General features: G+C 71.9%; 41 protein-coding genes and 1 pseudogene (1 of these 42 running past the window's edge). 25 read left to right on the top strand and 17 right to left on the bottom strand.

All coding sequences use genetic code 11. The features are described 5' to 3' along the window. The 3 genes from ACLQ26_RS02825 to ACLQ26_RS02835 all read right to left on the bottom strand — a co-directional run. Positions 1-553, bottom strand: partial view of a TetR family transcriptional regulator gene (locus ACLQ26_RS02825; RefSeq protein WP_425742951.1) — the 5' portion only. Its footprint begins 44 nt before the window's first position; 553 of the gene's 597 nt are visible here — the first part of the coding sequence; the start codon lies at positions 551-553; its stop codon lies beyond the left edge, outside the window. Between the two features lie 81 nt (positions 554-634). Then, positions 635-1390, bottom strand: coding sequence for an ABC transporter permease (locus tag ACLQ26_RS02830; protein WP_425742952.1), 756 nt, complete (start codon positions 1388-1390; stop codon positions 635-637). Next, positions 1387-2127, bottom strand: coding sequence for an ABC transporter ATP-binding protein (locus ACLQ26_RS02835; protein WP_425742953.1), 741 nt, complete (start codon positions 2125-2127; stop codon positions 1387-1389). The genes ACLQ26_RS02830 and ACLQ26_RS02835 overlap by 4 nt, the downstream gene beginning before the upstream one ends. A 555-nt stretch (positions 2128-2682) precedes the next feature. Between ACLQ26_RS02835 and ACLQ26_RS02840 the strand changes: the two are divergent. The 4 genes and pseudogenes from ACLQ26_RS02840 to ACLQ26_RS02855 all read left to right on the top strand — a co-directional run. Continuing rightward, a pseudogene (locus tag ACLQ26_RS02840) lies at positions 2683-3006 on the top strand (phosphoribosyl-AMP cyclohydrolase); the annotation flags it as partial. Positions 3007-3186: 180 nt separating this feature from the next. Further along, on the top strand, positions 3187-3615 hold the full coding sequence (gene hisI, locus ACLQ26_RS02845) for a phosphoribosyl-AMP cyclohydrolase (RefSeq protein ID WP_425743135.1): 429 nt from the start codon (positions 3187-3189) through the stop codon (positions 3613-3615). Then, positions 3612-5165, top strand: a complete 1554-nt coding sequence (locus ACLQ26_RS02850; RefSeq protein WP_425742954.1) for an anthranilate synthase component I — start codon at positions 3612-3614, stop codon at positions 5163-5165. Before hisI ends, ACLQ26_RS02850 begins: the two co-directional genes overlap by 4 nt. Beyond that, the gene (locus ACLQ26_RS02855) at positions 5162-5749 is read left to right on the top strand and encodes a Trp biosynthesis-associated membrane protein (protein WP_425742955.1); all 588 of its coding nucleotides are present in this window, start codon (positions 5162-5164) and stop codon (positions 5747-5749) included. Before ACLQ26_RS02850 ends, ACLQ26_RS02855 begins: the two co-directional genes overlap by 4 nt. Here the strand turns inward: ACLQ26_RS02855 and ACLQ26_RS02860 are convergent. Continuing rightward, a complete protein-coding gene (locus ACLQ26_RS02860; RefSeq protein WP_363688696.1) occupies positions 5734-6003 on the bottom strand; it encodes a hypothetical protein in 270 nt (89 codons plus the stop codon). The genes ACLQ26_RS02855 and ACLQ26_RS02860 overlap by 16 nt on opposite strands. 488 nt (positions 6004-6491) lie before the next feature. On the opposite strand from ACLQ26_RS02860, the gene trpC reads away from it, so the two are divergent. Genes trpC through trpA form a run of 3 tightly spaced genes read left to right on the top strand, consistent with a single transcriptional unit; the run spans position 6492 to position 9376 of the window. Continuing rightward, on the top strand, positions 6492-7295 hold the full coding sequence (gene trpC / locus ACLQ26_RS02865; protein WP_039906616.1) for an indole-3-glycerol phosphate synthase TrpC: 804 nt from the start codon (positions 6492-6494) through the stop codon (positions 7293-7295). 37 nt (positions 7296-7332) lie between these two features. Then, positions 7333-8571, top strand: a complete 1239-nt coding sequence (gene trpB / locus ACLQ26_RS02870; protein ID WP_425742956.1) for a tryptophan synthase subunit beta — start codon at positions 7333-7335, stop codon at positions 8569-8571. A gap of 1 nt (position 8572) precedes the next feature. Beyond that, positions 8573-9376, top strand: coding sequence for a tryptophan synthase subunit alpha (trpA, locus tag ACLQ26_RS02875; protein WP_425742957.1), 804 nt, complete (start codon positions 8573-8575; stop codon positions 9374-9376). A gap of 293 nt (positions 9377-9669) precedes the next feature. Here trpA and ACLQ26_RS02880 read toward each other — a convergent pair whose 3' ends face one another. Next, complete coding sequence (locus ACLQ26_RS02880; RefSeq protein ID WP_425742958.1) at positions 9670-10338, bottom strand: NUDIX hydrolase; 669 nt, start codon at positions 10336-10338, stop codon at positions 9670-9672. 101 nt (positions 10339-10439) lie between these two features. Between ACLQ26_RS02880 and lgt the strand changes: the two genes are divergently transcribed. Next, the gene (gene lgt, locus ACLQ26_RS02885) at positions 10440-11675 is read left to right on the top strand and encodes a prolipoprotein diacylglyceryl transferase (RefSeq protein WP_425742959.1); all 1236 of its coding nucleotides are present in this window, start codon (positions 10440-10442) and stop codon (positions 11673-11675) included. A 15-nt stretch (positions 11676-11690) separates the two neighbouring features. Next, positions 11691-12878, top strand: a complete 1188-nt coding sequence (locus ACLQ26_RS02890) for an FAD-dependent monooxygenase (RefSeq protein WP_007462913.1) — start codon at positions 11691-11693, stop codon at positions 12876-12878. Positions 12879-12891: 13 nt separating this feature from the next. On the opposite strand, the gene ACLQ26_RS02895 is transcribed toward ACLQ26_RS02890, so the two are convergent. Next, complete coding sequence (locus ACLQ26_RS02895) at positions 12892-13728, bottom strand: GNAT family N-acetyltransferase (protein WP_425743136.1); 837 nt, start codon at positions 13726-13728, stop codon at positions 12892-12894. A gap of 153 nt (positions 13729-13881) precedes the next feature. Between ACLQ26_RS02895 and gltB the strand changes: the two genes are divergently transcribed. The 4 genes from gltB to ACLQ26_RS02915 all read left to right on the top strand — a co-directional run bounded on the left by gltB (position 13882) and on the right by ACLQ26_RS02915 (position 22270). After that, positions 13882-18585: a glutamate synthase large subunit gene (gltB, locus tag ACLQ26_RS02900; RefSeq protein WP_425742960.1), complete on the top strand. Its 4704-nt coding sequence runs from the start codon at positions 13882-13884 to the stop codon at positions 18583-18585. Next, the gene (locus tag ACLQ26_RS02905; RefSeq protein ID WP_425742961.1) at positions 18578-20113 is read left to right on the top strand and encodes a glutamate synthase subunit beta; all 1536 of its coding nucleotides are present in this window, start codon (positions 18578-18580) and stop codon (positions 20111-20113) included. The genes gltB and ACLQ26_RS02905 overlap by 8 nt, the downstream gene beginning before the upstream one ends. A 174-nt stretch (positions 20114-20287) precedes the next feature. After that, positions 20288-21685 carry an MFS transporter gene (locus ACLQ26_RS02910; protein ID WP_425742962.1) on the top strand — a complete coding sequence of 466 codons (1398 nt, stop codon included), beginning with the start codon at positions 20288-20290 and terminating at the stop codon, positions 21683-21685. Between the two features lie 69 nt (positions 21686-21754). Continuing rightward, the gene (locus ACLQ26_RS02915; protein ID WP_425742963.1) at positions 21755-22270 is read left to right on the top strand and encodes a hypothetical protein; all 516 of its coding nucleotides are present in this window, start codon (positions 21755-21757) and stop codon (positions 22268-22270) included. Between the two features lie 76 nt (positions 22271-22346). On the opposite strand, the gene ACLQ26_RS02920 is transcribed toward ACLQ26_RS02915, so the two are convergent. Continuing rightward, positions 22347-23879 carry a M1 family metallopeptidase gene (locus ACLQ26_RS02920; RefSeq protein WP_425742964.1) on the bottom strand — a complete coding sequence of 511 codons (1533 nt, stop codon included), beginning with the start codon at positions 23877-23879 and terminating at the stop codon, positions 22347-22349. A 190-nt stretch (positions 23880-24069) separates the two neighbouring features. On the opposite strand from ACLQ26_RS02920, the gene ACLQ26_RS02925 reads away from it, so the two are divergent. Together ACLQ26_RS02925 and ACLQ26_RS02930 are read left to right on the top strand one after the other, a co-directional pair. Continuing rightward, positions 24070-26625, top strand: coding sequence for an FtsK/SpoIIIE domain-containing protein (locus tag ACLQ26_RS02925; RefSeq protein ID WP_425742965.1), 2556 nt, complete (start codon positions 24070-24072; stop codon positions 26623-26625). Positions 26626-26627: 2 nt separating this feature from the next. Then, positions 26628-27548, top strand: coding sequence for a hypothetical protein (locus ACLQ26_RS02930; RefSeq protein ID WP_425742966.1), 921 nt, complete (start codon positions 26628-26630; stop codon positions 27546-27548). A gap of 16 nt (positions 27549-27564) precedes the next feature. Here ACLQ26_RS02930 and ACLQ26_RS02935 read toward each other — a convergent pair whose 3' ends face one another. The 4 genes from ACLQ26_RS02935 to ACLQ26_RS02950 form a co-directional block, all read right to left on the bottom strand. After that, a complete protein-coding gene (locus ACLQ26_RS02935; RefSeq protein WP_425742967.1) occupies positions 27565-28632 on the bottom strand; it encodes a phosphotransferase family protein in 1068 nt (355 codons plus the stop codon). A gap of 125 nt (positions 28633-28757) precedes the next feature. Then, the gene (locus ACLQ26_RS02940; RefSeq protein ID WP_425742968.1) at positions 28758-29231 is read right to left on the bottom strand and encodes a hypothetical protein; all 474 of its coding nucleotides are present in this window, start codon (positions 29229-29231) and stop codon (positions 28758-28760) included. Then, the gene (locus ACLQ26_RS02945; RefSeq protein WP_425742969.1) at positions 29225-29836 is read right to left on the bottom strand and encodes a hypothetical protein; all 612 of its coding nucleotides are present in this window, start codon (positions 29834-29836) and stop codon (positions 29225-29227) included. Before ACLQ26_RS02945 ends, ACLQ26_RS02940 begins: the two co-directional genes overlap by 7 nt. After that, positions 29833-30054, bottom strand: coding sequence for a hypothetical protein (locus tag ACLQ26_RS02950; RefSeq protein ID WP_425742970.1), 222 nt, complete (start codon positions 30052-30054; stop codon positions 29833-29835). The genes ACLQ26_RS02945 and ACLQ26_RS02950 overlap by 4 nt, the downstream gene beginning before the upstream one ends. Positions 30055-30331: 277 nt before the next feature. Between ACLQ26_RS02950 and ACLQ26_RS02955 the strand changes: the two genes are divergently transcribed. The 4 genes from ACLQ26_RS02955 to ACLQ26_RS02970 all read left to right on the top strand — a co-directional run bounded on the left by ACLQ26_RS02955 (position 30332) and on the right by ACLQ26_RS02970 (position 32325). Beyond that, entirely contained in the window at positions 30332-30577 is a 246-nt protein-coding gene (locus ACLQ26_RS02955) for a winged helix-turn-helix domain-containing protein (protein ID WP_425742971.1), read from the top strand. A gap of 198 nt (positions 30578-30775) precedes the next feature. Continuing rightward, positions 30776-31039 carry a DUF6244 family protein gene (locus tag ACLQ26_RS02960; RefSeq protein WP_425742972.1) on the top strand — a complete coding sequence of 88 codons (264 nt, stop codon included), beginning with the start codon at positions 30776-30778 and terminating at the stop codon, positions 31037-31039. A gap of 339 nt (positions 31040-31378) precedes the next feature. Then, the gene (locus tag ACLQ26_RS02965) at positions 31379-31825 is read left to right on the top strand and encodes a hypothetical protein (protein WP_425742973.1); all 447 of its coding nucleotides are present in this window, start codon (positions 31379-31381) and stop codon (positions 31823-31825) included. Then, positions 31822-32325, top strand: a complete 504-nt coding sequence (locus ACLQ26_RS02970; protein WP_425742974.1) for a hypothetical protein — start codon at positions 31822-31824, stop codon at positions 32323-32325. Before ACLQ26_RS02965 ends, ACLQ26_RS02970 begins: the two co-directional genes overlap by 4 nt. A gap of 92 nt (positions 32326-32417) precedes the next feature. On the opposite strand, the gene ACLQ26_RS02975 is transcribed toward ACLQ26_RS02970, so the two are convergent. Continuing rightward, entirely contained in the window at positions 32418-32873 is a 456-nt protein-coding gene (locus ACLQ26_RS02975) for a Fic/DOC family protein (RefSeq protein ID WP_425742975.1), read from the bottom strand. A 117-nt stretch (positions 32874-32990) separates the two neighbouring features. Next, entirely contained in the window at positions 32991-33581 is a 591-nt protein-coding gene (locus ACLQ26_RS02980; RefSeq protein WP_425742977.1) for a Panacea domain-containing protein, read from the bottom strand. A 244-nt stretch (positions 33582-33825) separates the two neighbouring features. Between ACLQ26_RS02980 and ACLQ26_RS02985 the strand changes: the two genes are divergently transcribed. The 4 genes from ACLQ26_RS02985 to ACLQ26_RS03000 all read left to right on the top strand — a co-directional run bounded on the left by ACLQ26_RS02985 (position 33826) and on the right by ACLQ26_RS03000 (position 40602). Beyond that, complete coding sequence (locus tag ACLQ26_RS02985) at positions 33826-37317, top strand: DEAD/DEAH box helicase family protein (RefSeq protein WP_425742978.1); 3492 nt, start codon at positions 33826-33828, stop codon at positions 37315-37317. After that, complete coding sequence (locus ACLQ26_RS02990) at positions 37314-38753, top strand: restriction endonuclease subunit S (RefSeq protein WP_425742979.1); 1440 nt, start codon at positions 37314-37316, stop codon at positions 38751-38753. The genes ACLQ26_RS02985 and ACLQ26_RS02990 overlap by 4 nt, the downstream gene beginning before the upstream one ends. After that, positions 38750-40252 carry a type I restriction-modification system subunit M gene (locus ACLQ26_RS02995; RefSeq protein ID WP_425742980.1) on the top strand — a complete coding sequence of 501 codons (1503 nt, stop codon included), beginning with the start codon at positions 38750-38752 and terminating at the stop codon, positions 40250-40252. Before ACLQ26_RS02990 ends, ACLQ26_RS02995 begins: the two co-directional genes overlap by 4 nt. Positions 40253-40362: 110 nt before the next feature. Beyond that, positions 40363-40602, top strand: a complete 240-nt coding sequence (locus tag ACLQ26_RS03000; RefSeq protein WP_425742981.1) for a hypothetical protein — start codon at positions 40363-40365, stop codon at positions 40600-40602. A 37-nt stretch (positions 40603-40639) separates the two neighbouring features. On the opposite strand, the gene ACLQ26_RS03005 is transcribed toward ACLQ26_RS03000, so the two are convergent. The 3 genes from ACLQ26_RS03005 to ACLQ26_RS03015 form a co-directional block, all read right to left on the bottom strand. Then, entirely contained in the window at positions 40640-41083 is a 444-nt protein-coding gene (locus tag ACLQ26_RS03005) for a nitroreductase family deazaflavin-dependent oxidoreductase (protein WP_425742982.1), read from the bottom strand. Between the two features lie 136 nt (positions 41084-41219). Then, a complete protein-coding gene (locus tag ACLQ26_RS03010) occupies positions 41220-42203 on the bottom strand; it encodes an SEC-C domain-containing protein (RefSeq protein WP_425742983.1) in 984 nt (327 codons plus the stop codon). Between the two features lie 102 nt (positions 42204-42305). Beyond that, entirely contained in the window at positions 42306-43772 is a 1467-nt protein-coding gene (locus ACLQ26_RS03015; protein WP_425742984.1) for an MFS transporter, read from the bottom strand. Positions 43773-43989: 217 nt separating this feature from the next. On the opposite strand from ACLQ26_RS03015, the gene ACLQ26_RS03020 reads away from it, so the two are divergent. Continuing rightward, positions 43990-44568, top strand: a complete 579-nt coding sequence (locus tag ACLQ26_RS03020) for a TetR/AcrR family transcriptional regulator (RefSeq protein WP_425742985.1) — start codon at positions 43990-43992, stop codon at positions 44566-44568. 42 nt (positions 44569-44610) lie between these two features. Here ACLQ26_RS03020 and ACLQ26_RS03025 read toward each other — a convergent pair whose 3' ends face one another. Next, positions 44611-45969, bottom strand: coding sequence for a pentapeptide repeat-containing protein (locus tag ACLQ26_RS03025; protein WP_425742986.1), 1359 nt, complete (start codon positions 45967-45969; stop codon positions 44611-44613). A gap of 231 nt (positions 45970-46200) precedes the next feature. Between ACLQ26_RS03025 and ACLQ26_RS03030 the strand changes: the two genes are divergently transcribed. Next, a complete protein-coding gene (locus ACLQ26_RS03030; protein ID WP_425742987.1) occupies positions 46201-47004 on the top strand; it encodes an esterase/lipase family protein in 804 nt (267 codons plus the stop codon). Positions 47005-47108: the final 104 nt, after the last annotated feature.

Here is a 47108-nt window from a genome sequence, read left to right on the forward strand (position 1 = left end):
CGATGGCGGCGACCAGGGTGTCCGGGTCGGCGGACGCCACCGGCTCCATGCGTACCACGTACCGGATCATCGCCAACCCGACCAGTTGGGTGGCGACAAGTGATCCGCGCAGCGGCAGCTCGGCCGGGTCGACGTCGAGTTGGTCGAGCACCCGGCGCAGCACCTGCGTGGTGATGAACTCCCGCAGCAGGCGCGCCGTCCACTCGTTGCTCACCGCCGAGCGCAGCAGCGCCACCCCGGCGCTGCCGGCCGGGGAGTCCCAGATGCCGACGAACGTGCGTACCAGCCGTTCACCCACGCCGTCCCGGTCGCCGGCGAGCACCCCCGGCAGCACCGCGCCCGGATCGACGGGGAAGTTCATGGCGGCCAGGAAGAGCTGGTCCTTGCTGCCGAAGTAGTGGTGCACAAGCGCCGGGTCCACCCCGGCGGCGGCGGCGATGCCGCGGATCGGAGCGGCGTCGAAGCCGCGCTCGGCGAACGCCGCCCGCGCCGCGTCGAGGATCGACTCCCGGGTGTCCGGGTTGCCGGGTCGCCGGCCGGTCCGCCGCGTCATCGCCGCCCTTCGTTCGTCGCTCACGCCGCCGGTCGCCCGACGGCTGGCGGCAACCCGCGTGCGCGGGCCGCCGCCGGCCGGTCAGCCGGTGCGCCGGCGCAGGGTCGCCGCCGCGAGCACCAGTGCCAGCACCACCGCGCCGAGCACCACACCCACATCCCGCCACATGGTGCCGGTCGGCTCGGCGTTGGCGCCGACCTCCTGCAAGGCCTCGATGGCGTACGACAGGGGGAAGGCGTCACTGAGCGCCTGGAGCCAGCCGGCCATCTGGTCGCGGGCCACGAACAGCCCACACAGCAGCAGTTGGGGGACCACCACGACCGGCAGAAACTGTACTGCCTGGAACTCGGTGCGGGCGAAGGCGCTGCACAGCAGCCCGAGGGCGACGCCGAGCACCGCGTCGAGCACCGCGATCCCGATCACCAGGCCACTGCTCCCGACGGTGCGGAGATCGAAGATCCAGTACGCCACCGCGGCGGCGACCGCGGCCTGCGCGGCGGCGGCCAGCCCGAACGCGATGCCGTAGCCGAAGAGCAGGTCGAGCTTGCCCAGCGGTGTGGTGAGCAGCCGTTCCAGGGTGCCGGAGGTGCGCTCCCGCAGCATCGCGATGCTGGTGACCAGGAACATGATCACGAAGGGGAAGATGCCCAGCATCACAAGCGCGATCCGGTCGAACATCGACGGCTGCCCCGGCGGGGTCGGGTGGTCGACGTACATGAAGTAGACGAGGGTCAGCAGGACGGCCGGCACCAGCACGAGCAGCGCGATCGTGCGCCTGTCGTGCCGGAGTTGGCGCAGGATGCGGCCGGTGGTGGCCGCCAGGATCCGGGGGTTCACGAGTTCTCCCGTCCGGCCGGTGCGTCGACCGCGCCGGCCCTGATCAGTCGCAGGAACGCTTCGTCGAGGTCGTCCACGCCGGCGGCGGCGCGGATCGCGGCCGGGCTGTCGTCGGCGATCAGGCGTCCCTGGCGGATCAGCAGCAGCCGGTCGCAGCGGGCCGCCTCGTCCATCACGTGACTGGACACCAGCAGGGTGGTGCCGGCGGCGGCCATGGCGTGGAACCGGGCCCACAGGTCGGCCCGCAGTACCGGGTCCTGACCGACTGTCGGCTCGTCGAGGATGACCAGCTCGGGGTCGCCGACCAGGGCACAGGCCAGCGAGGCCCGGCTGCGCTGACCACCGGAGAGGGTGACGACAAGTTGACCGGCCGCCTCGGCCAGCCCGACGTCACGGACCGCCTGATCGGCCTCGGCGCGACCACGGCCGTACAGGGCCGCGAAGTAGCGGGCGTTCTCCCGGACGGTCAGGTCGGCGTAGACGCTCGGCGCCTGGGTGAGGTAACCCACCCGGTGCCGCAGGGCCGGAGTGCCCGCCGGCTGGCCCAGCACGGTGACCGTCCCCGTGCTGACCACCTGCACACCGACCACCGCCCGCATGAACGTGGTCTTGCCGCTGCCGCTGGGCCCGAGCAGACCTGTCACGGCGCCGCGCGGAACGGCGCAGCTGATGCCGTCCAGCACCCGCCGCCCGCCTCGGTCGACCACCAGGTCGCGGACGCGTATCGCGTCGTCCACTGCGCACCTCCGAGAAACTCATCATCTGTTGAACTCAACGCTAGATGAGATAACGCCGTACGCGCAACGGCCCACCTCCCCGCCGGTGCCCGCCGTCGCGCCCAGCGGCAGAACGGGCAGTAGGCTCCGGACCGGACAGCAGGTCCGGCAACGGGCATTGCGTACCGATCGGACGTACGGCACGATGGCGCCGTGGGTCACGCTCCGTTACCGCACAGCGGGTTTCTCGAGGACTGGGCCGCGCGGTTGCGGGACGCCGCCGACCGGCCGGTCGTCGGCATCCTGCTGCGCGGCAGTCACGCCCGACGGGCCGCCACCGCGCACAGCGACGTCGACCTCGACGTGCTTGTCGGCGGCTCCCCGTACGCTGCCCGCCGCGCATACCTGGCCGAGACGGCCGGCCGGGTCACCCACGTCTCGGTGGCCGCGCGCGACGTCCGCTCCTGGGTGCGCCGGCTCGGGAAACCGGCCGACTGGGCGTTCGGGCTGCCGGTCACCGCGCCGGCCCGGCTGCTCTGGGCCGACCCGCACTGGCGGCCCCGGATCGACCTGCCGGTGCTCTGCCAGCCCGCCGAGCCACCCCGGCTGGAGGAGCTGATCGCCATGCTCGGCAAGGCCGCCGCCGCCCGGACCGCGGCCGACCGCTACGGGGTCCGGCTCGCCGTCGCGGACCTCGCCCGACTCTGCCCGTCGGTGCTGCGCCCGGCGAACCCGTCGGTACGGGTGTCCTCCCGTCGGGCGGCGTTCGCGGCCGCCCTGGAGCTCCCGGTCGCCCCGGCCGGCTACCGGGAGGACATGCTGCTCTGCCTCGGGCTGCGTCCCGGCGGCACCGGGCAGCTCTGGGCCGCCGCCGTACGGCTGGTCGCCGGGACCCTGCCGTTGATCCGCCCGTACGCCGCGGAGATCGCCAAGGCGGGCGGCGCCGACCTGGCCGAGGCCCTGGTCGACGGCCGGCTGGACCGGTACGTGGCCCAACTCGCCCGGCCCGTGCCCCACCCGCCGACCCCTCGGCGGGAGCCGTCGCCGGTGCCCGCCCCGCGTGCGGGACAATGGGCAACTGTGCCCGTACCTGACGCGCCGGTGACCGGCGTCCCCAGCGAACCGAGCGACCCGGCGGCGTCGACGCCGGTTCGTCCGTCCCGGCTCGACCCGGCCATCGCGGCCCGGCTGCGCCGCAGCGCCGACGGCCTGGTCGCCGCCGTGGTGCGCGCGCACGACTCCGGCGAGGTGCTGATGGTCGCGTGGATGGACGACGAGGCGCTGCACCGCACCCTCACCACCGGTCGGGCCACCTACTGGTCGCGCAGCCGTCGGGAGTACTGGGTCAAGGGCGCCACCTCCGGGCACCACCAGTACGTGCGCTCGGTCGCGCTGGACTGCGACGGCGACGCGCTGCTGGTAAGCGTCGACCAGGTCGGCGCGGCGTGCCACACCGGGCACCGGACCTGCTTCTACACCGAGCTGCCCGTGACGAGGACCGACGCATGACCGACGGCGCGGTGAGCCCCGACCTGACCACGTTCACCGACGTGGCTGCCCGCTGGCGCGTCGTGCCTGTCACCCGACGCCTGCTGGCCGACGCCGAGACCCCGGTCGGTGTCTACCGCAAGCTCGCCGGCGGGCCCGGCACGTTCCTGCTCGAATCGGCCGAACAGGGTGTCGGCTCGGCGGGCACTGCCTGGTCGCGGTACTCGTTCATCGGCGTCCGCAGCAGCGCCACCCTCGTCGAGCGGGACGGGGTGGCGACCTGGCTCGGTCAGCCACCGGCCGGGCTGCCCACCGACGGTGACCCGGTGCGGGTGCTGCGGGACACCGTCGCGGCGCTCGCCGGCCCGCTCGGTGACCCGTCCGATGGTCTGCCCCCGTTGACCGGGGGCATGGTCGGCTACCTCGGCTACGACCTCGTCCGCCGCTTCGAGCGGCTGCCCGAGCTGACCGAGAACGACCTGGGCGTACCGGAGTTGGGCATGATGCTCGCCACCGACCTGGTGGTGCTCGACCACTACGACGGCTCGGCGATCCTGGTCGCCAACGCGGTGCTGCCGCCGCTGGACACCCCGGGCCGCGCCGCGCAGGTCACCGCCGCGTACCACCACGCGGTGGGCCGCCTCGACGCGATGACCACCGCGCTGTCCCGGCCCATCCCGCCGATGATCTCCACGGTGGACCGTCCGCCGGCCGGCGAGGTCCTCTGTCGTACGCCCGAGGGTGGTTACCTGAAGGCGGTGGAGGCCGCCAAGGAGGCGATCCGGGCGGGCGAGTGCTTCCAGATCGTGCTGTCCCAGCGCTTCGAGCGGACGACGCACGCCGACCCGCTGGACGTCTACCGGGTGCTGCGCACCAGCAACCCCAGCCCGTACATGTACCTGCTGCGGTTCGACGGGTTCGACATCGTCGGCTCGTCGCCGGAGGCGCACCTGAAGGTCACCGCGGACGTCGACGGACGGCGCCGGGCGCTGCTGCACCCGATCGCGGGCACCCGGCCGCGCGGCGCCACCGCGGCCGCCGACGCCGGGCTCGCCGCCGAGCTGCTCGCCGACCCCAAGGAGCGCTCCGAGCACGTGATGCTCGTCGACCTGGGCCGCAACGACCTGGGCCGGGTGTGTGAGCCGGGCAGCGTCCAGGTGCCCGAGTTCGCGACCATCGAGCGGTACAGCCACGTCATGCACATCGTCTCCACAGTGACCGGCACGCTGCGTGACGACCGCTCGGCGTTCGACGCGCTCGCCGCGACCTTTCCGGCGGGCACACTCTCCGGTGCGCCCAAGGTGCGGGCCATGGAGATCATCGAGGAGTTGGAGCCGGTTCGCCGCGGCCTCTACGGCGGCACCGTCGGCTACTTCGGGTTCGGCGGCGATCTGGACATGGCGATCGCCATCCGGACCGCGCTGATCCGCGACGGACGCGCCTACGTGCAGGCCGGCGCCGGCGTGGTCGCCGACTCCGACCCGGCCGCCGAGGAGCAGGAGACGCGCGACAAGGCCGCCGCCGTGCTGGCCGCGATCGCGGCCGCCGAAACGCTGAGGCCCGCCCGATGAGCGGGGGCGTGGGTGGTCGGCGTCAGCTGACGTACGCCATGTTGTTCTGCCTGGCCGGCGCGGGCCTGGCGCTGTGGGCGGCGACCAGGGGCTGGTCGGTCGAGGTGACCGCGCGTCCGGCGCCGTTGCCGCCGGTGCGCGAGGCCCGCAGCGGGGCCGCCCTGCTGCCGTGGCTGCCGGCGCTGGCGCTTGTCACGCTGGCCGGCGGTGGTGCGGTGCTGGCCACCCGGGGTCGGGTGCGGCGGGTGCTGGGCGTGCTGCTGGGCGCTCTGGGCGTGGCGGTGGCGGCGGGTGGCGGGTACGGGTTGGTAGCCGATCTCGGCGGCGTGGTGAGCCGGCAGTGGCCGGCGCTCTGCCTGCTCGGCGGTCTGCTCGCCGCCGTGGGCGGCGGGTGGACGGCGCTGCGGGGCGGCGGGTGGCCGGCGATGGGCGCCCGCTACGAGCGGCCGACGCGGACCGTCACGGAGAGTGGCCCCACGACTGTCGCCCCGCCGGGCCGGATGGTCGGGCGGCGGACCACCGAGGCGTGGGACGCGTTGGACCGGGGCGAGGATCCGACAGCGGGCGATCAGCCGACCGGCTGACGTTCCCGCTGCCGGCGGGCGGAGGCGGCGCGGGCGGCGGCCAGCTCGGCCACCAGGCGGTCCAGTTCGGCGCGCTGGTCGGCCCGGGCACGGTCGGCGCAGACCGCCTCCCAGGCGTTGCCGCGCGCCGTGCGCACCCGGCCCTCGCCGACGACGGCCCGCTCCAGGGTGTGCACCACGCCGACGGCCAGCGACGCCACGGTCCGTGAGATGGTGGTCAGTCCGATGCTCGGGTTCGACTCGGCAATGCTCATGGGTCACCCCGCACGAGGAGTTGGCGGACGGTCGGGCAGGCGCGTCATCGAGTCTGCCCGAGGACGATGCTGGCCGGCTGACGTTTCGCCGGGGTGACCGCCCGGTCAACTGTCCCGCCATGCCCGCGACCTGGGACCGGCCGTTCGGCCTTGAGCTTGCTCACAGCATCGACAAGTGTCGTTGTCGTCGGGCGGCGAGGCGGAACCAGTGGCATGATCGATGGGTCGGCCCGGTTCGACCGGGGCCGCCGGGCTCCCGTCGTGTGACGGCGGTCGATGCCGGAGGTGGCGCTGCGTGACATCCCGTTCACGGCAAGTCGGCCATTATGCCGCAGCCCTTTTCGTGAGCAGCGCCATACCCCCGGCTCCCGGCGTCGGTCGGCTGCCCCTAGCATCGGCCCATGACACCCGGAGAGGGGAGTCCGTTGGTGACTGCTGAGCATGCGCACGCGGAGGGGGACGAAGCCGGTCAGGCGGCGTCCGTAAGCGTGCTCGACGAGATCCTGGCTGGCGTGCGCGAGGACGTCGCCCGACGCCAGGAGCAGGTTCCGTTGGAACGGATCCGTGAGCTGGCCGCGGCGGCGCCGCCGCCGCTGGACGCGTACGCGGCGTTGCGTAAGCCAGGCGTCGCGGTCATCGCCGAGGTCAAGCGCTCCTCGCCGTCCAAGGGCCGGCTGGCCGAGATCGCCGATCCGGCCGATCTCGCCGTCGACTACGCGGCGGGCGGGGCGCGGGCCATCAGCGTGCTGACCGAGGGGCGCTGGTTCGGCGGGTCGCTGGACGACCTGGCCGCCGTGCGGGCCGCGGTCACCGTGCCGGTGCTGCGCAAGGACTTCGTGGTCTCCAGCTACCAGGTGCACGAGGCGCGCGCGCACGGCGCCGACCTGGTCCTGCTGATCGTGGCGGCCCTCGAGCAGAACGTGCTGATGGGCCTGCTGGAGCGGATCGAGTCGCTGGGCATGACCGCGCTGGTCGAGGTCCACGACGAGGAGGAGGCCGACCGGGCCCTGGAGGCCGGCGCGCAGGTGATCGGGGTCAACGCCCGTGACCTGCGTACCCTTCAGGTGGATCGGTCGGTGTTCGAGCGGATCGCGCCGGGGCTGCCCAGCAGCGTCGTCAAGATCGCCGAGTCCGGCGTCCGCGGGCCGCACGACCTGATCCGGTACGCCTCCGCGGGCGCGGACGCGGTTCTCGTCGGCGAGGGCCTGGTCACCCAGAAGAGCCCACGCGAGGCGGTGGCCGAACTGGTCAACGCCGGCAACCACCCGGCGACGCCCCGGCCGGTGCGCTGACCCGCGCCGGTGTGACGCCCCACCGAGAGGATTTCCGATGAGCGCCGATGCGCTGGCCCCGGTGGCCGGCTCGCAGCCCGACTCCGCCGGCCACTTCGGCCGCTTCGGCGGTCGTTTCGTGCCCGAGGCCCTGGTGGCCGCGCTGGACGAGCTCGACGGGGCGTGGCGTACGGCGATCGCGGACGAGTCCTTCCGGGCCGAGTTCGGCGCGCTGCTGCGCGACTACGCGGGCACGCCGTCGCTGCTCTACGAGGCCCGGCGGTTCTCCGCCAAGGTCGGCGCGCGGGTGCTGCTCAAGCGTGAGGACCTCAACCACACAGGCGCCCACAAGGTGCGCAACGTGCTCGGCCAGGCACTGCTCACCAAGCGGATGGGCAAGACCCGGGTCATCGCCGAGACCGGGGCGGGGCAGCACGGCGTCGCCACCGCGACCGCCGCCGCCCTGTTCGACCTGGAGTGCGTGGTCTACATGGGCGAGGTCGACACCGAGCGGCAGGCGCTCAACGTGGCCCGGATGCGGATGCTCGGCGCCACCGTCGTCCCGGTCACCGCCGGTTCGCGCACCCTCAAGGACGCGATGAACGAGGCGATGCGCGACTGGGTGGCGAACGTCGACGAGACCCACTACCTGATCGGCACCGCCGCCGGGCCGCACCCGTTCCCGGCGATGGTCCGGGACTTCGTCCGGGGCATCGGCGACGAGGCCCGCCAGCAGTGCCTCGACCTGACCGGCGCGCTGCCGGACGCGGTCACCGCCTGCGTCGGCGGCGGTTCCAACGCGCTGGGCATCTTCCACGCCTTCGTCCCCGACGAGGACGTGCGCCTCTACGGCTTCGAGGCCGGCGGCGACGGGGTGGCCACCAGTCGGCACGCCGCGAGCATCACCGGAGGCTCGGCGGGCGTGCTGCACGGCGCTCGCACGTACGTGCTGCAGGACGCCGACGGGCAGACGCTGGAGTCGCACTCGATCTCCGCGGGCCTGGACTACCCGGGCGTCGGGCCCGAGCACGCCTGGCTGCACGACACCGGCCGCGCCAACTACCTGCCCGTCACCGACGCCGAGGCGATGGCCGCGTTCGAACTGCTCTGCCGCACCGAGGGGATCATCCCGGCGATCGAGAGCGCGCACGCCCTCGCCGGCACCGTCACGCTCGCTCCGAAGCTGGCCGCCGAACTGGGTCGGGAGCCCACCATCGTGGTCAACCTCTCGGGGCGGGGCGACAAGGACGTGCACACCGCCGGGGACTACTTCGGCATCCTCGACAAGGAGCACTGAGATGAGCCGCATCGGGGTGGCCTTCGACAAGGCCCGGGCCGACGGGCGGGCCGTGCTGGTCGGCTGCATGCCGGCCGGTTTCCCGACCGTCGAGGGCAGCATCGCGGCCATGACGGCGATGGTCGAGGCAGGCGTCGACGTCATCGAGGTGGAGATCCCGTACTCCGATCCGGTGATGGACGGCCCGGTCATCCAGAAGGCCAGCGACATCGCGCTGGCCGGCGGCGTCCGCACGGCCGACACGCTGCGCATCATCGAGGCGGTCGCGGCGACCGGGGCGCCGGTCGTCACGATGACCTACTGGAACCCCATCGAGCGGTACGGCGTGGACGTGTTCGCCCGCGACCTCGCCGCCGCCGGCGGAACCGGCCTGATCACGCCGGACCTCATCCCCGACGAGGCGGCCGAGTGGCTGGCCGCCTCGGACGCGCACGGCCTGGACCGCACCTTCCTGGTGTCGCCGTCGTCCACCGACGCCCGGGTGGCGATGACGGTGGACAACTGCCGGGGCTTCGTCTACGCCACTGCCGTGATGGGGGTGACCGGCGCCCGCACGAGTACCTCCGACGCCGCCCCCACGCTGGTCTCGCGGGTTCGCGCGGTCACCGACCTTCCCGTCGGCGTCGGCCTGGGCGTGGGCACCGGCGCGCAGGCCAGCACGGTCGCCGGGTACGCCGACGGGGTGATCGTCGGCAGCGCGCTCGTCCGGTGCGTGCTCGACGCCTCCTCGGAGGCCGAAGGGCTGGCCGCGCTGCGCACCCTGAGCGCCGAACTCGCCGAGGGCGTCCGCAACCCCGCCCGCTGAGCCATCTCGCGGGCTTCCTCCACTGGTGGGTCCTGGTGGGCTGTTAGGCCCCGCTCGGGAGCCCGCCGGCAGGTGGGCCGGCCGGCTCAACGCATGGCTTGAGCGCCGGGAGCGCCATTCCCTCAGGAGCGGTATACCTCTGAGTCATATTTATGACTCACAGGTATACCGCTCTCCAGCGGAAGTGGTCTGCCGGGCCCGGCGCGCCCACGACTCCGCCCGGCAGATGCGTCTGCGGCGCAAGAGGCAAGCGCAGCAGGGGGCCAACGCGATGCCGGCGGGCAACGTATAGGTCAGGGCAAGAGGGAGGGATCTGCGGGCGCCTCGCCGCGCTGCTCCGGCGGCTGACCGGCTCCCAGTCGCCCATCGCGATCCCCAGCCTGTCGGCCTTCGCCGGTCGGGGGGCCTTCGCCGGTCGGGGGGCCTTCGCCGGTCGGGGGACCTTCGCCGGTCGGGTGGCCCTTCCCGGTCGAGCCGGTCGCGGCCGGTGGCGCGGCGTCGGCGGGGTCGGGTGAGCGGGGGACGGTCCGCAGGACGCCGGAGCGGCCGGCGAGCGTGTCGGTGACGGCCGCCCGGGTCAGCGGAGTGACGGCCTCGGGCAGCGCGCCCGGGGCGTGCCAGGACAGCCGGCAGCCCGGCGGCGGGTCGGCGCTCGGTCGCCCCTCGGCGACACGGGCGCGGAACACGTGCACCAGGATGTCCGGCAGCGGCCCGGCCCGCCCGGCGAGCGCAGGCGTGGTCGCACCGTCGAGGTGGTAGACGCCGACCAGGTCGACCAGGTCGATCTCCCAGCCGGTCTCGGCGGGGATGTCGCGCAGCGCCGCCCGCACCGGGCTCTCCGCGGCACGCAGCCGGCCGCCGGGCAACGCGTACCGGCGCTGGCCCCGGCCCTGGCGGCAGAGCAGCACCCGACCCGCGTCGTCGGTGACGACCGCGGCGACCGCCCAGGTGAGCGCGCTCATGGACAAAGAGCGTACGGCGGCGCAAACCAGAAGTCATCGGGATCCGCGCACGGCGGCCCGGGGTGCCGCAGCGGGGGTGCGCAGCGGTAGCGTGTGCACCCGTGACCATCGCCTCGCTGTCCCCCCAGGCGGCCCTGCCCAGTCCCAGCACCGCCGTCTGGCAGCTCGGGCCGTTCCCGCTGCGGGCGTACGCGCTGTGCATCATCGTCGGCATCGTGGTGGCCTGCTGGGTGACCGAGCGCCGCCTGCGTCAGCGCGGCGTCGCTCCGGGCGCGGTGCTCGACATCGCCGTCTGGGCGGTGCCGGCCGGCATCATCGGCGCCCGGATCTACCACGTGATCACCTCCCCGGAGAAGTACTTCGGTGCCGGTGGCGAACCGCTGAAGGCGTTCTACATCTGGGAGGGCGGTCTCGGCATCTGGGGTGCCGTCGCCGGTGGCGCGATCGGCGCGTGGATCGCGGCCCGGCAGCTCGGCATCCCGTTCGGCGTGGTGGCCGACGCGCTCGCGCCGGGGTTGCCGCTTGCCCAGGCGATCGGCCGGTTCGGCAACTGGTTCAACAACGAGCTGTTCGGTGGCCGCACGACGCTGCCGTGGGGTCTGCAGATCCACCGGATGGATCCGGACAACCCGGGGCACACGCTGCGGGACGACGCCGGCAAGCCGATCCTCGAACCCGGCCTCTACCACCCGACGTTCCTCTACGAGGCGCTGTGGAACCTCGGCGTCGTCGCACTGGTCCTCATCCTGGACCGGCGGCTGCGGCTCGGGCGGGGCCGGGCGTTCGCGCTGTACGTGATGGGCTACACCGCCGGCCGGTTCTGGATCGAGCTGATGCGCACCGACGAGGCGAACCAGATCTTCGGCGTACGCCTCAATGTCTGGACCGCGGCCCTGGTCTTCCTCGGCGCGTTGGTCTACTTCGTGCGGGTCCGCGGCCCCCGTGAGTACCTGATCCCGATCGGCGTGGCGGCCACCCCCACGCCGCCGACCACGTCCGACCTGTCCCAGGTCGACATCTCCGAACGCGCGACAAGCGCCCGCGCCGCCGCCCCGGAGGGTTACCGGGTGGTCAGCGAGGAGCAGTACGACACCTGGCGGGACACCGGCGTGGCGCCTCCGGAGCCGGCCGACGAGGTACGCCCTCAGGGAGCCGAGCCGCTCGACGACGAACCGACCGGCGACGAGGCGGCCACCGACGAGGCAGCCGGCGACGAGGCGGCCACCGACGAGGCGACCAGTTACCGCGCCCACGAGCCGGTGGACGGCACGCGGGAGGCGCGCGACGACGACCGGGCCGACGCCGCCGGCGTGCGGCCCGCCGACCGGGACAGCTGAGCGGGGGCGACACCGATGCGAAGCGCGGTGGTGGTCGGCGCCGGGGTCGGTGGCCTCGCGGTCGCCGGCGCGCTGGCCCGCTCCGGTTGGCAGGTCACCCTGCTGGACCGCGCCGAGCGGGTCCGCCCCGAGCCGACCGCTGTGGTGCTCTGGCCCAACGGTGTCCGCGCGTTGCAGGCCCTCGGCCTCGGTGCCGGTCTGGCCGCCATCGCCACCCCGCTGCCCGACGGTGGGGTCCGCCGTCCGGACGGGCACTGGCTGGTGCAACCCCGGCCGACGCCTGCCGACCGGATGCCTGTGGTGGTGCACCGGGAGGATCTGCACGACGCGTTGATCGCCGGCCTCGGTGACCGGGTCGAGCTGCGTACCGGGGTGACCGTGCGCCACGTCCGCGTCGAGCCGGGCGAACGCCCCGGGGTGAACGACGGGCGGCACACCATCGAGGCCGACCTGGTGGTCGCCGCGGACGGCACGGACAGTGTCATCCGTCGTCAACTGGCCCCCGAGTCCGGCGTGGTCAGCTCCGGCTGCGCGGCGTGGCGGGCCGTCATCCCCTGGTACCGGGCGCCCCGACTGCCCGCCGACCAGCCGATCGCCGGCGAGGTGCTCGGCGCGGGCTACCGGTTCGTGGCCGCCTCGCTTGGTGAGCGTGGCTCGTCGGGTGGTTCCAGTCGGGGTGGCATCTACTGGGTGGCCACCGCCGCCGGCGCTCCCCGTCCAGAGCCGCCGGAGACCCAGCTCGCCCTCCTGCGCCGCTGGTACGCCGGCTGGCCGGCGCCGATCGCCGCGCTGCTCGACGCCACCGACCCGAGCGACCTCGTGCAGCAGGAGGTCCGTGAGCTGCGCCCGCTGCCCCGCGCCTACGGCTTCGGCGTCGGGCCGGGCGGGGTGGTGTTGCTCGGCGACGCGGCGCACGCCATGCCGCCGCACCTCGGTCAGGGCGCGTGCCTCGCCTTCGAGGACGCCGCCACGCTCGCCTCACTGCTGCGCGAGGCCCGCCTGCCGGACGCCGTGCAGACGTACGACCGGGTGCGCCGTCCCCGGGCCGCGACAGTGGTCCGGCAGACCCGGCGCATGTCGGCGGTGCTCCAGACCCGGGGCCGGTTGGCGCTGCGCGCCCGCGACGCCGCGCTCGGCACCATCAACTCGCGGCTGCTCTCCAGCGCCGCCGCCTCGGCGGCCCAGTGGCGTCCGCCGGCCTGACCGGGCCCGAGGCTCAGGGAATCAGGGCGGCGGGCTCGGCGATGCACGCGGTGCCGATGCGGCGGAAGCCGACGCGCAGATAGACCCGGGCGATCTCCTCGCTGCCCGCGGAGAGGAAGACGAGGCCGGTGCCGGCGGCGAGCAGTTCGCGGGCGAGGGTGGCGGTCAGCGCGGCACCCATGCCGCGACGTCGGGCGGCCGGCAGGGTGGCCACCCCGGCGATCTCCGCCACGTCGTCCACCCGCATCGCCATGCCGCTGGCCAGCGCGCCCTCGGTGGGCGTCCCGGCCAGCGCGGAGATCCGCCTGCCGTCGGCGATCCGGGCCCGCTCCTCGTCCAGCGCGGCGAGCTCCAACTCGGTGACCGCCGCGTCCCGTTCGGCCGGGCCGGCCGAGCCGGGCGCGGTGCCGGCGGCGCCGAACGCCACGGCCGCCACCGCCCGCCGGGCAGCCACGTCCGCGGCGAGGTCCGGCGCGTCGGCCGCCAGCACCCGCACCGGTACGTCGGAAAGCGTCGCCGGGTCGGGCAGCGCGGCCGGGTCGAGGACCATCAGCGGGGCCTCCAGCACGTTCAGCCCCGCCGAGCGGGCCGCCGCCAGCAGCTCGGGGGTCGTCTCGTGCACCCACTCGAAGGCCTCCGGCAGGCCCAGCTCCCGCTGACGCTCCCGCACCGAGCTCACGTCGGCAAGTGACGGCGCCTCGGTGGCGCCGATACGGGGTCGGGCGTAGAACGGCCAGCCGACGCCCTCGCGGACGAACAGCACCAGCCCGCCATGCTCCTCGACACCGGCGACGTCGCGGGGCACCGCGTCGTAGAAACGTTCCAACCGGTCGAAGATGTCCTTGTGCACCGAATCCACCGCGCGAGACTACACGTCCCAGACTCTGGACGGTGTGATCAATCTTGAGTGGCCTTGCGCCCCCAGCCCTAACGTAGACTCAATAGACCCACGGGCCGACGTCGTCCCCACCATGATCCAACCTGAGTGACGACAGGAGGCCCGGTGGCTCAGCCGTACGCGGACACGACACAGCCGCACCCGCACAGCCCGCAGGCGTCCCCGACGCCCGGCCCCCATCCGCCCGCCCAGGGTCTCTACGACCCGGCGCAGGAGCACGACGCCTGCGGGGTGGCCTTCGTGGCGGACATGCACGGCCGACGGTCCCACGCGGTCGTCGCCAACGGGCTCGGTGCGCTCTGCCGCCTGGACCACCGTGGCGCCCGGGGCGCGGAGCCCAACACCGGCGACGGCGCGGGCATCATGATCCAGGTCCCGGACGCATTCCTGCGCGCGGTCGCCGACGTGACGCTGCCACCGGCCGGCGAGTACGCCACGGGCCTGGTGTTCCTCCCCGACGACGACGCCGCCGAGACGCGTGCCCGTCGGGTGGTCGAGAAGTACGCGCTTGTCGAGGGCGCGGAGCTGCTCGGCTGGCGGGACGTGCCGATCGAGCCGCACGGGCTCGGCGACACCGCTCTCGCGGCGATGCCCCGGGTACGGCAGGTCTTCGTGGCCGCGCACCGCCTCACCGACTCGCCCGCCGGGCCGGCCGGTTCCGCGCTGAGCGGCATCGAGCTGGACCGGGTGGCCTTCTGTCTGCGCAAGCAGGCCGAACGGGAGACCGCCGAGCGGGGCGTGCCGGCGTACTTCCCGTCGCTGTCCAGCCGCACCATTGTCTACAAGGGCATGCTCACGCCCGACCAGTTGCCGGCGTTCTACCCCGACCTGCGCGACGAGCGGGTGGAGAGCGCGATCGCGCTTGTGCACTCCCGGTTCTCGACCAACACCTTCCCGTCCTGGCCGTTGGCGCACCCGTACCGGCTCATCGCCCACAACGGCGAGATCAACACGATCCGTGGCAACCGCAACTGGATGCAGGCCCGCGAGGCGCTGCTGCGCTCGCCGAACGTGCCGGGCAACATCCGACGGGTCTTCCCGGTCTGCACTCCCGCCGCCTCCGACTCGGCGAACTTCGACGAGGTCCTGGAGCTGCTGCACCTGGCCGGGCGGAGCCTGCCGCACGCGGTGCTCATGATGATCCCCGAGGCGTGGGAGAACGACCCCGGGATGGATCCGGCCAAGCGGGCCTTCTACCGCTTCCACGCGAGCCTCATGGAGCCGTGGGACGGTCCGGCGTCGGTGGCCTTCACCGACGGCGAGATCGTCGGCGCGGTGCTGGACCGCAACGGGCTGCGCCCGGGGCGCTGGTGGCAGACGGACGACGGCCTCGTGGTCCTGGGCTCCGAGGCGGGCGTGCTCGACCTCGACCCGGCCCACGTGGTCGCGAAGGGGCGGCTCCAGCCGGGGCGGATGTTCCTGGTCGACACCGTGGCCGGGCGGATCGTGCACGACGACGAGATCAAGTCTGAGTTGGCCGCCGCGCAGCCGTACGGCGAGTGGCTGCACGCCGGGCTGATCGAGCTGGACGACCTGCCGGCCCGCGAGCACACCGTCTACACCCACGACTCGGTGCGTCGGCGTCAGCAGACCTTCGGCTACACCGAGGAGGAGCTGAAGGTCCTGCTCGCGCCGATGGCGCGTACCGGCGCCGAGCCGCTGGGCTCGATGGGCACGGACACCCCGATCTCGCCGCTGTCCACCAGGCCGCGGCTGCTCTACGACTACTTCCACCAGCTCTTCGCCCAGGTCACCAACCCTCCGTTGGACGCCATCCGCGAGGAGCTGGTGACCAGCCTCGCGTCGACGATCGGGCCGGAGGGCAACCTGCTCGACCCGAACGCGGCGAGCTGCCGGCAGATCGTGCTGCCGCACCCCATCATCGACAACGACGAGCTGGCGAAGATCCTCTCCATCGACGAGGACGGCGACCTGCCGGGCTTCAAGGCGGTGCGGGTCTCCGGGCTGTACCGGATCCGCGAGGGCGCCGCCGGGATCAAGGCGCGGCTGACCGAGATCTGCCGGCACGTCTCCGAGGCCATCGAGGACGGCGTCCGCATCCTGGTGCTCTCCGACCGGGACTCCAACGCCGATCTCGCGCCGATCCCGTCGCTGCTGCTCACCGCGGCCGTGCACCAGCACCTGGTGCGGGAGCAGACCCGCACCCAGGCGGCGCTGATCGTGGAGTCCGGCGACTGCCGGGAGGTGCACCACGCGGCGGTCCTGATCGGGTACGGCGCGGCGGCTGTCAACCCGTACCTGGCGTTCGAGTCCGTGGAGGACATGATCGCCACGGGCGCGCTGCTCGGTGTGGAACCGGCAGCGGCGGTGCGCAACTACGCCAAGGGGCTCGGCAAGGGCGTCCTGAAGATCATGTCCAAGATGGGCATCTCGACTGTCTCGTCGTACTGCGGCGCGCAGGTCTTCGAGGCGGTCGGCCTGGACACCCGACTGATCGACCGTTACTTCCGGGGCACGCCGAGCCGGATCGGCGGCGTCGGGCTGGCCGGTGTGCACACCGAGGTGGCCGCCCGGCACGCGCTGGCCTGGCCGCCGGCGAGCGCCGCCGGCTCCGACCGGCTGGAGGTCGGCGGCGAGTACCAGTGGCGCCGCGAGGGCGAACTGCACCTGTTCAACCCGGAGACGGTCTTCCTGCTTCAGCACGCCACCCGCAGCCGGCAGTACGACGTCTTCCGCCAGTACACGGCCAAGGTCGACGCGCTCGCGGCGCAGGCCGGCTCGCTGCGTGGGCTGTTCACCCTGCGTACCGGGGTCCGTCCGGCGGTGCCGATCGAGGAGGTCGAGCCGGCCACCGAGATCGTCAAGCGCTTCGCCACCGGCGCCATGTCGTACGGCTCCATCTCGGCCGAGGCGCACGAGACGCTCGCCATCGCCATGAACCGCCTCGGCGGCAAGTCCAACACCGGCGAGGGCGGCGAGGACGTCGACCGGCTGCACGACCCGCTGCGGCGCTCCTCGGTCAAGCAGATCGCCAGCGGCCGGTTCGGTGTCACGAGCGAATACCTGGTCAACGCCGACGACCTGCAGATCAAGATGGCACAGGGCGCGAAGCCCGGCGAGGGCGGCCAGCTGCCCGGCAACAAGGTCTGGCCGTGGATCGCCCGGACCCGGCACGCCACTCCCGGCGTCGGTCTGATCTCGCCACCGCCGCACCACGACATCTACTCCATCGAGGACCTGGCTCAGCTCGTCCACGACCTGAAGTGCGTCAACCCGGCGGCCCGGGTACACGTCAAGTTGGTGAGCGAGGTGGGCGTGGGCACCGTCGCCGCCGGGGTGGCCAAGCTCAAGGCCGACGTCATCCTGATCTCCGGCCACGACGGCGGCACCGGCGCGTCCCCGATGAACTCGCTCAAGCACGCCGGCACCCCGTGGGAGCTGGGGCTGGCCGAGGCGCAGCAGACGCTGCTGCTCAACAAGCTGCGCGACCGGGTCACCGTGCAGGTCGACGGCCAGCTCAAGACCGGCCGCGACGTGCTGGTGGCGGCGCTGCTCGGCGCGGAGGAGTTCGGCTTCGCGACCGCGCCGCTGATCGTCTCGGGTTGCGTGATGATGCGGGTCTGCCACCTGGACACGTGCCCGGTCGGCATCGCCACCCAGAACCCGGTGCTGCGCGAGCGGTACACGGGCACGCCGGAGTTCGTGGAGAACTTCTTCCTGTTCCTCGCCGAGGAGGTCCGGGGATATCTGGCCGAGCTGGGTTTCCGGTCCATCGAGGAGGCCATCGGGCAGACCGAACTGCTCGACGTGGCCCCGGCGGTGTCGCACTGGAAGGCCTCCGGGCTCGACCTGGCGCCCGTCCTGCACCTGCCGGAGCTGCCCGCCGGCGCTGCCCGGCGCGGAGTGCGCGCCCAGGATCACGGCCTTGAGCACGCTCTGGACAACGAGCTCATCGCGCTCGCCCGTCCGGCCCTGGAGGATGGGGCGCCGGTCCGCGTCGAGGTCGCGGTGCGCAACGAGCACCGCAGCGTCGGCGCGATGCTCGGCGGCGAGGTGACCCGTCGTTTCGGCGGGGGTGGCCTTCCCGACGACACGGTCGAGTTCGTTCTGCACGGCACCGCCGGGCAGTCGTTCGGCGCGTTCCTGCCGCGGGGCGTGACCCTGCGCCTGCACGGCGACGCCAACGACTACGTGGGCAAGGGCCTCTCCGGGGGCCGGCTCGTCGTCCGCCCGGATGCCGCCGCGCCGTTCCTGGACCCCGACGCCGAGCCGGGGCAGCGAGCCGAGGACCAGATCATCGCCGGCAACACCATCCTGTACGGGGCCACGGCGGGCGAGGTCTTCCTGCGTGGTCGGGTGGGGGAGCGGTTCGCGGTACGCAACTCGGGCGCGGTCGCCGTCGTCGAGGGCGTCGGCGACCACGGCTGCGAGTACATGACCGGCGGCACGGTGGTGGTGCTCGGAGCGATCGGCCGCAACTTCGCCGCCGGCATGTCCGGCGGTACGGCGTTCGTACACCGGCTGGACCGGTCCCGGGTCAACGCGGAGCTTGTCGACCTGGCGCCGCTGCGCGAGCAGGAGCAGGCCCTGCTGCACGAGCTGGTGCAGCGGCACGTGGCCGAGACCGGGTCGGCGGTCGCCGAGGAGCTGCTCAAGCGCTGGCCGGAGGCGGTGTCCGAGTTCACCGCAGTGGTGCCCCGCGACTACCGCCGGGTGCTGGAGATCATGCGGGCCGCCGAAGCAGCCGGCCGCGACGTCGACGACGCGGTGATGAGCGCGCTCAGCGCGCCCGTCGCGCCGGTGCCGCCCGCCCCGCGGGTGGCTGCCCAGGAGGTGGCACGTGCCTGACCCGAACGGTTTCCTGCGCTACGACCGGCGGCTGCCGGCCCGCCGGCCGGTGCCGGTGCGGATCAGCGACTGGCGGGAGGTGTACCCGCCGGCCGGCGAGGAACTGGTCCGTGAGCAGGCCACGCGATGCATGGACTGCGGCATCCCGTTCTGCCACGACGGCTGTCCGCTGGGCAATCGCATCCCGGACTGGAACGACCTGGTCCGCACCGGGAACTGGGACGCCGCTGTGGAGTCGCTGCACGCCACAAACAACTTCCCGGAGTTCACCGGCCGGCTCTGCCCGGCGCCCTGCGAGGCGGCCTGCGTCCTGGGTATCGCGGGCGGCCAGCCGGTCACCATCAAGCAGGTCGAGGTGGAGATCGCCGACGCGGCGGCGGCGCGCGGGCTCACCCCGCGCCCGGTGCCGGCGCCGTCGGGCCGGTCGGTCGCCGTGGTCGGTTCCGGGCCCGCCGGCCTGGCCGCCGCACAGCAACTGGCCCGCGCCGGTCACGCGGTGACGGTGTACGAGCGCGACGACGCGATCGGCGGCCTGCTCCGGTACGGCATCCCCGACTTCAAGTTGGAGAAGCGGCACATCGACGCCCGGTTGGCGCAGCTCACCGCCGAGGGGGTGCGCTTCCGCACCGGCGTGCACGTAGGCGTCGACGTCACCGCCGAGCAACTGCGCGCCGAGCACGACGCGGTGCTGCTGGCCGCCGGGGCGTTGCAGGGCCGGGACACCCCGGAGACCCCGGGGCGGGCGCTGCGGGGCGTACACCAGGCGATGGCGCACCTGGTCGCGGCGAATCGCGCGGTCGCCACGGCGAGCGACGGCGGGCCCGGCGTGGCGGTCACCGGCGAGGGCCGGGCGGCCCGCGCGGTGCTGCCGGACGGCACCCCGATCGACGCGGCCGGCAAGCACGTGGTGATCATCGGTGGCGGCGACACGGCTGCCGACTGCCTCGGCGTCGCCCACCGGCAGGGCGCCGCCGGCGTCCACCAGCTCGACCTGTACCCGCAGCCGCCGCAGGGGCGCGACGAGGCCCGCGACCCGTGGCCGACGTGGCCGTGGGTCCTGCGCAGCTACCCGGCACACGAGGAGGGCGGCGAGCGGGTCTTCGCCGTCGCGGTGCAGGAGTTCGTGGACGACGGCACCGGTCAGGTGCGGGCGGTGCGGATCGCCGAGGTGACAGTCGAGAAGCGCGACGGCCGGCGGGTGGTGACGGTCGTGCCGGGCTCCGAGCGGGAGCTGCCGGCGGACCTGGTGCTGTTGGCGATCGGTTTCGAGGGCACCGAGCAGCAGCCGCTGCTGGAGCAGTTCGGGGTGACCCGCAACCCGCGAGGAGCGATCGACGCGCGTGACGACTGGCAGACGGCCGCCGACGGCGTGTTCGTCGCCGGTGACATGCACCGGGGCGCCTCGCTGATCGTGTGGGCCATCGCCGAGGGGCGCGCGGCGGCCGCGGCGATCCACGGCTACCTGGGCGGTGTCGGCGCGTTGCCGGCGCCGGTCGGCCCGGCCGCGCAGCCGCTCGCCGCTCGCTGAGGCGCGGGCATCCGGGCGGCGCGGCACGTCCGTCGCCGCACCGCCCGGACATTCCCGCTGGTGAAGCCGCTCACAAATGTGGGCAAAAAGGTTTAAGCCGGCAAGACTTGCCGGCTGCCGAACCGCGCCGCGATCGGTGTGAATGATCATGCTGCCGATCGCTGGAGGTTCGTTGTGGCCAGAGGTGCCACCTTCGCCGCGTTGCGCCACCGCAACTACCGGATCTGGGCCCTCGCCGGCTTCATCTCCGTCATCGGCACCTGGATGCAGGTCCTCGGGGTCAACTGGTACGTCCTGAAGGAAACCGGCTCGGCGACGTCCATGGGCTTCGCCGTGCTGCTCCAGGCGGCGCCCACGCTACTGCTCAGCGCCTGGGGTGGCGTGCTGGCCGACCGGCTACCCGCCCGCCCGTTGCTGATCGCCGCCCAGGGCGCCCACGCGGTGCTCGCCGCCGGACTGGCGGCGGTCGCCCTGACCGGGGTCGGCGGCCTGCCGCTGATCTTCGCGATCTCGCTGGCCACCGGTGCCGTCTCGGCGATCGAAGGCCCGGTGATGGGGCGCTGGGCCGCCAGCCTCGTCGACCGGGAGACGCTGGGCAACGCACTGGCGCTCGGCTCGCTCACCAACTCCGCCGGCCGCATCCTCGGCATGAGCCTCGGCGCCGTGGTGGTGGCCGCCGTCGGACCCGCCCTGCTGTTCGGCATCAACGCGGCCAGCTTCGCCGCCGTGGTGGTGGCGCTGTTCGCCGTACGCCCGGGAGCCGTGCCCGGCCTCCCGGTCCCGGACGCCGGCCGGGCCCGGGACGGTGTCCGCGCCGGGTTCGCCTACCTGCGCGGGCAGCCGGTGCTGCTCCTCGCGCTCGCCCTGTCGTTCGTGCTCGGCAGCCTGGGCCGTAACTACCAGGTGACGATGGCCGCGATGAGCGACGGGCCGCTGGACGCCGGCGCGTCCGGGTACGGCCTGTTGTCGACAGTGTTCGCGGTCGGAACGGTGGCGGGCGCGCTCGTCGCGGCGCGGCGGCGTTCCCTCGGCTACCGGACGCTCGTCGTCGCGGGCCTGTTCGCCAGCGGATTGCAGATCGTCGCCGGCCTCGCGCCGAGCACCTGGAGTTTCGCCGCGGTGATCCTGCCGATCGCCGCCGCCGCAGTGGTCATCGACACCACCGTCGGCACCCGTGCCCAGCTCGACACCGACAGCGCGATGCGAGGCCGGGTGCTCGCGGCCCTGGCGGTCACCGGCTCCGTCTCCGCCGCGGTCGGCGCCCCGCTGCTCGGCTGGCTCGCCGAACACGCCGGGCCCCGGCAGACGCTCGTCCTCGCCGGAGCCGCGGCGGCGATCGCCACGACGGCGGCGGGCGTCGCCCTGGACCGCCAGCGCGGCCGAGCGGCGACCCTGGCGCTTGTCGTTCCGCGACCCCGCCACCCGGTACGACGAGCGGCGTTCCGGGCCGCCCGCATCGTCCGGCCCACCAGTGCGGTCTGCGTCATCGCGCCCGCCGAAGCCGGTGCGGTGCGGTCGGGCGGGGTCCGGCTCCGAGAGTTGGCCACCGCCGGGTCCGTGACAAACCGCTGAGACAGCGGTCACCCCCGGCGGCCCGCTTCTGGGACAGGACGACATGAAGATCATCGTTACGCTGCGCTCATGGACAACGAGGAGCGGTTGCGGCGTACGCGTCGGTGGCTGTGGATCGTGCTGATCGGCCTCTTCCTGAGCGGTGCCACCGCGTTCCCGCTGGAGATCGAGGTGCGCTGGCTGCTGCGCGCGCTGGACCCGCTGGCCGGTCAGTTGCCGGCGCTCATCGACTGGATCGAGCGGGTCCACACCGGACTCGTGACCGCGGGGGAGGACTACCCGTTCCTGCTCTACGGCACCGACTGGCTGGCCTTCGCCCACCTGGTGCTGGCGGTGGCGTTCTGGGGGCCGCTGCGTGATCCGGTGCGTAACGTCTGGGTGGTGCAGGTCGGCATGATCGCCTGCGCGGGGATCGTCCCGCTGGCGCTCATCTGCGGCCCGATCCGGGACATCCCGTGGTTCTGGACGCTCGTCGACCTGTCCTTCGCGGTGGGGGCGTTCCCGCCGCTCTGGTTCGCCTACCGGCACATCCGCGCCGTCGAGGCGAGCACGGCCGAGCCGGCGGCTGCCCCAGCGGTCGTGTGATCGGCTCCCCTCGGGGAGGTCGGCGCGGAAGGGCCCGCCGCAGGGGCGGCGGGCCCTTCCGGTTCACGCCGGATCGCTAGTGCGACATCAGCTCGTGCGCCTCGCGGATCTTGGCCCACGACTTGGGCTCGGCCGGAGGGGCGGCCTTGCGAGCGGCGCTTGCCACGTCGGGCCGGCCCGCGGTGAACAGCCAGGTGGTGAACAGGTCGTCCAGGTCCAGACCGGAGATCCGCTCGGCCAGGGCCTGGAACTCCTCGATGGTGCCGTTGCCGTAGCGGTGCTCGGCCGTCCACGCCGGCAGGATCGCGAAGAACGCGTCGTCGCCGACGGCCAGCCGGAGCTGGTGCAGCGTCATCGCGCCCCGGTCGTAGACCGCGTTGTCGAAGACCCGGTCCGCGCCCGGGTCACCGGGCAGAACCTGCCAGAACTCGTCGTCGGCCGGGTAGCTGGCGTAGGTGAAGTCGAAGACCTCCTGCGCGGTGCCCTCGTCCTGCTCCTCCGACCAGAGCCACTCGGCGTACGAGGCGAAGCCCTCGTTGAGCCAGATGTTGCGCCATTCGGCGACCGAGACCGAGTCGCCGAACCACTGGTGGGCGTTCTCGTGGGCCACCACGTACGTGTTGGCGCCGCGACGCCAGAAACCCGGGCCGTACACCGGGCGGGTCTGCGTCTCCAGGGCGAAGCCGATGCCGTCGATCGGCCCGGCCACGCCACCTCGTGCCTCGAACGGGTACGGGCCGAAGATCCCGCTCTCCCAGTCGGTGATCTCGCCGGTCCGCTCGATGCTGGCCCGCGCCGCCGGCCCGAGCGCACCCAGCGAGGTGCTGTACGCGTTGATGACCGGCTGGCCGCCCGGGGTGGTGTCGGTGACGATGTCGTACTGGCCGATCGCCATGAAGGCCAGGTAGGTGGCGGTGGGGGAGGTGGTCCGCCAGATCCACCGCATGCGGTTGCCGGCCTCGGCCGCCGGCGGCCGGGGCTGCACGCCGTTGCTGATGACCTCGACGCCGGTGGGCACCGAGACGGAGATGTCGAAGGTGGCCTTGTCCAGCGGGTGGTCGTTGCTCGGGAACCACCACCACGCCGACTCGGGCTCGTTGACCGCGAGCGCCCCGTCGTCGGTGCGCGTCCAGCCGGTGTAGCCGCCGACAAGGGTCTCCGACGGGATGCCGGCGTAGCGCACCACGATCGTGAGCTGCTGGCCCCTGGTGATCGTGCGGGCCGGGGTGACCACCAGCTCGTGCGCGCCCGCCGTGCCGGTGGTGGCCTCCCAACCGTTGACCCGCACCGACTCGACGTCGAGCAGGAAGTCCAGGTTGAACGCCGAGAGGTCCTGCGTCGCGGTGGCGAGGATCGTGGTGGTGCCGGTGAGCCGGTCGGTGGCCGGGTCGTAGCGCAGCCGGACGTCGTAGTGCGAGACGTCGTAGCCGCCGTTGCCGTAGTCGGGGAAGTAGCTGTCGCCCAGGCCGGGGGCGCCGGGTTGCGGCGCGACCGAGACGACGGGCCGGCCCCAGCCCGTCGGGGCGGCCGGTGCGGGCGCGCCGGTGAGCATGGTGCCGGCGGTGGTGAGGGTCAGGGCGGCGGTGGCCGCCGTGAGGACTCGTCGCACGAGGTGGACTCCCTCCATCGGGTGTACGCACCGCCAACCTAATCGACAACTGTGAACGTTGCTCGCCCGTCGTCGCCGTGGACGTGCCACGGCGTCGCCGTCGCGAAAGAGTGGGTCGCTACTGTCCCGGTGTCACAGCTGTCCGTTAGGGTTTCGGCGAACCGGACGGCCGTGGCGTGGGAGGCAGAGCGTGGGCAGGCTCGCGTCGGCGTACGGGCAGGCGGTCACCGCCCATCGGTCGGCCCGCGCGCACCTGGAGGCCGCCCGGGGCGTGCTCGGCGTGGCACCGGCTCCGAGGCCGCAGGCCGGCGGGGGCGACCTCGTCGCCCGACTCGCGCGTCTCGGCGGCGCGCTGGCCACACCGACCCCCGGCGCCACCGCGCTCACCGACGCGCCCGCCGCTGTGCGGATCGGTGAGGCGTCCACCCCGGACGGTGGCTTCCCGGTGCTGCTGCCGCTCGGCGGCGGCCACCACCTGGCCCTGGACACCGACGCCAGGGACGGGCGGGTCGCCGCGCTGCTGCGCGCGCTGGTGCTGCGGCTGGTCGCCACCGCGCCACCCGGTCGGGTCCGGGTCACGGGCATCGACACCGCCGCGCTGGGCGCCACCTTCGGCCCGCTGCGTCCGCTGCTCGACGCCGGCGTGCTGGACCCGCCGGCCACCGGCGAGGCCGAGGTGGCCGCCCTGCTGACCGCCGCCGAAAGCCACGCCCGCGCGGCCCAGCACGCCGAGCCCTCCACCCGGCAGTTGCTGCTGGTGGTCGCCACCGCCGCCCCGCCGCCGCGCGAGCTGGCCCGGCTCGCCGCGCTCACCCACGCCGGCCCCGCCGCCGCCGTCTGCGTGCTCCTCGCCGGCCATCCGTCCCGGCTGCCCGGCGAGATGTCGCCGCCGCTGGGCAGCACCACCGCCGTCCGGCTCAGCGAGGGGTACGCGCACGTCGGCGACCCGCCTGGCGCCCCGTTCAGCGCCGACGGCAGCGGGCTCGCCGCACCCGTGCTGCTCGACGGCGACCCGCCGCCGGCCTCGGTACGCGCGCTCGCCGAGCACCTCGGCGCCGCCGCCCGCCGCGCCGACGCGCTGCCCTTCGCCGAGCTGCTGCCCGAGCGGCGCTGGGCCGAGTCCGCGGCCAACGGCCTGCGTACCGTCGTCGGCCGGGCCGGCACCGCGCCGCTGACCGTCGCCTTCGACGCTGCGCTGACCGTCGCCTTCGACGACGCGACCCCGCACTGGCTGGTCGGCGGGCGCACCGGCGCCGGCAAGACGGTCTTCCTCCTCGACGTCCTCTACGGACTGGCCGCGCGCTACTCGCCTGCCGAGTTGCAGCTCTACCTGCTCGACTTCAAGGAGGGCGTGAGCTTCACCGAGTTCGTGCCCACCGGGCGTGACCCGTCCTGGCTGCCGCACGCCCGTGCCGTCGGCATCGAATCCGACCGCGAGTACGGCCTCGCCGTGCTGCGCGAGCTGCGCCGAGAGGCACAGCGTCGGGCCACCGCGCTGAAGCGGCACGGCGTCACCAAGCTCGCCGACCTGCCACGCGACAGTCCGCTGCCGCGCATCGTGGCAGTCATCGACGAGTTCCACGTGCTGCTCGCCGGCAACGACGCCCTGGCCCGCGAATCCGTGGACCTGCTGGAGGAGCTGGCCCGCAAGGGCCGCTCCTACGGCATCCACCTGGTGCTGGCGAGTCAGAGCATGACAGGCATCGAGGCGCTCTACGGTCGGGCCGAGGCGATCTTCGGGCAGTTCGCGCTGCGGGTGGCGCTGCCCGGCGGCGGTGGGGTCCTCGACCAGCTCAACGACGCCGCCGCGGCCCTGCCGATCGGCTTCGCCGTGGTCAACACCGCCGCCGGGGCGGTCGGCGCCGACACCGTGCTGCGCTTCCCCGACGCGCACGCCGCCGCCGGTGACCTCGCCGCGCTGCGCCACGAGCTGTGGCAGGCCCGCCCGCCGGGCTCGCGGGCCCCGGCGGTCTTCAGGGGGTACGAGGCGGCGCGCGTCGAGGACGATCCCACGTTCGCCGGGCTGCGCCCCGGTGGCCGACGCCCCATGGCGCTTGTCGGCCGGACTGTCGACGTGCACGGCACCACGGCGCTGTTCCTGATGGACTCGACTCCCGGCCGGCACCTCGCCGTGGTGGGCACCGCACCGGCGGGCGCGGACGTGCTGCGCGCCGCCGCGCTGAGCCTGGCCCGCCAACACACCCCGGGCGACGCCCGGTTCCAGGTGGCCTCCCTGGTCACCGCCGCCGACCCGGTCGCGGCCGAGACCGAGGCCGCGCTACGGGCCGCCGGTCATCCGGTGCACCGCCTCGACACGGCCGGCCTGCGTGACCGGATCGTCGCGTTGGCCGCCGAGCCGGCCGGCCGCGAATACCTGGTGGTGTTCGGGATGGACGCCGCCGCTGGAGTCCTCGGCGCGGCCGACCCGGTCACGTTCCGCTCCGGCCTGGACGACCTGCGTGCTCTGCTGCGCCAGGGCCCCGCCCAGGGCGTGCACCTGCTCGGCTGGTGGCGGGGCCTGCGGCGGCTCTCCGACGACCTCGGCGGCACCCAGAACCGCGACGACGTCGCCTGCCTCGTCGCACTCAACGTGCCCGGCGCCGAGCTGGCCCTGCACCTCGGGGTGCACGACCTGGCCTACACGCCGCGCGCCGACCGGGCGCTGCTTGTCGACAGGCACGACCAGCGCACGAGGCTGATCGTGCCGTTCGCCCGCGACGGGCACGAGTCGTACGGGGAGCGGTGACGGTGTCCTTCGAGGAGTACGCGGCGCTGGCCCGACAGCTCGCCGAGCACCGCCGCGCCGGCGAGCGGGACGCCGCAGCCGAATCCGAGCGGCGCCGTGACCTGCACGCCGCCGCCGACTACCTGCACCAGCGGCTGACCGCCCAGGGCCACCGCCTCGACCAGCTCGGCCGCGCGACAGGCATCGACCAGCCGCCGGCCGGCCCGACCGCCGCCCCGGGCAACGACGCGTCGGCAGCCAGCACGGCCGCGCCGCCCGTGGGGTTTGGCTCGCCGACGGCGACCGGGTCGGCCGGTCACCCTGCCGCTCGGCCTGGTCCGCCGGCGGGGTCCGGCTCGGCCGCCGGGCCCGAATCGGGGGACGGTGGATCCGCCGGCGCAGCCGGCGTGCCGGGGCGGGCGGGTGTCGGGGCGTACCCCGAGCTGCCGGGGGTGCAGGCGCGGCTGGCGCTGCCGACGGCGGTGAGCCCGGCGGGCGCCGGGGTGCCCGCGCAACGGGCGGCGGCGGTCGATCCGGTGGTGGAGCTGGAGCTGGCCCGGCGGATGGCCGACGAGGCGGACCGGCACGGGCAGCAGGCCGAGGTGCTGGCCCAACGGCCGGCGCTGCTGCCGACGTGGACGCCGCTGGCGCGGGCGGTCGCCGTCTACGCCGCGTGCGGTGCGGCGGCGGGGGTGCTCATGCTGACCCTGGTGCTCGCCTCCGGGGTCGGCCTGGTCGACGGCTTCACCCTCGGCGCGTGGATCTGTGCGGGGCTGCCGGCGCTGGCGTTCTTCGGGGGATACCTGGTGCTGGGCCGGTGGGGGAGACCCGCAATGGTCGCCGGCACCCCACCCCGCTACCTGCCACTCGGGTTCCTGATCTGTTTCCTGCTGGTGCCGCTGGGTTACTGCGCCTACCTGCTGCTGTTCCGCGCCCTGCGCTGAGGGGTTACCACGAACGTCAGCCGGTACCGCCTGCGACGGCCGACGGGCTCGGACGCCGCAGCTCGGTCAGCTCATGATCCAGCAGGTCGGCCAGCCGCTCGAACCGGTCGGGACGGGTCTTGCGGGTGATGCCCCGGCTGGGCATCTCGACAGTCATCAACAGATAGAGGTGCAGACGGTAGAGGCTGAGCCGCCGCAGGGTGGCCTCGTCGAAGACAAGTGTCTCGGCTGCGGCGGCGCGGTAGCCGCGCAGGAAGGGATTGTCGACGTCGTCCTCCACCCGCCGATACAGCAGGGGCGACACGAGATCCATCAGCGGATCGCCGAACAGGTACCGCTCACCGTCCACGATCCCGCGCAGGCGCAGAACCCCAGCGGGTTCGGGTTCGGGTTCGGGTTCGGGTTCGGCCAGCACGTTGCCGTCCCAACCGTCGAAGTGCAGCAGCGACGGCCGGCGCACCTGGTCCAGAACCCACGCGTACCGGTCGGGCAGCTCCCGGATCCGCGCCGGCGTGACAGGCAGCGGCACCTCCCAGTCGGCCGCGTCGGCGAGCAGGTCTCCGAGCATGGCGGCGAAGGCCGCGCGCCACGTCGCGCCGCTCGCCCGGCCGCCGTCGTAGCCGTAGTGTTCGCCCGTCACCGTGTGCAGGGCGGCGATCGCGGCGCCGAAGTCGTGCCGGGCCGGTGAGTCGTCGAGGTGCTGCTCGGAGTCCGACCACTCCTTCAGCGACCGCCCGGGCAGCAGGCCGCTGAACAGCCACTCGCCGTGTTCCTGATCGTTGCCGTAGTGCAGCAGCGGCGGCACCGGCACCTGCGGCGCGCGCGCGGCCACGAGGCGGAAGTAGCGGGCCTCCGCCCCGCCGATCCCCCGCTCGTAGCGCAGCAGCGGCGCGTCGGGCGGTGGCGGCACCTTCAGCACCACCTCGCGCCCGTCGTCGAGCGTCACCCGCCACACCGTCGCGAAGCCGCCCCCCGTGATCGGTCCGCAGTCCACCACCCGGCGATCCGCGCCGAAGGACGCGTCGACGAAGCGTTGCACCTGATCACGGTCGAGTGACCGCTGGGTGCGGCTGAGCGCTTCCACCCGTCGTCCCTTCTGCCCGCCCCTGCCGATGCGAGGATGTCGATCCGTCACGAGCGGCCGTCGCTACGGTGACGATCGTCAGCGTGCCAGAGCTCTCGACAGTTCGTGGTCCGGCTCCGCCAGCCTCAGCGTGTGTCCCGCTGGTCCCGCGCGTCTGCCGGGCGTTCGTCGACGCCGTGCGCCCCATTGTCGGCGGCCTGTGCTGCCGCCGCGAGGATGTCGTCCCGTTCCCGGTCGGAGCAGCCCTCGTCCTCCAACAAACCGAGCAGCAGCACAGTCCGGGCGACGATCGCCGGCGCGTCGTCGGGCACCGGCGGTCGTTCGCCGAGCGCCGCCCACACCAACGCCTCGGCCAGCGCCGGATCGACGTCACACCCGGTGGCGTCGTACCGTTCCCGCGCGGACGCCACGAACCGGATCACCGGCGCCCGGTCCTGCCCGGCGACGAACCGCCGCCGCACCGCCACCAGCAGCGCCCCGGCGAGCAGGTCCGCGTACCGCCGCCAGTCGGTCTCGCTGAACCGCCGCAGCCGCCGCTCGTGCCCGTGCAGCCGTCCCGCCAGCAGACCCCGCAGCGCAGCGTGCGGATCGGTCACCATCGTGTCTCCCTGCGCTTCCGTCGGCGTCTCCTGGTCGCCAGGGCGCCCGCCACCTGACAGCCGCGGGCGATCTCCCCGGCGGTGGCGGTGCTCCTGGTCGCGTCGGGCACGGGCGACACCGCTTCGCCGGTCAACGCCGCCACCGAGCGGTCGATGCGGCACGCGCCGACCGCGAGTCGCGCAACGACAAGGTCCAACCGGGTGATCGCCGCCGCGAAGCGCCGGGCCGCGACCACGTCCGCCACACTGTGGGTACGCCGCAGCCGGTCCTCGGCCGCCCCCAACCGCCATCGGGTACGGGCGGCCAGCGCGGCGGCCCGGTCAGCGTCGACCCGAGCCGCCCGCAGTCCGGCGAGCATCTCGCCTGCCGTCGTGGTCGCCGCCGAGAACCGATCGGCGGCCAGGCCGGCGTAGACCAGACTGAGCGCCCGCCAACACTCGGTGACCGCGTCCTGCCACGGCAGTCGTCGGCCGGGTTGCCCCGAGCCGTGCAGGTGCGCGCCGGCCCGGTCGGCTGCGGCGATCGTGGCCAGCCAGGCGTCACGCAGATCGTCCACCGGGTCGCCGTAGCGCGCCGGCTGCTTGATTTCGGTGGTCGCGTTCACTTGTCGGCCTCAGCGGTGGCCTTGACGAGGCGGGCGAAGAGCACGTCGGTGCACGGGTAGTCCATGCCGCAGCCGCACACCCACCTGCGAACCACACGCGGTGGATGGGCGAAGAGAGTGTCGTCGGCGTCCTCGACGTCCTGCGCGGACACGAGAGGCTGGGCTGGTGGGTGTCGGGCGGCTGGGTCGGTGGGCTGGTCGTCGGGTCGATCGGGCATCGCGGTGCTCCCGTCCGGTCGGTCTCCTTGCTGGTGGGCGTTGCTGGTGGCGGCATGTGCCGCTCGAGGCGGTGCGCTGGGGCGGCGTGCGGGCACGCCCCGGCACGCCCGGCCGGACGGGGGGACCGACCGACCGGGCGCTTCCTGCGGGTGGGAAAGGACCAACTCCGGAGTTTGCAGACCTGGGAGCCGGTTCATGGGGAAGCGTATATAACAGGTCATGCACGCGCAAGCACTGTCCGCACATTGCTTGCTATACAAAGTTGCTCGTGATCGAATGGCGGGGCAGACCTGGGAGACACCAATGCCCGCCAAAGCCAAGTGGGCGCTGATCGCCGACGGCATCCGCGCTCAGATTCAGTCCGGCGAACTCGTGCCGGGCGACAAGCTGCCCTCAACTTCCGAGTTGTGCCGTCAGCACGACGTCTCGGCCATCGTTGTTCGTCAGGCCATCAACGCGCTCAAGATTGAGGGCTTGGTGGAGGGCGTCGGTGGCGTAGGAGTGTTCGTCGCCGACCGCTGAGCGCACCGATCTGGAGTGCCGCCAGAGATCTTGGTACGAAAACGCCCCTCCAGGGGCAGTTTCGTACCAAGATCTTTCCGCTGAGGTCACGACTGGGCGATCGAGTGGTCGCGTTGAGTGCACGGATCTCGTACGCTCCCTTGTGGTCTCCGCCGGTGCGGTGGTGGAGGCGATGGTCGACCAAGGGGGAGGGTGCGCGTGAGCGCAGCACAGATCATCGCGAGGTTGGCGGCGGCGTCGCAGAAGCTCGACGAGGCGAAGGCCAAGACCGCAGCGGCAGCACAGGACGCGGCCGAGGCGCGAACACTCGTCGCCGGTGCGCTGGAGGGCATTGCCGCCGGTCCACTGGTCGGCATGATCGACGCCTACCGTCAGGCCCTGGCACAGGCGTCCCAGGGCGGCGAGCCGGCCAAGCAGCACGTCCAGGAGACGATCGCCAGGGTCCGCGCACTGGGAAACTGACCACGGGTGGTGGCAGCACAATCCACCAACCACCCGCGGCTGTCGACATCACCTTGCGACCGGCGGTTCCAGCGACGCAGTCTGCGCTGCCCGACCGAGAAGTCAGGCGTGAGACGCGGAAACGAGAGGAAAGTGCGGCTCCGCCGCCCACAAGACGTAGGAGTGTCGGTCCGGAGGCAATTGCTGTCGGGGGGTCGGCGGCGGCGACAGCATGGGCGACCGTTGCAGAATTTTTGCCGGCTCTTCCAAAAACGGTAGCCGGCGTCGTTCTTGGGGTCGTGGCGACCTGGGGATCCCTCAAGGCTTACAAGGCGAGATCGCGAGATAGCGGAGGTTCCGTTGAGGATCGATGAGCGAGTTGAGCAACTCGTCCGAGACACGTTGCACTGGGCCGTCAAGCGGCAGCCGGTTGAGTTTGACGAGGCTCTTAGGGCGTTCTCCGACGTACCGACGCAGCGGTCGGCAATGGAGTTGCTTGTCGCCATCTCCGCCTTCGCTTCTGCTGACATCTGTGGAGGCGAGCCGTCGCCTGCCCAGATCCAGGAGCTGTCCGCTGAGGTCGCTGAGGCAGAGACCTGGAGTTCGGCAAGCGCGCCGGAGGTCGAGACATTCTTGAAGACGATCCTGGCGGCCCGCCCACTGTCGGGTGTTTTGCCGGCTGGCAGCGCAGTCGTCCTTGCCTTCGTGGTGGCCGCAAGCCTCTTGTCCATGCGTCCAAAGGGCGAGGGGGAGTGGTGGTTCAACTATCTGGACAAGGTGGAGGCGGCGATTGAGGCCGCAGGATGACGGCCGTACCTGAGTCTGCTCACCGGGACGGCGGGGACCTGGATGGCTTTCACATCGGCTACCTGCCGTCGAGCGTCGGTGACCTGGCTTCGGACTTCACGTCCGAGTGGGAGGACGTCACTTCCGCCACCCGGGTCTGGGAGCGCCAGGTCGAGGACGGTCATCGGGCCGACCTGCGGGTGCACGTGCTCAGGGGCGACCGGCTGGGCACCCTCGCAGAGCTACGCGATTTCCTGGCGGAGTATCACGAGCGTGCCCCTGCCTCGTGGGTGCTGACCGAGTTCCAGCACGTCGAGGGGCCGGGCTTCATCGGTAGTGCCGAGGCGTTCTGGCTGACCGATCCCGGTGTGGCCGTGAACGTGCTGATCGACCCGGAGCGCTTCACCACGGACGCTCTGCGGGCGATCGCGAATGGAGTCACCGCAACTGCGGACGGCCCTTCACTCGCACAGGGCGCACGTCATCCGATCATCAGCGTCGATCGGGGTGGCACGCCGTAGCCGTCGCCGCACCCATCGGCCATCGGTCGGCTTGTCGAGGGTCGCCACCCCGTCAGGGCGGCGCAGAGCAATCTGGGCGCGGTGGCGCAGCGTCAGCTCAACCGTCGGACCACGGGCCGGAGCACGCTAATGAGAGGGCTCGTGTCGGTCGTCGACAGGTGGGCGCGGCACGCTGCTATGTTGTCGGCTTCGTTGAGCTCCGACCAATCGAGCAGGAAGCCTGCCGCGGCGCCTAGCTGCCGGAGGAACGCTCGGGTCGTTCGGCCGTTACCCTCGCGAAACGGGTGGCAGACGTTCAACTCGCCGTAGTAGTGGGCAAGCGTTTCGACGAACGCCTCGTGCTTGAGGCCGAGGAGGAAGCCGTCCGCCGTCAACCCACCGAGGACTGCGCTGACCTGGTCGTCAATGAAACGCCAGTGGCAGAAGCGCGCTCCTGGCTTGCTGATGTCGACGGTCCTGGTCTGCCCTGCCCACTCGTAGAGGTCGCCGAAGAGTTTCCGGTGGAACGTCTGGAGGTGCTCAAGCCCGTAGTTGCCAGGGATGATCATGCGCGATGCCTGAACCTCCCGGATCGAAGCCAAGCGAAACTCTGTTTCCGGAGGATGTCTGGGTCGGTGATCCCCAACTTGTTCTTGAGACAGTCGGTCCCTGCCCAGCAGTACGGATCACTCACCCTTGAGGCGAGCAATCTCGTCGGAGATCAGGTCATCCGCGCTGATCACCCCTGATGCCACGTCGCGAAGCTTGTCCTGCCAGTTCTGGTCGAACTCAGTGCCTTCCAGAGCCGCGTTCGCGGTTGCGAGACCGACGGCGGTTTCCGTGTTTGCGATCTGCCGCGCGTAGTAGGTCCGCATGAGGTCGGTGCTTATCCGCGCCGAAGAGTTGGCCGACTCAGGAAGGCCGCCGCGTGCCGCCCGCCAGGGAAGCTCGTTGTGCGTCATGACGGACAGTTCACTCGCCGAGAATCGGCCGTACTCATCCGCCACCCACCGGACGGTCCTTTGCTGGGCTGGGGTCAAGCGGGACGCTTCCCCGTGCGGCCATTCAGACACGTTGAGCTGTCGACGGTGGTGTCGGTAGAGGGGTGGCACCACCGGCCCTTCCCGCCAAGCCTCGATCGGCTCGGGGAACAGCAAGGTGCCCTCAAGTGCCAGATGCCATCCCTGGCAGTAGTACACGAGCTTTTCCAGCTTCATCGCCGTGACGCTGCCGAGGTTGCCGAGCACCGCGGCTGCGACATCATGCGCGGTAGCCATGCAGTGAACACCCCCTACCTCAGCCTGGCTCCGAGACTAGCTATCGGCCGGAGACTCCGCTGGCTCTGAGCTGCGGTGTCGAGCCGATTCCGATCCTATCGGCTCGGGCAGAGCGTCATCTAGAACACATGTTCGATCGCAGCTCTGCTGTCGGATACGTGTCACCGCGCGTGGTGGGGGCTGTGCGGAGCGGTGATCTTGCCTATCCTGACGTGTTCATCGACGGCTAGCGACGTGGAGTGTCGTGGATCCTCGACAGGTACGACGTCTGGCAGAGCAGTCCGCCAACTTCGGGTTCCTCAAGGAGCACCCGCTGCTGGTCTGGTACGGCGCGGGCGCTGAGCTGCTCGTGTACGTCGACGCGCAGGCGGCGATGTTCAAGATCCGTGCCTTCGGGGACGAGCTGGCCAAGGATCTCGTCCGCCGCACCGGGGCGAAGCCGCAGAAGAACGACTTCTACCACCGGGTCCAGGCGCTGTACGGCGACGGCACCCTGGTCGCGGAGACGTACCACGCGTTCGACCGTCTCCGCGACCAGGGCAACAAGGCCGTACACGATCACCTGGGCGAGGTCCGCGCGGCGCTCGACATGCTGCGCACCTGCTTCGAGCTTGGGGTCTGGTTCCACCGGGCGTTGACCGGCGACAGGACTCCGCTCGGTTTTGTGCCGCCGTCCCCGCCGGCCCGGCAGGTGTCGCAGAGCATCGCCGACGGCCTTCAGGCGGAAATCCAGCGGTACAAGGACGAGTTGGCTCAGACCAAGCTCCTGCTGGAGGGCAAGGCGTCGCTTGCGCAGGCCCAGGCCGATGCGATGGTCGCCGCGGATCGCGCCGTGCGCGACGCCGACGCCCGCCGCGATCAGGCAGCCGCCCTGGTGGCGAGCCTGGCACCGTCCGCCGAGGCGGAGCAGGCGGCGCTCGACAGCAAGGGAACGCCGAAGGTCTCGGCCGCCCGGCGGGAGGAGTTCATCGCCCGCGCCCGGCGTGCCTCCCACGAACCGCTCAACGAGATGCAGACGCGGGTCGAGATCGACAAGCAGTTGGGCGCGGCCGGCTGGGTCGTCCAGGACGAGAGCCAGATCAACCTGTACGCGGGCACCGGCGTCGCCGTTCGGGAGGTGACCCTGGCGACTGGTCGGGCCGACTATCTGCTCTACGTCAACCAGCGACTGGTGGGCGTGATCGAGGCGAAGCGGGAGGGGACCGCGCCGCGTGGCGTGGAGGCACAGCTCGACCGCTACCTCAACGGGCTCACCGCCGAGCAGAAGCTCGCCGCGTGGCACCGGGATGACCCGATGCCCTTCGGCTACGTCGCCACGGGCACCGAGACGGCCTTCGTCAACCGGCTCGACCCGTTTCCGCGTACCCGTGAGGTCTTTGCCTTTCATCGGCCGGAGACGTTCGCGCGGTGGATGCGGGAGGCCGACGACGACCCGGCGGCACCGACGCTGCGGGCGCGGTTGCGACGGATGCCGGCCCTGGACCGGCTCGGCCTGCGGCCTGCCCAGGTGGATGCCATCGACGGCCTGGAGCGGTCCCTCGCCGAGGATCATCCGCGCTCGCTGATTCAGATGGCTACCGGCGCCGGCAAGACGTTCACCGCCGTCACCAGCAGCTACCGGCTGCTCAAGCACGCCCGCGCCACCCGGATTCTGTTCCTGGTCGATCGCAACAACCTCGGCAAGCAGACCCTGCGGGAGTACGCGGGCTACCAGACCCCGGACGACGGACGGAAGTTCACCGAGCTGTACAACGTCGACCGGCTCTCCGGGGCTGGCATGCTCGACTCGTCCACCGTGGTCATCTCCACGATCCAGCGGCTCTACGGCGCGCTGCGCGGCGACGACCTGCCGGACCCCGACCTCGACGACCGGGCGTACGACGACTACGAGTTGGACGAGCCCGCCGAGGTTGCCTACAACCGGCTGCTGCCGCCGGAGACGTTCGACCTGATCGTGGTCGACGAGTGCCACCGTTCTATCTACGGCAAGTGGCGAGCCGTCATCGAGTACTTCGACGCCTTCGTTGTCGGTCTGACGGCGACGCCGGTCAAGCAGACGCTGGGCTTCTTCCAGCAGAACCTGGTCTCGGAGTACACCTACGAGCAGGCGGTCGCCGACGGCGTGAACGTCAGCTTCGACGTGTACCGGATCAAGACGGAGATCACCGAGAAGGGCGCCGACATCGAGGCCGGCACTGTCGTGCCGCTGCGCGACCGCCGCACCCGGGCCGAGCGCTACCAGGAGCTGGAAGACGATTTCACGTACGCCGGCAACCAGGTCGGCCGGTCGGTGATCTCCAAGGGGCAGCTCAGGCTGGTGCTGGATACGTTCCGGGATCGCCTCTTTACCGAGATCTTTCCCGGCCGGAAGACCGTGCCCAAGACGCTGATCTTCGCGCGGGACGACAACCACGCCGAGGAGATCGTGCAGATGGTCCGGGTGGTCTTCGGGCGGGGCAACGACTTCGCCGCGAAGATCACATACGCCTCCCGCAAGGGTGGTGACAACCCGGACACTCTCATCCAAGCTTTCCGTAACAGCCCGGAGCTGCGCATCGCGGTGACCGTCGACATGATCGCCACCGGCACCGACGTACGGCCGTTGGAATGCGTCTTCTTCCTCCGGCCGGTGCGCAGCGCCACCTACTTCGAGCAGATGAAGGGCCGTGGCGCCCGCACCATCGACGCCGCCGAGTTCCAGGCCGTCACGCCCGACGCCGAGGTCAAGGACCGGTTCGTCATCGTGGATGCGGTAGGCGTCACCGAAGCGGACCTGGACGAGGCCGTGCCCCTGCAACGGCACACGGAACGGCAGATCTCCCTGCGCGACCTGCTGAAGAAGGCGGGCACCCTGACCACCGACTCAGACGAGGTGGCCACGCTCGCCGCCCGGCTGGCGAGGCTGGAGCAGCAGCTGACCGATGAGGAACGCGCCGAGTTGGCCGACCTCGCGGACCAGCCGCTCACCGGCATCGTGCGCGGTCTGGTCGACGCCGTCGCCCCCGAGCAGCTCAACCCGGCCAAGGAAGCCGGTCCGGAGGCCGTCCGCGACCTGCTGACCGGCGCGCTGCGCCCGCTCGCCGCGAACCCGCTGCTGCGCGAACGCATTCTGGAAATCCGCCGCGCGCACGACATCACCATCGACGAGGTGAACGCCGACAAACTGATCTCGGCGGCCGGCGTCCCGCCCGAGGAACGCGCTCAGGTCACCGTCAAGAGCTGGCACGACTACCTGGAGCAGCACCGCGACGAGATCACCGCGTTGCAGGTCTTCTTCGAGGGGCGGGGGCGGGTCGGGTACGACCAGCTCAAGGAGTTGGCGGCACGCATCGCCCGGCCGCCGCAGGCGTGGACCCCGGAGTCGCTGTGGAAGTCGTACGTGCTGCTCGGCCGCACTGCGGACTCGGCGGGCAGCAGGGGAGTGACCGATCTTGTCAGCCTCATCCGGTATGAGTTGGGGCTCGATCAGGAGCTGCGCCCGTACCGCAGCCTCGTCGAGGAGCGCTTCCGTGGGTGGCTGCTCCGGCAGGAGCAGGCGGGCGCTACGTTCACTGCCGATCAGGCGTGGTGGCTGGAGAGGATCAAGGACGTGATAGCGGTCAGCGTGGAGATCACCCCTGATGATCTGGAGGGTGCCCCGTTTAGCGAGCGAGGCGGGATCGACGGCTTCGCCGGCGCGTTCGGCAAGCGCGCTGAGCCGCTGCTCAACGAACTAAACCAGGAGCTGTCCGCGTGACCGTCCCGTTCGCTATCCCCGACAGCTGGTCTTGGGGAACTATCGGCGATGTCGTCAGTCGAGTAGAGGCGGGTAAGTCCTTTACCTGCTTGCCGCGGCGAGCTAGGGACGACGAGTGGGGCATCATCAAGGTCAGCGCGATGACGTGGCGCGAATTCCGTGAGCATGAGAACAAGGCCGTTCCGCCCGACCGCGAGATCGACCCTAGGTTTGAAATCCATCCAGGAGACATACTGGTCAGTCGAGCGAACACCGAGCAGTACGTGGGTGCTCCGGTCCTGGTTGGCGCCTGTCGACCGAGGTTGCTCCTGAGCGACAAGAGTTTACGGCTTGTGCCCGCGCCAGGGATTGATAAGGCGTGGTTGCTCAACGTGCTGGCGTCGCCATTCGTGAGGCGGCAAATATCGATGCGTGCCAGTGGTCAACAAGATTCGATGCGGAACATCTCGCAGCAGACGCTTCTGGCGATCGATTTACCCATTCCGCCGATTGAGGAGCAGCGCCGGATCGTCGCCGTTCTTGAAGGTTGCCTATCCGAACTTGAAGCCGCTCTTGTTCAGACTCTAACCATCGAGAAGCGAGTGATGTCCTGGGAGACGGCTGTCAGTATTGCCATCGTCCAGGGCAGGCGGCCACCGAGCGACCGCGCCGGCCTTGAAAACTCCGCTGGCTGGGATGAAGCGTCAATCGGTGATCTCGCTTTGGTGGGCACAGGGGCGACCCCACTGCGGTCTCGGAAAGAATTTTACGAAGGGGGAACGGTGCCGTGGGTCACGAGTAGCCTTCTCAACGAGCCCTTTGTAGACCGCGCATCGGCATATATAACCGAGCTTGCCCTCGCTGAAACGTCGGTGAAAGTCTGGCCGCCAGGAACACTATTGGTGGCTATGTATGGCGAAGGTCGGACTAGGGGGCGCTGCTCCGAGTTGCGCATATCGGCTACCACGAACCAGGCATGCGCAGCGGTTAGTCTTAAACCTGAATGGGAGTCTTACCGATCATGGGTAAAGCTATTCTTTCAGGCCAGCTACGAGCAGAACAGGCGCCTAGCTTCGGGCGGGGTCCAGCCGAACCTGAATCTTGGATTGATTCGTAATCTGCGTGTTCCGCTACCTCCAGCGGGCGAGCGGGATCGACTTATGCGAGAGTTTGTGGTGCAGGCTGATGCGGCGGTCCGCCTAAGGAAGGCCGTCAAAGCTGCTAGCAGTCGTGGCGCGAATCTGCGACGGTCGCTGTTGAGCGAGGCATTCGCGGGGAGACTCGTGCCGCAGGACCCCAGCGATGAGCCGGCATCGGAATTGATGGCGCGGATCCGGGCCGAGCGGGCAGCTGCGCCGAAGCAGAAGGCGCGTTCCCGACGTACCCAGAAAGAGCTGGCGGCTCCGCCGACCAGGGTGACTGGCAACAACTACCAGCAGGAGGCGCTGCCGCTGTGAGCACTGTGGATTCGCGCCGACTGGTGCAGAAGCTGTGGAACTACTGCGATGTGCTGCGCGACGACGGCGTTTCGACCATCGACTACGTCGAGCAGTTGACGTTCCTGCTCTTCCTAAAGATGGCCGACGAGCGGGCCAACCGATCGATCCGGCCCGAGCAGATCGTTCCCGACGAGCTGAGCTGGCAGACGCTGCTCGACGCCGAGGGCGACGCCCTGGAGGTGCAGTACCGGCACATCCTCACCGGCCTCGCCCGCGAGGGCGGCACGCTCGGCACGATCTTCCGCAAGGCGCAGAACAAGATCCAGGATCCGGCGAAGCTCAAGCGGCTGATCGTGGACCTGATCGACAAGGAGCAGTGGTCGCAGGCAGGCGTGGATGTCAAGGGTGACGCCTATGAGGAGCTGCTCGCCAAGGGCGCTGAGGACACCAAGTCCGGCGCCGGACAGTACTTCACTCCGCGCGCTCTGACGGCCGCGATGGTCGACTGCATGCAGCCCACCCCCGACGACACCATCACCGACCCGGCCTGCGGGACCGGCGGCTTCCTGCTCGCCGCCTTCGACCACATTCAGCGGCACCATGGCAGCGCCCTCACCCCGGACCAGCGACGGCGGCTCGCCAACGGCGCGATCACCGGTACTGAGCTGGTCGACGGCACCGCCCGGCTGGCCGCGATGAACATGCTGCTGCACGGCATCGGCACGCCCAGCGGCGATTCGCTGATCGCGATCAGGGACGCCCTCGGCAAGGAGCCGGACCGCCGCTACAGCCTGGTCCTCGCGAACCCGCCGTTCGGCCGCAGCTCCTCGATCCGGATGATCGGCGAGGACGGCCGGTCCACCCGCGAGGAGCGGGAGATCGAACGGAACGACTTCTGGGCCACCACCGCCAACAAGCAGCTCAACTTCGTCCAGCACATCGCCTCGCTGTTGGAGATCGACGGCCGGGCCGCGGTCGTCCTGCCCGACAACGTGCTCTTCGAGGGCGGCGCGGGAGAGACTATCCGCCGCCGGCTGCTCAAGCAGTACGACCTGCACACCATGCTGCGCCTGCCCACCGGCATCTTCTACGCCGGCGGGGTGAAGGCAAACGTGCTCTTCTTCGAACGCAAGCGCGCCCGCGAAGAGCCGTGGACCCAAAAACTCTGGGTGTACGACTTCCGCACCAACCAGCACTTCACCCTCAAGCAGAACCCGCTGCGCCGCGAACACCTCCAAGACTTCGTCGACTGCTATCTCCCGGGCAAGGATCGCGCCGAGCGGGTCGAGACCGAGCGGTTCCGGGCCTTCTCCTACGAGGAATTGATCGCACGCGACAAGGTGAACCTCGACATCACCTGGCTCAAGGACGCCTCCCTGGAGGACGCCGACGCGCTGCTGCCGCCGGAAGTCATCGCGCAGGAGATCGTCGAGGACCTGGAGGCGGCGCTGCGCGAATTCGCCGCCATCGCGGGCGCCCTGTCGTCGCGTGCCGCCGCCCAGCCAACAGACACCTGAACGGCGCGAGCGCGTCGCTGTGGATGAGCGGTGCGATTCGATAGGTTCCTGCTATGGCCGGACCGGTAAGCGAGAGGTCGTTCTCGCTTCCGCAGGATGTAGCGGAGCGCTTGGAGCGTGAGCCCAACGCCATCGCGTATGTCGTCGGCGCGATCCGTGCCCGGATGCGCGCCGAAGATTTGGACGTCGAGTTGGCCCGCCGGGGCATGGGCGTGACGGCAGAAGGGCGTGCCCGGGCCCGGACGCAACGCGCTCAGGTCCAGCAGGAGTGGTCGCCAGGTCGGCGAGCCGCCCTCCGCGACAGGTCCCGCCGCGCGGCAGCAGAGATGTTCGACGTGCGGACCCGCTAGGCCGAGGCTTACGGCGGTGGGGGGCGGTAGTGAGCAGTCAGGCGGGCTCGATGACGATGACCGGGATCTCCCGGTCGGTCTCCTTCTGGTAGCGGGCGTACGTCGGAAAGACCTTCGTCATCACCGGCCACAGTCGGACCCGCTCCTCGCCTGTCGCCGTGCGGGCACGGCCGGCGAACCGCTCCGCGCCGACCTGGATCTCCACCGTCGGGTCGGCGCTCAGGTTCAGATACCAGGCGGGGTGCTTCGCCGAGCCCCCGTTGGACGCGACAAGCAGGTAGTTGTCGCCGTCGCGGCCGTACATCAGGGCGGTGCGCCGCAGAGTGCCCGACCGGCGCCCGCGGGTGGTGAGCAGCAGCGAGGGGATGCCGTGGAAGGTCCCGCCGTCGGCGCCGTCGGACTCCACGTATCGCCGGATGTGCTTGGCGACCCAGCCGACCGGGCTGTCCTCGATTGTCTCGTGCTGTTCCTGTTCGGTCACGCCATCGCCTCCGTTACCGAGCCCGGCGGATCGGGGACGCCGGTCGTCAGTGGACGGTATACCTGTGAGTCATAGTTATGACTCACAGGTATACGGCGCGCAGCGCACACCCAGGGCAGCGCACACCCGGGGCAGGTCAGTCGCGCGAACGCGGCAGGCAGCACTTCTTGTACTTCGCGCCTGATCCGCACCAGCAGGCGTCGTTGCGGCCGGGCGGCCAGGCCGTCAGACCCGCCTCGTCGAGGCCGACGCTGTCGGCGTACTCGTCGAGGGTTTCCTCGTCGATGGGGTCGTCACCGGCGAAGGTCGCCAGGCCCGCGACGGTGCCGGCGACGACGCCCAGGTCGCCGCCGCCCAGCCCGGACGCCTCGACGAGGGCGCGTTCGATCTGGGTACGGTGCTCGTCCCACGTCTTCGGGTAGCTGTCGACAAGCGCGGGCCAGCGGATCAGCAACGCGTTGTACTCGGCCTGCGGCCAGTACAGCAGCGTCGCGGGGCCGTCGTCGAGCGCGTCGAGGGCGTGATCGGTCGCGGCGCGCAGCCGATCGGCGAGGTTGTCGTACTCGTCGTGCGGCAGGCCCAGCTCCTCGCGCAGGTCGTGCCGCTGCTGGCTGAGGCCGAAGATCATGGCGGCGGCCTCGTCCTGCTCGTCCTCGGACTCGTGCTGCTGGGTCCGGGTCCGCTCCAGGATCGCGTCCAGGGCGGCGGTGAGCCACTCCAGCGCCGTCTCGGTGTGGTCGGATTCGACCAGCTCGTCGATCAGGTACGTGGCGTCCGGGGCGGTCTCCAGCAGTGGACGCAGCTCGGTCAGCTCGGCCATGCCCTCGTCGGAGCGGCCGAGGCGCAGCAGCAGGCCGCCGCGCACCGCTCGGGCGTACGCGTCCTCGTCGGGCTGTTCCGCGATCGCGCGGGTGACCAGCGCGAGGGCGTCGGCCAGGTCGCCCGCTTGTTCCAGGATGTCCGCGGCGACCAGCAGGGCGAAACCGGTGTCGTCGGGGTCGGCGACCCGCCCCTCGTCGACGGCACCCACCAGCTCGGCGACCAGCGCGGCCGGGTCCGGGCTCGCAGGTCCCAGCTTGCCGATCTCTTCGATGCGGTCGGCGGTCAGCAGTTCGGACATGGGCGCATCCTGAAGGGCGACGAACGGACGGGGGAGCGGCCAGCGTACTCCGGAACATGGAGCAGCCCGGGCGGCGAACCGCCCGGGCTGCGACACGAAACCTCAGCGCGTAGCGGGCATGGTGGCGAACTCGGCGGCTAGCTCGGACTCGACGATCGTCGGGGTGGACGGCCGGCGACCGGCCGACGCCCGCCGGGCGGACGGGACGGCCAGGGCCGCGAGCGCGGCGGCGAGGGCGATCGCGGTGAGGACGAGAAACCCCGTGGTGAAGCCGGCCTCCCGGGGCAGGCCGCTGGCCTGCGGGTGGGCGGTGATCACGCCGCTGACCACGGCCGCGCCGATCGCGCCGCCGATGGTACGGATGTTGGCGTTCATGCCTGTCGCCACGCCGGTCTGGCTGGCGGGCACGCTGCCGACGATCAGGTTGGCCATCGACGCGAAGGCCAGGCCGATGCCGAGACCGACCAGCCCACCGGCGATGGCGACCTCCCACCGGGTGTCGTGCGCGGCGGCGAGCATCGCCGAGGCTGCCACGTTGAACGCGGCACCGGTGGCGAGCTGCGCCTTGGCGCTGAACACGGCTTGGAGTCGACCGGCGACGAGACCGGCCACGAACATCGCGACGAGCATCGGCAGCATGAGCAGACCGGCCTGGCTGATGCTGGCGCCGAAGCCGTAGCCGGCTGCGGTAGGGGTCTGCACGAACTGGGGAAGGAACGCGTACACGGAGAACATCGACGCGCCGTAGAGCAGGGCGACCAGGTTGGTGGTCCAGACGCCGGGCAGGCGCATCATCCGCATGTCGATGAGCGGGTTGGTCGAGCGCACCTCGGCGACGAGCCAACCGACCAGCAGCACCACGGCGAGCGCCAGCAGGCCGAGCACCCGGGCCGACGTCCAGCCCCAGGCAGCGCCCTGGCTGATCGGCAGGAGCAGCGCGACCAGCCAACCGGAGAGCAGCAGTGTCGCGCGCCAGTCGATCCGACCGGGGGTCCGCACCGGCGACTCGGGCACGAACAGGTACGCGGCGACGGCGGTCAGCCCGACCACGACAAGCGGGATCCAGAACAGCCAGCGGTAGTCCAACGTGGCAACGATCGGGCCGGCGAGCACGACGCCCAGGCCACCGCCGGCGGCGACGATCGCCGAGATGGCGGCGACGGCGCCGCCGACCCGCGCGGCGGGGAACTCGTCGCGGATGATGCCGAACGACAGCGGGAAGACCGCGCCGCCGATGCCCTGGACGACCCGGGCGACGATGAGCACGCCGATGTTCGGCGCGATGGCAGCCACCAGGCAGCCGAGGGCGAGGGCGGCGAGCGAGACGACGAGCATCCGCTCCTTGCCGACCATGTCGCCGACCCGTCCGAGGATCGGCGTGAAGATCGACGCGGAGAGGAGATAGGCGGTCAGGACCCAGGTCACGGTGTTCTGCGAGGTGTGCAGGTCCTGCTGAATGGTCGGCAGCACCGGGGTGATCAACGACTGGAGCATCGCGAAGAACCCGGCGCCGGCCGCGAGCACGGTGAAGGTGAGCCGACGCGAGCTGCGTCGGGAGGTCACTGACACGAGAGAAAACTCCCTGTTTGGTACGGAAGGAGGTTCGTCGCCCGTCGTCGGAGGCGGGCAGGTCTGTCGGGTCCGGGCGATCGGGTGGCCAGGCGGATCGGGCGGGTCCCGAGGTAAGCTAAGCGGAGGCTGCCCTCCGGCACCTTCCGGAGGGGTGCCTCCACTAAGCTAGCGGAGGGGTGCCTCCGGATGCAACCAAGGTGAGGTGACGCACGTCATGACCAGCGCGGGGCAGCAGATGCCCGAGGTCTTCGCCCAGCGGCCCAAGCGGGCCGACGCGCGGCGTAACTACGACGCCCTGGTCGCCGCGGCGCGCGACGCGTTCGCCGAGAACGGCGCGGCCGCCTCTCTGGAGGACGTGGCCCGCCGGGCCGGAGTGGGCATCGGCACCCTCTACCGCAACTTCCCGACCCGCCGGCACCTGTTCGAGGCCGTCTACGTCGAGGAGGTCCGCGCGCTGAGCAGCTCCGCCGCCGACCTGGCCGAGCTGCCCCCGTGGGACGCGCTTGTCGCGTGGCTGCACCGCTTCGTCGCGTACGTCGCCACGAAGCGGGCGCTTGCCGAGCAGCTGCTGCACGACTCGGAGATCTTCGCCAGCTGCCGAACGGAGATCTACGCCGCCGGCGAGCCGCTGATGCGCCGCGCCCAGTCCGCCGGGGTGGTCCGCGACGACATCGGCTTCGACGACGTGGTGCGCCTGATCAGCGGCCTCACGATGGCCCAGTTCCCCGCGCCCGAGCAGCGGGACCGGGTGCTCGGCGTGGCCCTGGACGGGCTGCGCGCGTCCGCCCGCTGAGCAAGCGTCAGCGCGTCCGCTCGCTGAGCAGGCGTCAGCGTGTCAGCGGTCGACGAGGAGCAGCCACTCGTCGTCGAGCCGCTGCACGACGGTGCCCGGCGGCCAACGGTGACCCGGGTCGAGCACGGCTCGGGCCTGCTCCACCTGCGGTGGACGGCTGAACCGTGCGTCGCGGAAGCTGGCCATGCTGTGGAACCGGGCCCGGCCGAAGTTCGCGGCGTCGGCGAAGCGGGCACGGTCGAACAGTGCCTCCGCGCCGAAGATCGTCCAGCGGAACAGCGCCATGTTGACGAAGCGGACGGAGTGGAAGTTGGCCGACCGGCCGAACTCGGTGTGCTCCATCGACAGGGCGCCGTCGAAGATGGCCTCGCGGAACGTCGTGGCGTCCTCGAAGCCTGTCGCGTCGAAGCTTGTCGGCTGGCCGAAGGTCGCTCGGCGGAATGAGGTCAGTCCGGCGAAGCCGGCCCGCCGGCAGGACAGCCCGTCGGTGAAGGCGGCCCCGTCGAAGCTGGCCGGGCCGCCGACGCGTACGCCGTCCAGCATGACCTCGCCGTCCGCCGCGAGGCCCTCGAAGACCACGTCGTCGAAGGTCGCCGCCCCCAGCAGGAGACGCCCCCGCGCTGTGGCACCCGCGAAGGTGGTCGTGCCGGTGAACGCCGTAGCCGTGAAGTTCGCGTCGACGAGCGTGCAGCCGCTGGCGTCGAAGTCGACAAGCGCCGCGCCGGCCAGGTCGAGGGTCAGCTCCGGCCAGTACGCGGGGTCGTCCGCGCGCAGGTGTCGGGTCAACACCCGCTGCGCGGTGCGCCGGACCTCGGTCTCGCGCGGCTCGCCGTCAGGTGCCGGCATCCGCAGGTACGCGCAGAGCACCGCCCCGATCGTCGGCCGTTGCGCCGGATTGTCCTGCCCGAGGCGTTCCAGAGCGTGCAGCCCGCCGAGGCGTACCGCCGCGCTGTCGCTGCCGAGCAGCTCGACGGCCCGGGTGTAGAGCTCGGTCAACCGGCGTTCGGCCGCGTCGTGTTCGGCCGCGCCGGACTGCCGGTCCTGGTGGCGCTGCGCGGCCTCGGCCACCGACTCGGCGTGCGCCTGCACCCGGTCCCGGTGTGCCTGGTCGCGGACGGCGACGCTCTCCTGGTGCTGCTGCGCGCGCTCGGCGATCCACTGCCGACGGGCGGCCAGCAGCAGGGCCAGTCCACCGCCGGTGCCGGCGACCACGGTCAGGCCGGTGCGGATCGCGTCGATGCGCAGCGTGGCGCGGGTGTCCGGCGCGACGGCCCGGTCGGCCTCGGTGAGCAGCAGATCCAGCACCAGCCAGCCCAGGGCGACGGCGAGCAGCAGGCCGACCAGAACCAGCCACCACGGCAGCACCCGCAACTGGCGCTCGGAGGGTTCGTCGGCGGCCACGGCCACAGCATGCCATCGGTCGTCGCGGCCCGGGTGCGCGGACATCGGTGGGTGTCCGCTGTGGAGCGCGACCGATTTGCCGGTTTGCGCCGTCGGTGGGACAACGGGTTACCGGTGCGTAACAAGTGATTGACGTTTCTGAATTGTTGCGGGGATGATCGTCGCACGGTCGACCGGACACCCCCACCCACCTGCCCGGTTCGCCGGGCGCCTCCCCCCGGAGGTGCGGCCATGCTGCTCCGAAAGACCGTCCTCGTCGCGTTCCTCGCCACCGCCGCCCTGCTCGCGCCCGCAACCGCCGCGACAGCGGCCCCCTCGACCCCTGCCCCCTCGACCCTGGCCCCGGCAGCGCCGGTCAGCGCGACGGCCGTCACCGCCGCCAACCCGGTCATCGTGGTCGGTGGGCTCAGCGGCGTCGCCGTGGCGTACGAGCCCATCGCCGCCCGGCTGCGCGCCGACGGCTACCGGACCTTCATCTACCAGCTGCCGGGGCTGGGCCTCGGTGACATCCCCGCCTCGGCCCGCGCGTTCGCCGGTTACGTCGCGCAGGTGCGCGCCAGCACCGGCGCGGCGACAGTCGACCTCGTCGCCCACTCCGAGGGTGGCCTGGTCAGCCGCTACTACCTCAAGCGGCTGGGCGGCACCGCCAGCGTCGGCCGGTACGTCAGCCTGGGCACACCCCAGTACGGCACCTACGTCGCCAACATCGTGGCGTTCCTCGGCCTCGGCAGCTGCGCCGGCATCGTGGCCTGCCAGCAGATGACCATCGGCTCCGGCTTCCTCGCCGACCTCAACGCCGGCGACGACACCCCCGGGTCGGTGCGCTACACGACCATCCGCACGCTGCAGGACGAGCTGGTCCGGCCGACCGGCAACGCGGCGGTCAACGACGGGGTGACGAACGTCCTCATCCAGGCGTACTGCCCGCTGCGGGTGGTCGGTCACCTCGGCCTGGTGCTCGACGGCACCGCGTACACAATCGTGCGCGGTGCCCTGGTCGACGGCCCGGTGCGGCCCAACTGCCTCGCGGTCTGAGAGCCGTGGGGGGGGGGGGGGGCCGGCGCCCCCCCCCCCCCCCCCCCCCCACCCCCGGCCCAGCCACAAACCAGAACACCCGCCGGGGCCCCCCGCCGCCCCCC

Origin of the sequence: Micromonospora sp. DT43 (assembly GCF_049841645.1) — a bacterium.
Taxonomy (GTDB): domain Bacteria; phylum Actinomycetota; class Actinomycetes; order Mycobacteriales; family Micromonosporaceae; genus Micromonospora.

Coding starts and splice junctions, on each gene's coding strand:
- ACLQ26_RS02850 (WP_425742954.1), top strand. CDS start 3,612: ATGACCGACGGCGCGGTGAGCCCCGACCTGACCACGTTCACCGACGTG.
- ACLQ26_RS02855 (WP_425742955.1), top strand. CDS start 5,162: ATGAGCGGGGGCGTGGGTGGTCGGCGTCAGCTGACGTACGCCATGTTG.
- ACLQ26_RS02860 (WP_363688696.1), bottom strand. CDS start 6,003: ATGAGCATTGCCGAGTCGAACCCGAGCATCGGACTGACCACCATCTCA.
- trpB (WP_425742956.1), top strand. CDS start 7,333: ATGAGCGCCGATGCGCTGGCCCCGGTGGCCGGCTCGCAGCCCGACTCC.
- trpA (WP_425742957.1), top strand. CDS start 8,573: ATGAGCCGCATCGGGGTGGCCTTCGACAAGGCCCGGGCCGACGGGCGG.
- ACLQ26_RS02880 (WP_425742958.1), bottom strand. CDS start 10,338: ATGAGCGCGCTCACCTGGGCGGTCGCCGCGGTCGTCACCGACGACGCG.
- ACLQ26_RS02890 (WP_007462913.1), top strand. CDS start 11,691: ATGCGAAGCGCGGTGGTGGTCGGCGCCGGGGTCGGTGGCCTCGCGGTC.
- ACLQ26_RS02915 (WP_425742963.1), top strand. CDS start 21,755: ATGGACAACGAGGAGCGGTTGCGGCGTACGCGTCGGTGGCTGTGGATC.
- ACLQ26_RS02940 (WP_425742968.1), bottom strand. CDS start 29,231: ATGGTGACCGATCCGCACGCTGCGCTGCGGGGTCTGCTGGCGGGACGG.
- ACLQ26_RS02950 (WP_425742970.1), bottom strand. CDS start 30,054: ATGCCCGATCGACCCGACGACCAGCCCACCGACCCAGCCGCCCGACAC.
- ACLQ26_RS02955 (WP_425742971.1), top strand. CDS start 30,332: ATGGCGGGGCAGACCTGGGAGACACCAATGCCCGCCAAAGCCAAGTGG.
- ACLQ26_RS02970 (WP_425742974.1), top strand. CDS start 31,822: ATGACGGCCGTACCTGAGTCTGCTCACCGGGACGGCGGGGACCTGGAT.
- ACLQ26_RS02975 (WP_425742975.1), bottom strand. CDS start 32,873: ATGATCATCCCTGGCAACTACGGGCTTGAGCACCTCCAGACGTTCCAC.
- ACLQ26_RS02980 (WP_425742977.1), bottom strand. CDS start 33,581: ATGGCTACCGCGCATGATGTCGCAGCCGCGGTGCTCGGCAACCTCGGC.
- ACLQ26_RS03010 (WP_425742983.1), bottom strand. CDS start 42,203: ATGTCCGAACTGCTGACCGCCGACCGCATCGAAGAGATCGGCAAGCTG.
- ACLQ26_RS03020 (WP_425742985.1), top strand. CDS start 43,990: ATGACCAGCGCGGGGCAGCAGATGCCCGAGGTCTTCGCCCAGCGGCCC.
- ACLQ26_RS03030 (WP_425742987.1), top strand. CDS start 46,201: ATGCTGCTCCGAAAGACCGTCCTCGTCGCGTTCCTCGCCACCGCCGCC.